Origin of the sequence: Devosia insulae DS-56 (assembly GCF_000970465.2) — a bacterium.
In the GTDB taxonomy this organism is placed as follows: domain Bacteria; phylum Pseudomonadota; class Alphaproteobacteria; order Rhizobiales; family Devosiaceae; genus Devosia_A; species Devosia_A insulae.
The window spans coordinates 1-43070 of sequence record NZ_LAJE02000362.1; the positions used below are offsets into that span (position 1 = coordinate 1).

The window sequence follows — 43070 nt, forward strand, 5'->3', positions numbered from 1 at the left end:
TGACTGCACCACCCCCTCCCTCAATCCCTCCCCTCAAGGGGGAGGGAGGCGGTAGCCGAGGGATCGCGCACCGCGCTCTAGCCCCCGTCCAGCCCGTCGCCGTCGATCCACTGGCTTTTGTCGATCGCGCCTTCCGGCTCGTCCTCGAGCGAGGCTTCGTCCTCCGCTTCGATCGCCTCCAGCTCATCGGAATCGGGGGACAGCGTTTCGCGATGCGCCGCCGGATCATGATCCACCGAGGTCGGGTCCATGCCTTCGCCGGCGAGCCCGTTGAGCTGGGCCACCGCTTCGTCGATGGCGCCGATCATGCTGCGCGGATCGTCGTCGCCAAAATCCGTCGCTTCGAGGTTGCGGAGTTCGTCGCGGATCGCCAGCAGCCGCGCCAGCCGCTCGACCGCCGGCCAATCGTCGCCATAGAGCAACTCTTCGATCTCGGTCTGGCTCACCGGCTGGGCAAAGCCGGGTGTGTCGCCGTCATTGCCGGCCGGGGTGTCCTCGGCGATCAGGCCGCGAAAGTGGTTCGAGATCATCGGCGCCTCCCTCAGTGAGCACTAACGCACACACCCAGCGACGGGTTCAGCCTATATCTTAAGCCTCCGTTTACGCCGTCTGGAGACGTGAGCGATTAAGTACAAGTCACAGCTACCGCCGCAACACTCCCTTCACCAGTGTGGGCGGAGAGCAATGGGATTGGCTCCAGAAGGACGCGCCATCTTGCAAACTGTACTGACTACGCTGTTCGAGCAACACGACCTCCGCCTGGTGGCCCTGGCGGCTTTGGTCTGTGCGCTCTCCGCCTTTGCCGGCATCACGCTGCTCAATCATGCCCGCCGCACCGCCGGCGCCATGCAACGGGTCTGGCTGGCCGTCGCCGCCTTCTCCGTCGGCTTCGGCATCTGGGCGACGCATTTCGTCGCCATGCTCTCATTCAATGCCGGCATGCCGGTGGGCTACGACCTGCCGCTGACGCTGGTTTCGCTCGGCATCGCCATCCTGATCGTCGGTGGCGGCCTGTGGTTCGCGGCGCTCGGGACGCGCCGCTCCGACTCCGTGCTCGGCGGCGCCATCATCGGCGTCGGCATCGCCTCGATGCACTATACCGGCATGGCCTCGCTGCTGATCGGCGGTGGCATCGCCTGGGCCTCGCCGCTGGTCGCCGCGTCAGTGCTGCTGGGCGTCGCCTTCGCCGGGGCCTCGATCTACTTTGCGGTCAATGGCCAGACGCTACGCCATCGTATCCGCGCCACGATCCTGCTCACCCTCGCCATCTGCGCCATGCACTTCACCGCCATGGGCGCGGCCGGGCTGGAGAACTGCTTCCCGGTTGTCTCCGCCGAGGACCAGACCCCGCAATGGCTGTCGATCGTCGTCGCGCTGGTCTCGGTGATGATCCTGGTTTTCGCGCTTGGCGGTTCCTACCTCGATCTGCTCGATCGTCGCCGCACTCTCGCCGAGGGCGACCGCATGCGCGGCCTTGCCGACGCAGCGGTCGAAGGCCTGCTGGTGGTGCGCGACGGCGAAATCGTCACCGCCAACCAGAGCTTCCTCTCGATGGTCGATCTGCCGCAGGCCGCGGTCAGCGGCAAGCAACTGTCCGAGTTTCTCGGCTCGGCCGCCTGCTCCATGCTGATCGAGCGCCCCAACATGGCGGTCGAGACCGACCTCAAATCCGGCTTCGGCGTGGTCCCGGCCGAGGTCATCCTGCGACAGGTGGATTTTGCCGGCCAGCCGCATCACGCCATCGCCATCCGCGATCTCTCTGCGCGTAAGCAGGCCGAGCAGCACATCCGCTTCCTCGCCCATCACGACGCCCTGACGGGCCTGCCCAACCGGGTGAGCTTCTCGCGCAAGCTCGAGGACGAGATCAGCCACGCGCGGCGCCATGAGCAAACCTTTGCCGTGCTCTGCCTCGATCTCGATCGCTTCAAGGAGGTCAATGACCTGTTCGGCCACGCCGCCGGCGATGCCCTGCTGCAGCGCGTCGGCCAGGCGCTGCTCGGCGCCATTGAGGGTGTCGGCGACGCTGCCCGTCTCGGCGGCGACGAGTTCGCCGTGCTGCTCGGGGATATCGGCACGCCGGCCCGCGCCGGTCGCATCGCCGAGCAGATCCTCGACGCCTTCCGCCGCAACAATGAGCAGTCGGGCGGCGGTGCGCTGATCTCGGCTTCGGTTGGCATCGCGCTGTTCCCGGATAACGCCGATACCGTCGAGCAACTGATGACCCATGCCGACACCGCGCTCTATCGCGCCAAACAGGATGGCCGCGGCATCTATCGCTTCTTCGAAAACGCCATGGGCGTCGAAGTGCGGGACCGCCGCATGCTCGAACATGATCTGCGTCACGCCGTGTCGCGGAACCAGCTGCGCCTCGTCTACCAGCCGCAGGTCGATATCCAGTCCGGCGAAGTCACCGGCTTCGAGGCGCTGGTGCGCTGGAAGCACCCGGAACGCGGCGAGATCCCACCCTCGGTGTTCGTGCCGGTGGCCGAGGAAAGCGGGCTGATCCTGCAGATCGGCGAGTGGGTGCTGCGCGCCGCCTGCAGCGAGGCTGCGCGCTGGAAGTCGCCGCTTTCCGTCGCGGTCAACGTCTCGGCGGTGCAGGTACACTCGCCCACTTTCGCGCAGACCGTGCACGAGGTGCTGATCAGCACCGGCCTGTCGCCGTCCCGGCTCGAGGTGGAGATCACCGAAACCGCGCTGATCCGCGACATGATGCGGGCGGTGACGACGCTGAGGCAGATCCGGGCGCTCGGCGTCCGCATCGCAATGGACGATTTCGGCACCGGCTACTCGTCGCTGGCGAACCTGCGCGCCTTCCCGTTCAGTAAGATCAAGGTCGACCAGTCCTTCATCCGCGCCGTCGACAATAACGACCAGTCGGCCGCCATCGTGCGTGCCGTGCTGGGCCTCGGCAGCGGGCTGAACGTGCCGGTGGTCGCCGAGGGCGTCGAACGGGCCGAGGAACTGGCCTTCCTGAAGAGCGAGGTCTGCCAGACGGCGCAGGGTTATCTCTTGAGTCGTCCCGAGGATATCCGCACCTTCGCCGCGGTCACCGAGGGCCGGACCAAGCTGCTCGACAGCATCATGCCCTTGCCGCTGCAGGCATTGGCCAGCTGAAGGCAACCAGCCTCCCCGTTATCCTCCCCCGCCACGCGGGGGAGGATCAAGGAGAGGCCTGCGTGTCAGCTACCCCAGCACCTCGCGGAACAACTCCATCGTCCGCGACCAGGCGAGGTCGGACGCTTCCTTGCTGTAGCGCGCCGCTGAGGTGTCGTTGTTGAAGGCGTGGTTGGCGCCCTCGTAGATGAAGATCTGGTAGTCGGTGCCGGCCGCCTTCAACGCTTCTTCAAAGGCCGGGATGCCGGCGTTGATCCGCTCGTCGAGCCCGCCATAATGCGCCATCACCTTGGCCTTGATGTTAGGCACCGCCGCGGCATCCGGCTGCCCGCCATAATACGGCACCGCCGCCAACAGGTCGGGCGCCACCGTGGCGATATTGTTGACCGTGCCGCCGCCCCAGCAGAAGCCCATGGCGCCGACCTTGCCGTTGGCCTTCGCATGGGTCTTGAGCCAGGCGATGGTCGCCACGCCATTGGCCGCTACCTCCGCCGCGGCCAGTTGCTGGAACATTGGCCGTGCCGCTTCCTCGTCGGCCGGCGTGCCGCCCGCGTCGGAGAGGAAGTCGGGCGCCAGCGCCACAAACCCCTCGAGCGCCACGCGCCGCGCCACATCCTTGGTGTGGGCGTTGAGCCCGCGGTTCTCATGCACCACGATCACCGCGCCGAACGGTCCGCCCTCGGCGGGGTAGGCGAGGTAGCCGCGCATTTCGCCTTTGGCGCCTGGATAGGTGACGTCTTCGATCACCAGCCGCGCGTCATCCTCGGGCACCAGGCCCTGCGCCTTGGCGTTCGACGCCATCAGCGCCGCCGCCACCGTGGCGGCGCTCATCGAGCCCGCGAGCTTGGCGAGATTGTCCATGAATTTGCGCCGGTCGAGGCTCAGGTGGGTGTAGTCGTCGAAGAGATTGATCATCTCCTGCGAGATCGGGGTTGCTTCCCTCTCGTCCATTTCGCCGTCCTCCTGCGTTTTGACGCGGGGAGGCTATGGCAACAAGTGCCGCTTCGGCATGACGCTCGCACGCTTGTGAGGCGATGTGAGCGGCCTATTCACCGGCGAGCCGCTGCGGCTCCGGCCGGGTTTCGTCGAACTCCATCGCCTCGATCCGCTCGCCGCGCTTCACGATCTTCGACGACGAGGTGACGATGTCGCCGATATCCCCGGCGGCCTGGGTGAAATGGGTCTGCAGCTTCCGCACCCGCTCGTCCAGCCGGCCGACATCGGTCAATAGCGCCCGGACCTCGGTCTGGATGCGATAGGCCTCTTCGCGCATTTTCACGTCGCGCAGCAGCGCCTGCACCACCTGGATGGAGAGCATCAGGATCGACGGCGAGACGATGACGATGCGCGCCTTCAGCGCCCGCTGCACCACATCCTCGAAATGTTCGTGCAGGTCCGCAAAGATCGATTCCGACGGCACGAACAGGAAGGCCGTGTCGGCGGTCTCCCCGGCGATCAGGTATTTTTCCGAGATCGCCTTGATATGGACGCCCATGTCGTTGCGGAACCGGCTGGCCGCAAAACGCGGATCCTCGCCGTCGCCGGCGCCCGAAAAGCCCTGCCAGCTCTCGAGCGGGAACTTGGCGTCGATCACCAGCGACGGCGCGCCGTTCGGCATATAGACCAGCGCGTCGGGCCGGCTGCCGTTCGACAGCGTCGCCTGGAAGGCATAGGCGTTCTGCGCCAGGCCATCGCCGATGATCGCTTCCATCCGGCCCTGGCCGAAGGCGCCGCGCGTCTGCTTGTTGGCGAGGATCGACTGCAGCGACACCACGTTCTGGCTGAGCTGGGTGATGTTGGATTGCGCCCGGTCGATCACCGCCAGCCGTTCCTGGAGCTTGGCCAGGCTCTCATTGGTTTTGACGTTGCTCTCCTGCATCGCCGCGCCGATTCGCTGGCCCTGGCTGTCGAGCCGGTCATTGACGAGGCGGGCCAGGTCCGAAGTACGCGAGCCGAAAATCTCGCTCATCGTCTGCATCCGGCCGGTCATCTCCGACTGCACGCGAACCATGTCGGCAATGTAGCGCTCGGTCTCCTGCGCCTTGAGCTGCGCCGCAGCTGCCTCTTCGGCGCGCTGTTCTGCCTCTTCCGCCCGGGCGCGCGACTGGCGCATCACCACGACGAGTAGCGCCACCAGCAGCGCCGCGACGATTCCGACGGCCGCATAGGCGGCGATTTCAAGCGTGACGGGAAAGTCGGCGATGACGAAAAGCACTCGATCCATCGCCTCAGCTTACACGATTCGACGTCGTTGTTCCCGCATTGTTCTTCGGCGCCGCAATTGGGGTAAACAGAGCGTAAACCGGCTGGCCGTTGACCGCCGCCCGGGAAATACCATATTCAGCGGCAACCTCCGATGAAGGACTGAACGTTCATGGCCAAGCGCCCCATCCTGATCCTGCCCGACGAGCGCCTGCGCGCCATTGCAGAGCCGATCGAGAAGATCGACGATGGCATCAAGCAGCTCGCCAAAGACATGCTCGAGACGATGTATGACGCGCCGGGCATCGGCCTTGCCGCGCCGCAGATCGGCGAGCTGAAACGCATCGTCGTGATGGACCTCGCCAAGGAAGACGAGCCGGCCGCGCCGCTGGTGATGATCAACCCCGAGATCCTCAAATACTCCGACGAGACCGTCACCACCGAGGAAGGCTGTCTCTCCATCCCAGAGCTCTACTATGACGTCGAGCGCCCGGCCGAGGTCACCGTCCGCTACACCGATCTCGACGGCAAACAAGTCGAGCTCGACGCCAAGGACCGCCTCGCGGTCTGCGTCCAGCACGAACTCGATCACCTCGATGGCGTGCTCTACATCGACTATCTGAGCCGGCTGAAGCGCGACCGCGTGCTGAAGAAGTTCCAGAAGGCCGAGCGGCTGGCCAAGAAGGCGGGCTGAGCTCGGACTGGCGGTGATCGCCTTCTCCCCTTGTGGGAGAAGGTGCCCGCAAGCGGCAGACGGTCAAAGGCCGTCTCCGCGGGGCGGATGAGGGGTTCTCTCCGCGTACTGGATCGCTCCTCGCTTCGCTCGGATCGCGCTACACTTCGTTGCGCGGACCCCTCATCCGGCGCTTCGCGCCACCTTCTCCCACAAGGGGAGAAGGCACCCCGACTGAGAGGTCGTATGAAAATCATCTTCATGGGCACGCCGGAATTCGCCGTGCCCACCCTCACCGAGATCGTCTCGACCGGCCACGAAGTGGTTGCCGTCTACACCCGTGCGCCAAAGCCCGCCGGCCGTGGCCAGGCTGAGCGCAAGTCGCCCGTGCACGAGGCGGCCGAGGGTTTTGGTATCCCGGTCTTTACCCCGCGCTCCCTGAAGCAGGCGCCCGAGCAGGAGGTGTTTGCCTCGCTCGATGCCGATGTGGGGGTGGTCGTCGCCTATGGGCTGATCCTGCCCAAGCCGATCCTCGAGGCGCCGCGGCTCGGCTGCCTTAACCTGCATGGTTCGCTCCTGCCGCGCTGGCGCGGCGCCGCGCCGATCCAGCGCGCCGTCATGGCGGGCGACGCGCGCACCGGCATCATGGTGATGCAGATGGATGAGGGCCTCGATACCGGCGCTGTCGGCCTGATCGAGGAAATGCCCATCGGCCCCGACATGACCTCGGGCGAACTGCACGACAGGATGATGCTGGTCGGCGCCGACCTGATGGGCCGGGCGCTCGCCGCGCTGGACCGCGGCAGCCTGCACTTCACCCCGCAGCCGGAAACCGGCGTCACCTACGCCAGTAAGATCGATAAGGCGGAAGCCCGCATCGATTGGACGAAGCCGGCGAGCGAGGTGCACAACCTGATCCGCGGCCTCTCGCCCTTTCCCGGCGCCTGGTTCGAGCTGTCGCTCAACGACACGCCCACCCGCATCAAGGCGCTGCGCTCGACGCTGGTCGCCGGGCAGGGCACCCCCGGCTCCATCCTACCCGAACTCACCATCGCCTGCGGCACCGGCGCCGTCCGCCTCACCATGGTGCAGCGCGAAGGCAAGGGCGCCATGGACGCGGCGACGTTCCTGCGCGGCGCGGGAGCGTTGCCGGAGCAGGCGCTGTGATTTCTGAAGGCCCCCTCACCCGGAGCGCTGCGCGCTCCGACCTCTCCCCCCAGGGAGAGGTGCGCGGCGGCACGATCTCGCCCATGCGTCACCTCTCCCTTGGGGGAGAGGTCGGCCCGCAGGGCCGGGTGAGGGGGCCTTTCTAGCCATGCCCCGCTATCGCCTCTCGATCGAATATGACGGCCGCCGCTTCTGCGGCTGGCAGCGGCAGGCGGGCGATCTCTCGGTGCAGCAGCTGCTGGAGGAGGCGATCGCGCGCTTTTCCGGCGAGAGCATCGTCACCCAGGCCGCCGGTCGTACCGATGCGGGCGTGCATGCCCTCGGCCAGGTGGTGCATTTCGATCTCGAGCGTGACTGGGATCCGTTCAAGGTCCGCGAGGCGCTGAACTATCACACCAAGCCGCACCCGGTGGCGATCCTCACCGCCGATCGCGTCGACGAGAGCTTCGAGGCGCGCTTCTCGGCCATCGCCCGGCACTATGAGTACCGCATCCTCAACCGCCGCGCCCGGCCCGGCCTCGATGCCGGTCGCGTCTGGCACGTGCCGGTGCCGCTCGATGCCGATGCCATGCACAGGGCGGCGCAGCTGATCCTTGGCAAGCACGATTTCACCACCTTCCGCGCCGCCGAGTGCCAGGCCAAATCGCCCGATCGCACCCTCGATATCTTCACCGTGTCGCGGCAGGCCGAAATGATCGTCGTCACCGCCAAGGCTCGGAGCTTCCTCCACAGCCAGGTGCGATCGATGGTGGGATCGTTGAAGCTGGTCGGCGACGGCAAGTGGCGCCCAAGCGATTTCCGCGCTGCCCTCGACGCCCGCGATCGGAGCCGCTGCGGCCCGCTGGCCCCGCCCGACGGGCTCTACCTCACCAAGGTGGATTACTGACAGCGCTTCAGGGCGCCGTCGCGGCGGTCGCGCCCGCGGTCAGCTCGGCCAGTTGCTCGGGCGATAGCGGGAACACCGCGCTCACCACGAACAGCGCAATCACGCCGCTGATCAACTGCACCACGAGGAACGAGGCGATCTGCCAGGGCGTCAGCGTCAGGATCAGCCGTGCGATGTTGATCATGATGATGATGATCACGATGCCCGTGGCAATGAACATCAGCTCGCCGCCAGCGCCCACCAGTCCGAGCAGCGTGGTGGCGATGGTCAGGAAAAAGGTCGCCCAGTTGTCGACCACGATGTAAGGCACCAGCGCATCGGATCGCTTCAGCTGGCGCAGCACCAGGGCCGCCGCGCCGATCTGCAGCGCCAGCACGATAATCACCGTGGCAATGGCCCGGAACGCCGTACCGCTCGTTCCGGGCACGCCCAGCAGCAGCGGCACCGCAGTGTTGAGCAGCGCCACCACCAGGAAGGCGATGAAGCTGCCGACCAGTCCGCGATCGGAGAAGTCGAAATAGCTGTTGGCCCGGCGGTCACCAATGACCAGCGCCACAACGCCGCGGGCGGCCGAGACCACCTCGTTCCAGATATCGTTGCTGCGTTCAGGCACTAGCCGACCCCGTTCAGTCCGGAGGTCAGCATGTAGAGCCCGACTCGCACGGCGACAAGCGCGGCGATGGAAAGAATGGCAAACGCGACGGAAATGCCGAGACGCAGTTTGCCGACCTCGCGCGCCACCCGGAACAGCATGAAGCCGATGACCCCGAGCGTCGCCGTGAGGATGTTCGATCCGCCGAGATAGGCCAGCGGCAGCGACGCCCCGAGGACGAACGCCATCGCATAGGTCGCCGGCACCGCCATCGCTACCGCCGGCTTACGAAACACCCGCGCCGTCACTAAGATCACCACCCATACGACGCCGAGCTGCAGGGCATTGGCGACAAGGCTGAGGACGACCGTCGCCCAGCCTGGAAAGCCGCTGAGCGAACTCTCGATGAGGATCAGCGCCAGCACCACGGCAAAGAAACAGCCAGTGGCGTTGACGAGCCCGAGGCCGGTGAGGTTGAACTTTTCCGCCGCGCCGGGGCGTGCCGTCAGCAGGTCGAGCCAGCCGACAATGGCGCGCCACAGCTCGCCGAAAGCGTTCATGGCGCCGCCAGCATCGCCTGCCCGGTGGGCAGCGCCAGCAGCAGGAAGCTCGCGGCAAACGTTCCGAGCGCCACCAGGACGCCGATCAGGATGGCGCCGCCCCAGCCGATGCCGAACAGGCTCTTGGAGGCCCGCGCAGAGAAATAGCCGAGGATGCCGATCATCGCCGTGCCGGCGCCCACGCCGAACGCACCGAGGATGAGGCCAATCAGCTGACTTAGCGCCAGCACCAGCGCGAGGAACAGGAACAGCGCCGGCAGCCGGTCGCGCCTGTCGAGCAGCAACCCGGCGCCACCCATCACCACATAAGGCACCGCCGTCATCACCAGCGCCAGCAAGCCGAAATCGACCACTGCCCGCAGCGCCTCTGGCAGGGCGCCGGCGAACGGCACCACCAGCAACACTGCCTGCAGCAGCAGCATCGCGACGATGCCGGTTACCGCATGGGTCCAGCTTACGCCGGCCGCCGCCTCGTCGGTCGCCGGTGTGCGACCGAAGGCGGCCTGCATCGCAACGCTTACGGCGCCGAGAAAGCTGTTCGCCATCACTCGCCCGCCAGATAGTCGGCGATGAACTGGGCGTAGAGCGCCGTCAGCTCCTCGACGTCGCTGACGCGCACGTTCTCGTCCACCTTGTGCATGGTCGGGCCGGGCAGTCCGAACTCCACCACGGGGCAATATTCCGCGATGAACCGAGCGTCGGAAGTGCCGCCGCCGGTCGAGAGTTCCGGCGGGATGCCGGTGCGCCGCGCGATGGTCTCGACCAGCGTTTCGACGCCACCACCGAGCGGCGACAGGAATGAGCGGGAAGGACGGCCGACCACCGTGAACTCGGCGCTGCACTCGCGCAAATCCTGGTTCCCGATCACCTCCTCGATCGCCGCGATCAGGCTTTCGGGCGTCCAGCGGTCATTGTAGCGCACGTTGAAGCGCAGCAGCACCGAGGCGGGGATGACATTGGTCGTCTCGTTGCCGACATCGGCCGAGGTGAATTCGAGGTTCGAGGGCGGAAAATGCTCGGTGCCATCATCGAGCTTGCCGGTCAGCGCCCCGATCAGCAGCGCCGCTACCGGCAGCGGGTTGTTGGCCTTGTCCGGATAGGCGACATGCCCCTGCGTGCCGGTCACCCGGATCTGCCCATTGAGCGAGCCACGCCGCCCTACCTTGATGCTGTCGCCCACCCGTGCCGTAGCGCTCGGCTCGCCGACAATGGCGAAATCGAAGCGGTGGCCTTGCGCTTCGGCCCAAGCCATCAGCTTGTCGGTGCCGTTGACCGCGTCGGCTTCCTCGTCATTGGTGATGGCCAGCGAGATGTGTCCGGCCTCCGGCACCTGCGACAGCGCCGCGACAAATGCCGCAATCCCCGACTTCATGTCCGCCGCGCCGCGTCCATAGATCGTCCCGTCAACGATCTCGGCAGCAAACGGCTGATACCGCCAAGCTGCCGTGTCGCCCGGCGGTACCACGTCGGTATGCCCGGCAAACAGCAGGTGTTTCCCGCCGGAGCCACGCGTCGCGAACAGGTTGTCGACCGGGTACGACCCATCCCCCTCGAACCGCACCCGCTCGCAGTTGAACCCCAGCGGCATGAGCGCCGCCTCGAGCACATCGAATGCTCCGTGCAATTCCGGCGTCACCGAAGGCTGGCGGATCAGATCCTGCAGCAATTGGACGGGATTAGTCCCCTCTGCGAGCGTCATGGTCCCGTCCGTCCCTGTCAGTCGCGCAACAGTTCGTTGATTCCGGTCTTACTCCGCGTCTGCGCGTCGACCGTCTTGACGATCACCGCGCAATAAAGGCTCGGGCCCGGCTGGCCGTTGGGGAGCGGCTTGCCCGGCAGGTTGCCCGAAACAACCACGGAGTAGGGCGGCACCTTGCCGATATGGATTTCGCCGGTCGCCCGGTCGACGATCTTGGTCGAGGCGCCGATGTAAACACCCATCGACAGCACCGAGCCCTGGCCGACCACCACGCCCTCGACCACTTCGGAGCGGGCGCCGATGAAGCAGTTGTCCTCGATGATGGTCGGGCCGGCCTGCATCGGCTCAAGCACGCCGCCAATGCCGACGCCGCCTGAGAGGTGCACATTCTTGCCGATCTGCGCGCACGAGCCGACCGTCGCCCAGCCATCGACCATCGAGTTTTCGTCGACGAAGGCGCCGATATTGACGAAGCTCGGCATCAAGACGACGCCACGCCCGATATGCGAGCCCTGCCGCACGATGGAGCCGGGAACGGCGCGGAAGCCGGCCTCGCGAAAACGGTTCTCGCCCCAGCCTTCGAACTTCGAGGGCACCTTGTCCCACCAGGTGGTGCCGCCGGGACCCTGGATCACCGCATTGTCGTTGAGCCTGAAGCTCAGCAGCACGGCCTTCTTCAGCCACTGGTTCACGACCCAGCCGTCGCCCGACTTCTCGGCGACGCGCGCCTTGCCGCTGTCGAGCAGTTCGAGCGCCGTCTCCACCGCCTCGCGCACTGCGCCTTGCGTAGTGGAGCTGATCTCGGTGCGCGCCTCCCAGGCGGCATCGATGGTCTGGGCGAGATCGGCATACGACATGACAAATGCTTTCGGTCGGGTGGCGGGAAGGCGCGCCGGACATTATCCGGCCCGGTCCTGCTGTCAACGATCCTTAACCCCGGCCGTGACAAGCTCAAGGCCACTATTCGGAGACGCCAGAATGGCCACACGCGCCCATACCCCGCTTCGCACCTCGGTTGAGGACCTGGATGCGGCAAAGCGCGCGCCTTCGACGCCGCAAACCGAATCTGCGGCGTTCCGGCTCGCCTTCTCCGATGAAGAGTTCATGACCAGTGAGGACACGCGCGGCGTTCGCTTCCAGCTGGAATACCTGAAGACCGAGTATCGCCTGCGCGAGCACGGTATCCGCTCGACCGTCGTGCTGTTCGGTGGCGCCCGCATCCCCGAGCCGGGCAAGCCCGCCTGGGCCGCCCGCAACGAGACGCAGAAGCAGAACCTCGAGGCGGCCTCGCGCTACTACGACGAGGCCCGGCGCTTCGCCCAGTATGCCTCGCTCACCTCACGCGCCCTGAATTTTCGCGATTATGTGGTGGTCACCGGCGGTGGCCCCGGCGTCATGGAGGCCGGCAATCGCGGTGCTGCCGATGTCGGCGCGCCGAGCATCGGGCTCAACATCGTCTTGCCGCACGAGCAGGCGCCCAACACCTACATTACCCCCGACCTCTGCTTCAATTTCCACTATTTCGCCACCCGCAAGATTCACTTCCTCTTGCGGGCCCGCGCCGTCGCCATTTTTCCGGGCGGCTTCGGTACGCTCGACGAGTTCTTCGAGACGCTGACCCTGATCCAGACCGGCCGCATGGAGCGGGTGCCGCTGCTGCTGTTCGGCAAGGAGTTCTGGAACAAGGTGATCAATTTCGAGGCGCTGGCCGACGCCGGCACCATCGCGCCGGACGACCCGCATCTGTTCACCGTCGTCGACAGCGCCGAAGACGGCTGGAACGTCATCCGCGAACACTACAACCTGCCGGAAGTGACGCTGGCGGGGTGAGCCCCGCGGCCGGCGCGGGCTGCCCCCACCCTTGATCCCTCCCCGCAAGGGGGAGGGAGACGCAGACTGTGAAGCCAGTGTTTTGGTCTCCCTCCCCCTTGCGGGGAGGGATCAAGGGTGGGGGTCCACAGCCACCGGGTTATCGATGGTCGCCAGCCCTTACGGCAGCTTCCGCAAGAACCCCGCCAGATCCGCCGTCATGTGGTGCACATGCGCGCCGCCGGTGCGTTCGAGTTCCCAGGCTTCCACCTGCTCGTGCGCGAAGGCTTCGCCGGCGATCACCTGCACGGTGGTCATGCCGGTATCGTGCGGCACCACCAGGTTCTTTTCGAGATCGTCGAACATCGCAGCGCGGCGCGCGTCGATGCCGTGCTTTTGAAAGAACGCCTCATAGGCTTCGGGCAGCGGCTTGGGCTTGTAGCTCATGGCGCGGATATCGAAGATGTCCTCAAACAGCTCGTCCGCCTGGCCCAGCCGGTTCAGCACCGCGCGCGCATGCCCGACATCGCCATTGGTGAGGATGAACTTCCGGCCGGGCAGCGCCTTGATCGCTTCCACCAGGTCGGGGTGCGCCGCCACCGGCGAATAGTCGATGGCGTGCACGGTGTTGAGGAAGTGGTCCGGGTCCACTTCGTGCAGCTGCATCAGCCCGTTCAGTGTCGTGCCGTAGTCGCGGTAATAGGCCTTTTGCAGCGCCCGCGCCTCATCGAACGGCAGCTGGGTGACGCCGACCATGTAGTGCGAGATCAGCATGTCGATCTGCGCGAACAGGTTGCATTCACGCGGGTAGAGCGTGTTGTCGAGGTCGAACACCCAGTCGGTGACATGGGCAAGCGAGCGGGGCGGGGGAGTAAGATCGTTCATGCCGCCAATATGGCAGCTTTCGCCCGAACTTTCACCCCGCGCTCGCTGCAAGGCTGCGTAGCCCTGCTTCAAGGCGGAAAGCCGATCAGCATCATATCGTCCTTTCGTCAATCAATCACTTGATTGATAGATCGGACGGGTATATGTGCCTGCCCTGCCAAAGCCAGAACGTCGAAATCACGCCGTCTGGCGCGACATGTCGGCCAGCCGGGAAAACCATGACCCTCACCAGTAGCGCCCCGAAACGGGAAAATACCGACGATCGCCGCCGCGCCATCGCCTCGGCGGCGCGCCAGCTGATCGCCGAGAAGGGGTTTGAGGGCCTGCGCACCCGCGATATCGCGGCGCGCGTCGGCATCAATGTCGCAACGCTGCACTATCACGTGCCCACCAAGGAGGCGCTGATCGGCCTCGTCGCCGGCGCCATGCGCGAGGATTTCCGGGCCCAGTCGCTGGTCCGGCCGCGCGCCCACCTGTCGCCCTCGGAGCGGCTCGAGCATGAGTTCTATGATTTCCAGGAGATGTTCTACGAGCAGCGCGACACTCTTGCCGTCATGTCCGAGCTGATGGAGCGGGCGCGGCGCGACGAAGTGATCCACACGGCCATGCGGCCGATCCTGTTGAAGTGGCACCAGATGGTTGCCGCGATCTTCGTCGACGGCGTCGCCGACGGAAGCTTCCGGGCCGACCTCGATCCCGAGGCCGCCTCCAGCATGTTCATCGGGGCGCTGGTCGGCTTCGGCCGCGGCCCCGACACCTCACCCCAGTATTTCGAACGCCTGTGCGCCGAGCTGCGCCGCGCCGTTCGTGTTCAGACACCGACCAGGAACTAACCTATGTCTTCGCAATTCCCCTCATCGCACTTCCATCCGCCGCAATCCAAGGCCGATGCCGATCCACGCCGTTGGGTGGCGCTCGCCGTGCTGCTGCTCGCCAGCTTCATGAATCTGATCGACGTCACCATCGTCAACGTGGCGCTCCCCAGCCTGCAGCAGAACCTCGGCGCCGACCCGACGCAGATCGAGTGGGTCATCGCCGCCTATGTGCTGGCCTTCGCGCTCGGCCTCCTGCCGTTCGGCCGGCTCGGCGACATCGTTGGCCGCACCCGCATGTTCCTTATCGGCGTCGCCGCCTTCACCCTGGCCTCGGCCTTCTGTGGCCTCGCGCCCTCGATCGAATGGCTGATCGTTGCCCGCGTGCTGCAGGGTCTCGCCGGCGCCGCCATGACCCCGCAGGTGCTCGCCATCGCCCAGGTCACCTTCCCGCCCGAGGAAAAGGGCCAGGCCTTCTCGCTGTTCGGCCTGAGCGCCGGCCTCGCCGCCGTCGCCGGCCCGATCGTCGGTGGCCTGTTGATCGGCGCCAACTTCCTTGATCTCGACTGGCGGCCGATCTTCCTCGTCAACATCCCGTTCGGCATCTTCGCCGTCATCGCCGGCTGGTACCTGATCCCTCGCACTCCGGGGCATCCGACGCTGAAGAACGATTTCGTCGGCATCGGCCTGTTCGGTATCGCCATGATCGCCCTGGTCTTCCCGCTGGTCGAAGGCCACGCCCTGGGCTGGCCGACCTGGCTCTGGGGCCTGATGGCGGTGGGCCTCCTGTTCGCCGGCATCTTCATCATCTGGCAGCGGCATCTGGCCCGCATCGACCAGCCGCAGCTGCTCAATTTCAGCCTGATCAGCAACCCCAATTACCTGCTCGGCCTGCTCATCACCACCATCTTCGCCTCGGGCGTGCCGGCCATGTTCATGGTCATCTCGCTGCTGCTGCAGTCGGGCTACAACTTCAGCCCGCTCGAGTCCGGCCTCACCAACACCCCGTTCTCGGTTGGCGTACTCGCCGTCTCGCTGTTCATCGGCCGGCTCGGCCAGAAGTATTTGCGGACCCGGCTGGCGCTCGGCGCGGCGATCCTCGTCGTCGGCATCACCTGGCTCGATTTCATCATCCGCGGGCTCGGCGACAGCGTCGATCACTGGACCTTCCTGCCGCCGCTGCTGCTGGCGGGCCTCGGTCTCGGACTCGGCTTCTCCGGGCTGTTCCAGTCGGTGCTGGCAGGCGTGCCGGCCCGCGATGCCGGCGCCGGCTCCGGTGCGCTGCAAGCCTTCCAGCAGGTCGGCGGCGCCATCGGCGTGGCGCTGGTCGGGCAGATCTTCTTCACTCAGCTGGCGGCCGGCTTTGCCGCCGGCAACGCCCCGCATGTCGCCTTCGCCGACGCCGCGGCGCCGGCCATCGTCTACCAGATCATCTCCTTCGGCCTCGTGGTGCTCCTCGTGCCGTTCCTCAAGATCAAGCGCCCCGACCAGAGCCCCGGTGTGCCGGCCGCGCCGCCGGTCATCGTCGAGGCTTGATACCAAGGGCGCCCACGGGCGCCCTTTTTTCTGCCTCGCAAATGTCGATTCTGTCGCCGTGCAGTCGACCAGTCGGAGAACCCCAGAGGAGAAACCGATGCGCTATGTCTGCCTTGTCCATGTCGACCCCTCGCTGATCGATGCCGCGACACCCGAAGAGCTCGCCGCCATGGATCGCGATAACCAGCGGGCCAATGCCGAGCTGACCGCCAGCGGTCACCTGATCCTCGACCTGGCGCTGAAGGAACCTGGCACCGCCCGCATCGTCCGCTCGCGCGGCGGCAAGGTCTCCGCCACCGACGGCCCCTATGTCGAAAGCAAGGAGCATTTGGGCGGCTTCTTCGTCATCGAGGCGCGCAACCTCGACGAAGCCGTGGCCATCGCCCGCCGCGAGCCGATGGCCCGCTTCGGCACCATCGAGGTGCGAGCCGAGATGGGGATTTCCTGGCAGCAGCCGAAAGCGTGACTCGTTTGCCATTGGCTAACCATTGCTGACGACTTTCCATAAAATGCCACATGTCGGTCGCGGTGCCGGCCAAGTGCGGCTCCATCTCGCGTCTCACCAAACGCGTACAGGAGTCGTCGTGAACAGCCTCGCCATCTTCGGCATTACCGCCGCCACCATCTTCGGGCTCGCCACGGCGTTCGCCGGCAACGTCCAGGCTGCCGACAACTTCATCTATACCGGCAATGGCGACCTCGCGGCGCTGCAGGCGATCCTCGAGCGCTCCGACATTGCCGGGGCGCAGGTGGTCTACAACTGGCGCGCGCTGGAGCCGGCACAGGGTGAGTACGACTTCTCGGCCATCGAACGCGACCTCGAGCAGACCGGCAGGCTGAACAAGAAACTGTTCATCCAGGTCCAGGACCGCTTCTTTTCCCCCGAAGCCCGCAACATTCCTGACTACGTGCTCGAGGGCGCCGGTGGCCTAGTGCCGCAGCTCGACAACCCGGGCGAGGACAAGGCCCAAGCCTATGGCTGGACCACCATGCAGTGGAACCCCGCCGTCCGCGCCCGCTACCAGGCGCTGCTCAAGGCGCTTGCCGAGCGGTTCGACGGCCGGGTCTATGGCGTCAACCTGCCCGAGACCGCCATCGACATCGACATGAAAGCCGACAAGACCGGCTTCAGTTGCGATGCCTATTTCGACGCCGAGCTGGAGAACCTCACCATCGCCCGAGAGGCGTTCACCAGCTCCAAAGTCATCCAGTACGTGAACTTCTGGCCCTGCGAGTGGGAGAATGACCACAACTATATGGGCCGCCTGTTCGAGCGCGCCGCCGCCAGCGGCATCGGGCTCGGCGGACCCGATATCGTGCCCTACCGCAAAGGCCAGATGAAGAACTCCTACCCGTTCTTCAACCAGTACAAGGGCAAGCTCGAGTTCGTCGGCATGGCGGTGCAGGAGCCGACCCTCACCTACAAGAACGACAAAACCGGCAAGCCCTTCACCAAGGACGAGTTCACCGCCTTCGCCACCGACTATCTCGGCGTCGACGCCATCTTCTGGAGCGTCGAATCCCCCTGGCTCAAGCCATGAGCGGGATCAAGCACAGCCGACCGCTATCGCGCAGTATCCCGCACACCAGCCGCCAGCCGGGCGAGAGCCGCAATCCGCGCCGTAGCGGACACGACCTGACGGCGAGGTCCGTGAGACCAAGCGATTGGATGGGGCTGAGCACCGGAGCGCGGTAACTCGATCTCGCAAGGCCCACCGCAAGGCACCTCCCCCTTTGACGGGGGAGGATGGGTGGGGGTGAGCGGAGCCACGATGTGGAGATGTGCCGCGGCAGAGCCGCGGCTCTTACCGAACGATCAGCGTACCCGCGCCATGCGCGGTGAACAGTTCGACCAGCACCACGTGCGGGGTCTTGCCGTTGAGGATCACCACGCCCTCGACGCCGTTGTCGAGCGCTTCGAGGCAGGTTTCGACCTTGGGGATCATGCCGCCATTGATGGTGCCGTCGGCGATCAGCGCCCGCGCGTCACGGGCCGAGAGCTCGGGGATCAGCTTCTTGTTGGCGTCCAGCACCCCGTCGACATCGGTCAGGAACAGCAGGCGCTTGGCGCCGAGCGAGCCGGCAATGGCGCCGGCAAAGGTGTCGGCATTGATGTTATAGGTCTGGCCGTCGCGGCCGGGCGCCACCGGCGCGATCACCGGGATCATCTCCGAGCGTGCGAGGAGGTCCAGCAGCGTGCGGTCGACTTCTACCGGCTCGCCGACAAAGCCCAGATCGAGTTCGCGCTCGATGTTCGAGCCGGGGTCTTTGACGGTCTTGGTGGCCTTCTTGGCGAACACCATGTTGCCGTCCTTGCCGCACAGGCCAATCGCCCATTCGCCTTCGGCATTGATCAGCGCCACGATCTCTTTGTTGATCGAGCCGGCCAGCACCATCTCGACGACTTCCATCGTCCGCTTGTCGGTGACGCGCAGCCCGCCTTCGAACTTCGATTCGATGCCGAGATTCTTCAGCATCGAGGCAATCTGGGGCCCGCCGCCATGCACGACGATCGGGTTGACCTTGGATTGTTTGAGCAGCGCGATGTCGCGCGCGAAGGCCTGGCCCAGCTCCACATCGCCCATGGCATGGCCGCCATACTTCACCACGACCGTCTTGCCTTCGTAGCGCTGCATATAGGGCAGCGCCTGCGACAGGACGGCGGCGTCGCGGGAAAAGCTCTCGATGTCAGGCATGGCGCGCTGTGTATCCATTGTGTCCCGTCCTATAGCGCATTCCATTGGAGTCGAAAGCGCTTTTGAGCCCCTGTCGAAGCGGATCGGGAAAGGTTGTGAGATTTTTCCGCTGCGATCCCGCCATCTGGCATGGGCATCAACAGAACAAACACGAAGATTTCGTGACCGGCAGCGGCGGGGATAGGCATAACCACAGGCTTTGGCTAAGTTCGCCCTATGAGCAGCACGATGAGCCCAGAGATCGCCGACCTCATTGCCCGCTGTGCGCTGCGGGATCGCACGGCATTTCGTGATCTCTATACCCGCACCAGCGCGAAACTTTTCGGCGTGACGCTGCGTATCCTCAAGGACAGATCGGAAGCCGAAGAGGCGCTCCAGGAAGTGTACGTCAAGATCTGGCAGCGCGCCGACCGCTACGTGGCGGGTGGCTACAGCCCGATCAGCTGGCTGGTGGCGGTCGCCCGCAACCACTCGCTGGACGTCCTGAGGGCGCGGAAGCCGGTAAGCGATGATATCGACCTCGTGCTTGACCTCGCCGATGGAGCGCCTGACCCAGAGCAGGCCACCATCGACAGTTCGGAGCGCACGCGCATCGACGGCTGCCTCGATGAACTCGAGAGCGACAAGGCCGACTGTGTGCGTGGGGCCTATCTCGACGGCTTCAGTTACGAGGAACTGGCGACGCGCCACAGCGTGCCGCTGAACACGATGCGAACCTGGCTGCGACGCAGCCTGTTGAAACTGAGAGAGTGCCTCCAGGCATGAGCACGGACGGTCACAGCGGCGGTAGGGAAGACGACCAGGTTCTGGTCGCCGAGTACGCACTCGGCCTGTTGGAAGGCGGCGAGCGAGCCGCCCTCGCACGCCGCATCGCCTCCGAGCCGGTGCTCGCCTCGGACCTGCGCCTGTGGCGCTCCCGCCTCGCGACGCTCGACGGCGAGTTCGCTGAAGTCACGGCGCCCTCGGGCGTTCTGGCACGCATCGAGGGCCGCTTGTTCGGCGCGGCTGCCCCTGCCGCCGGGGGCTGGTGGAACTCGCTGGCTCTGTGGCGCGGTCTCACCGCCGCTGCTGCGGCGGTGGCCGTGGTTGCGATCGGCGTCAACCTGCTGCAACCGCGCGTCGATCCCAATGCTCTGGCCACCCAGCTTGTCGCCGCCATCCAGGCGCAGGAGGGCAGTGGCGTCGAGTTCGTTGCGCTCTACGATCAGGCCTCGGGGCAGGTGCGGATCACCTCGCTCAAGGGTACTGCCGTGCCCGACAAGGATTTCGAGCTCTGGTACATCAAGGGCGAGCAGCCTGCGGTATCGATGGGCGTAATCCCGGTCGACGAACGGCTTGAAATCCCGCTCGATGCCACCGCCAAGGCCAATATCGAGCCCGGCACCGTTCTCGCCGTGACGCTCGAGCAGAAGGGCGGCTCGCCCACCGGCGTCGCCCAGGGCCCGATCGTCGCCGTCGGGACCGTCACCCCAATCTGACCAGTCCAGCGCCATCACCCACGAAACGGCCCGCTTCTACCGAGGCGGGCCGTTTCGCTTTCGCCGTCGGCGGCGCGCATACGAGCCGAGGCCGCGAATAGTTTCGCTTGGGTCCGCGAATAAAGCGTCGCGGATGAAAATGTGATCCGAAACTACCCTGAAGCAGCGCCCGTATCTCCGCCTGTCCCGTCACAAGAACAATGCGGACGCCCAAAGGAAGGAACCAAACAATGAAGCTCTCCACTCTTCGCGTACTTGCCGTCTCGGCCATGCTGTCGGTCTCCGCGATCTCCGGCGCTGCCTTTGCTGAGAACCCGATGGTCGGCGGCGCGCCGATGCTCGAGACCAAGGATATCATCGACAACGCCGTGAACTCGGCCGACCACACCACGCTGGTCGCCGCCGTGAAGGCCGCTGGCCTCGTCGAGACGCTTAAGGGCGCTGGCCCGTTCACCGTGCTCGCGCCGGTCAATGCCGCGTTCGATGCACTTCCGGCCGGCACCGTCGACAGCCTGCTGAAGCCCGAGAACAAGGACCAGCTGGTGAAAATCCTCACCTGCCACGTCATCGCCGCCAAGGCCATGTCGACCGACATCACCAAGATGGCGATGGATGACGGCGGTACCCACGAAGTGACCACCGTCGGCGGCTGCAAGCTGTGGCTGAAGGCCGACGGCGGCAAGGTGACCATCACCGACGAATCCGGTGGCGTCGCCAATGTCACCATCGCCGACGTGGTGCAGTCGAACGGCGTGATCCACGTCATTGACAAGGTGCTGCTGCCCAAGATGTAACCTTCGCAGCCCGCGCTGCGAATAACACATCGTGAACCGCTTCGTGTCCCGCGGGCTGCCTCGTGGGACACGCGCATTTGAGATGCACCCGCCGGCAGGGCGGATAGACTGCCGGCAATTGCTGAAAGGCCCATCCCATGCAAGTCGATCGTCGGACTTTCCTTCTTGGCGGCGCCGCCATCGCCGCCCTTGGCGCAGCGGCGTTGGTGTTCCGTCCGATGGGCGCGAGCCGTGCCGCCGAAGGCACTTTCGAGGTCAGTTTCACCGAAGCCGAGTGGAAGGCCAAGCTCGACCCCAAAGTGTTCGAAGTGCTGCGCCACGAAGCCACCGAAGCCCCCGGCTCCTCGCCGCTGCTCTACGAACACCGCGCCGGCATCTTCAACTGCGCCGGCTGCGAACTGCCGCTGTTCGATTCCACGACCAAGTACGAGAGCGGCACCGGCTGGCCCAGCTTCTACCAGCCGCTCGATAACGCCGTCGGCGAGTCCACCGATACCACCCTCGGCATGAGCCGCACCGAAGTGCATTGCCGTCGCTGCGGCGGCCACCTCGGCCACGTCTTCAACGACGGGCCGCAGCCGACGGGCCTGCGCTACTGCATGAACGGCCTCGCTTTGACCTTCACCGCGGCCTGACCGCGGGCTGCCCCAGATTTAGTGCCGACCCTCCGACTGACCCCTCCATCCCCCGCGTCAAAATAGACGCTTCGGGATGGAGGGCCTTCTTCTATGCAACAGAGCCTTGCCGCCCGGCCATCTTGCCAAGCCCGGCGAACCGCCCCATTTGTTGCCGCGCCATGAAGCTCACCATCATCCAGACCGGCGACGTTCCCGCTGCACTGCGCCCGCAGTTCGGTGCCTACCCGCCGATGTTCAAGCGCATGTTCGACGAGGCGGGCCAACCGTTCGACTACGAGACGGTGGCCGTCTATGATGGCGCCGCATTTCCCGATGCGAGCAAGCTCGACGGCATCCTGATCACCGGCTCCGCCGCCGGCGTCTATGATGACTATGCCTGGCTCGATCCGCTCCGCGCCTTCATCCGCTCGGCCTACGCCGCCTCGACCCCGATGCTCGGTATCTGCTTCGGTCACCAGATCATGGCCGATGCGCTGGGCGGTGACGTGCGCAAATCCGAGAAGGGCTGGGGCCTCGGCCGCCACACCTACGAGGTGAAGTCCCGGCCTGGCTTCCTCTTGACCGACCTGCCGGCGCTCTCCATCGCCTGCTCGCACCAGGATCAGGTGCTGGTGCCGCCCAGGGCGGCCGAGGTGTTCCTCGGCTCGGACTTCACTCCCAATGCCGGGCTGGTCTATGCCAATGGCAAGGCGCTTAGCCTGCAGCCGCACCCCGAATTCCTCGACGACTACACCCTGGCGCTGGCTGAGCTCCGGCGCGGCAAGGCGCCGGACGTCGTGGTGGATACGGCCCTCGCCTCGGTGAGCGCGCCATCGCATAGCAAGGACGTCGCCGGCTGGCTCGGAGCCTTCCTCAAACGCTGAGCCGCTTGACTCACCGCGCCCCTGGGCCTCGAATGTCGGCACCGCTGCCTGACGGGGTGCTGCAGTGTGGGATTGGGTCACAGCTCATGGCGTGCTGGTGCGATCGCTCGTCTGGGCGACGCTGGGTGGCATTTGCTTTGCCGTCGCTATCGGCCTGACCTGGACGATCGCCCACGTCACCACCGCGCTTTCCGCCAGCTCTGACGATCGCCTCGAGACCGATGCCTCGGGTTGGTATGGCGTTGCCGTAGTGAGCGGCGGCGACGCCAGCATGCCGGCGCAGCTCAACTACGACTACACCCTGCAGGATGACCTGGCGGTTCTCTCCTTCGACCTGCCAGCCGGTGTGACGCAGATCGTCGTCGGCTCGCTCGACATCTTCTGCTGGGAGGTCCTCCCGGACGGGGCGCGCGGCGAGGATCTGTGGACGATGGACGCCGGCACCTACCGGCATCTAAAAATCCCCGCGGCGCTGGTGCCGACCGGCGGACGCGTCACTTGCAACTTGCCGCCACGGATCCGCACCGCCTCGTTCACCACCACCGCGACGGTGTTTTACAACGACCCGCGACCGGACCTTACCAGCACCGGCGGCGGCGTCTTCCTGCCAATCGAACTCTCGCTCAACAACCGCGATGGACCCTACGACATCGCCGCGTCCAATAAGGCGATCCTCGGCGATGCCATCCTGCTCCGGCCTGGCGGCAACGTGACCGTCCGCTTCCATTCCATGCAGATGGGCGAGGTGCGCGACTGGTACATCCTCGTCATCGGCGTGCTCGTCGGCTTCGGCGCCGCCATGATCATCGAGGCGTTCCGCCCGCTGATCGAGCGGATCGGCCGCTAGGGGCTACGGTAACGACTTGGCCGGGGCTGGAGGCTTCCCGAGCCGCCGGCGCCAAGCACACGGAACCCTCAGTGCTCCATCAACTGCCGGATTTCAGCGCGCAGCTGTTCGAGGCCAACCTTCTCCTCGCTCGAGGTCAGGATGATCTCCGGGTGCGCCGCCGGGCGCTTGGCGACCGCCGCGCGCGTCTTCGCCAGCGCCGCCTCCAGTTCCGACTTGTTCGGCTTGTCGGCCTTGGTGACGACGATCTGGTAGCTCACCGCCGCCTTGTCGAGCTCGTTCATGACAGTTGCGTCATTGGCGTTCGGCCCGTGCCGGCCATCGATCAGCACATAGACCCGCCTGAGGTTTGGCCGGCCGGTGAGGTACTGGTGGATCAGCCGGGTCCACTGCTTCACCTTGTCCTCGGGCGCCCGTGCATAGCCATAGCCCGGCATGTCGACGATCCGCAGCGCGTCCGACTGGCTCTCGAAGATGTTGAGCTCCTGCGTGCGCCCTGGCGTGTTCGAGGTGCGGGCGAGCCCGGTGGTGCCGGTCAGCGCATTGATCAGCGACGACTTGCCGACATTGGAACGCCCGGCAAAGGCGATCTCCATCCGGTCGGCCGGCGGCAGGTCGGCAATGCGCACGCACCCCTTGATGAAGACGAACGGCCGCGCGAACAGCAGCCGCCCGGCCTCAATCTGGTCTGCGCTGAACTTGGATTGTGTCTCGCTCATTGCGGTTCAATAGGGGAGGCAGGCGGAGAAGGGAAGGGGAGCAGCGTAGACTGATAGAGACGGCCCCCTCCCGGCCTCCCCCATGAAGGGGGAGGTGAAGAGTCGAGGCTCCGTCTACGATCGTGCCCAAACTCGATGCGGCACCTCCCCCTTTATGGGGGAGGATGGGAGGGGGCCGTCTCTATCAGTCGGCCTCTAAACCGGATACCCGAAAGCCCGCTTCTCCAACCCTTGCGCCACCAGCGCCTTCGAAAACGCCGGCCAGTTGTCCACCTTGTCGGCGGCCGCCTTGACCCGGTCCTGCTTCACCAGCCCGGCGCTGCTCAGCACCGCCGGCACCCTGAGCGTCACCCCAACCTGCGCCGCGGCGGCTGAAAAGCGCCGCAGCGCGCCCTCGGGCGGCTGGTCGATATCGGTCTCGTAGCGGAGGATCGGTGAGGGCAGGAAGCGCCGGTTCAGCCAGTTGCGCCAGCGGTCGTACCAGCGCTCCTGCGCGTCCATCCAGGCGGCGAAATCGGCGATGTCGAGGTTGAGGCGGACCTCTGACGTGTCGACCTCCTGCCATTTGTGCACGCTGATCGCCTTGCACCAGCTGACATAGGCGTCGATCTGCCGGCGCACCACGAAGATGACGCGAACGCCAGGTCGCGACAGCACCAGCTGTTCGACGGTCTCGGGTTCGAGCGTATCGTGCCAAAGCTTGAAGGTGAGGACGCGTTTGTGCTCGGCGCGGGCCGCGGCGGTCGCCCGGTCGAGCACGTGGTCCGGTTCGATCCGCTCGGCGAGGCTGTTGAACAGTTCGGGGAAGCTCTTGAGCTCGGCGAAATTGTCGCCGAGCTGCATCAGGTGGTTGGCCCCGGTGCGGGGTCCGGTGATCAGGCAGAGGCTGTCCAGCACCTGATCACCCCTTGCCGCGTCAACTGGCTCTGCTGCGTCAGCTGGCCTTGCCGCCGGCCGGCTTTTCTTCGACCTTGGGCTTGCGTTTGAAGCTCGCCGTGATGTTGCCGAGCAGGTCCACTTCGGCACCGTGGCGCTTCATGATGAACCACTGCTGCGTCACCGAGAGCAGGTTGTTCCAGGCCCAGTAGATCACGAGGCCGGCGGGGAACGTGCCCAGCATGAAAGTGAAGATGATCGGCATCCAGTTGAAGATCATCGCCTGCGTCGGATCCGGCGGCGGCGGGTTGAGCTTCATCTGCACCCACATGGTGATGCCCATGATCACCGGCCACACGCCCAGGTGCAGCAGGCCGCCCACCACCGGCAAGGCGACCGGGTTCCACGGGATCAGGCCGAACAGCGTGAAGATGTTGGTCGGATCTGGCGCCGCAAGGTCGACGATCCAGCCGAAGAACGGCGCGTGCCGCATCTCCAGCGAGATGAAGATGACGGTGTAGAGCGAGAAGAACACCGGGATCTGGATCAGGATCGGCCAGCAGCCCGACAGCGGATTGATCTTCTCTTTCTTGTAGAGCTCCATCATCGCCTGCTGCTGGGCCGGGCGATCTTCCTTGAAGCGCTCCTGGATCGACTTCATTTCCGGCTGCACCCGCCGCATCGCCGCCATCGAGGCATAGGAGCGGTTGGCCAGCGGGAAGAACAGCGCCTTTACGATAACCGTCACCGCGAGGATGGCGAGGCCGAAATTGCCCAGGATCCCGTAGAGGAACTGTAAGAGGTGGAACATCGGCTTGGTGATGAAGTGCAGCCAGCCCCAGTCGATCAACAGCTCGAGCCGGTCGAAGCCGTAAGTCTTCTCATAGCTGGCGATCACGCCTTCGCGCTTGGCGCCGGCGAACAGGTAGGTCTTGTTTTCGGCGGTGCCGCCGGCCGGCACCAGCACCGGCGTGGTCTCGACGAAGCTGGTCTGGAAGATGTTCAGAGCACCCGAGGGTGTCGCCGAGAAGCGGGCGTTGAGCGGCGCGCCCGGAACTGAGAGCACCGCAGTCGCCCAGTACTTGTCGGTGATGCCGACCCAGCCACCCGTGGTGCTGGTGACGTCGATCTGCTTGTCGTTGACGACGTCGTCGTACTTCTTGGAAACGAGGTTGTTCGAGCCGAGCACGCCGAGCGGGCCTTCGTGCTGCACGAAGAAGTTCTGCACGTGCGGCTTGCCCTGGCGCACGATGCGCGAGAACGGGTAGAGCGCCACGTCACCCGAGCCGGTGTTCTCGACCGACTGCGCCACGGTGAACAGATAATTGTCGTCGACGCTGATGGTGCGGCGGAAGATCAGCCCGGCGCCATTGTCCCATTTCAGCGTCACCGGCGTCGCAACGGTCAGCGTCTGCGCATCGCCCTCGACCGACCACACCGTGGTCTCACCTGGCGTAGCGGCAGTGCCGCCGGCCGCCGGCACCCAGCCGGTCTCGGCGTAGTAGCCGCCCGGGGCGCCTGACGGGATCAACAGGGTAATGATCGGCGAATTGGGGTCGACGGTCTCGGTGTACTGCTTGAGCTGCAGGTCATCGAGGCGCGCACCGGTGAGGTTGATCGAGCCCGCGAGCGACGGTGTATCGATCTTCAACCGCTGCGGCGATGCCGCAAGCGCCGCCGTGCGGTCGACGAAAGTCCCCGAGGCGGCGGCCGCGGCGGTGGCTGCCGGTGTGCTGCCGTCGGCGGCCGGTGTCGCGAGCCCGGTATCGGTCGCCGGGGCCTGCGCTGCCTGCTCGAGCGCCGCACGCTTCTGCGCCTGCTCCAGTTGCGGGCCGGCAATGAAGAACTGCCATCCGAACAGCACCACGACGCTGAGCACGATCGCAATGATCATGTTGCGGTTGTTATCGGACTGCATCAGCTCTTCTTCTTCAGATGGACTTTGGAAATGGCGGCGGCCAGGTCGTTGACCAGCTGGCCGTACGAAATGCTCAGCGCCTCGCGGCGGCCGACCAGCACGTAATCATGTTGGGGTTCGAACCCCCTGGCGCAAGCCTTCGCGGCAGCCCGAAGGCGCCGGCGGATGCGGTTGCGCTGGGGCGAGTTGCCCACCTGCTTGGTAACCGTGAAGCCGATTCCGGGCTGATCGAGATCACGCGCGTTCGCCTGCAGCGAAAACGCAGCGCGCCCGACGCGTTGGCCTCGGGCGGCTTTCAGAAATTCTGACCGGTTCTTGAGGCGCCGCAAGGCGCCGTCCCGTGGCATGGCCGTGTGCACGGCCAAACCCCTTAGGCCGAGAGCTTGGCGCGGCCGACAGCGCGGCGGCGGTTCAGAATCTTGCGGCCGTTCTTGGTCGCCATGCGGGCGCGGAAGCCGTGCCGACGGGTGCGGACGAGCGTGCTCGGCTGGAAAGTGCGTTTCGACATACGATCTGACCACGCCGGCGCGCGGTTCCTCTTATACTTGAGAGCAGCAAGGTGCTTGCCGGCCGGGCCCGTGTCTGGGCGCCTACGGCAGATTGGGGCGGCTTATAGGGAATTGGTTCGGTGAAGTCAACGCGACCGCCATGCGGCAGAACGGCATGGTCGGCCCCCGAAATCCGCCGATTTCCACACTGCCTTGATCCTGCCCACTATTGTCGGGTGGCACGCCGGTGATAATGAGGCGCGGGGCCTTAGTCGAGAGAGCGAGATTGGCCGATATCCTTACGCCCGACCTCTGTGTCATCGGGGCCGGATCCGGCGGCCTGGCCGTCGCCCAGGCGGCTCGCGCCTATGGTGCCTCTGTGGTGCTGGTCGAGAAGGCCCGGCTAGGGGGTAACGCGCTGCATGCCGGCGCCATTCCGGCCAGGGCACTGGTCGCCGCCGCCGCCCACGCCCAGGCGTTGCGCGATGGCGCCGCCTTCGGCATTTCCGCCGACGAGCCCAAGATCAATTTCCGCAAGGTGCACGACCATGTCGAGCAGGTGATCACCGCGCTCGCTCCACAGAACGCCGCCGGCCGCCTCGAGGCCCTTGGCGTCGAGATCGTTCGCGGCGCCGCCCGCTTTATCAACCGCAAGGCCCTGTCGGTCGGCGATACCGAGATCCGCGCCCGCCGCTTCGTCATCGCCACCGGCGCGCGGCTTCCCGTGCCCTCGATCCCGGGGCTCGACGCGGTGCCGTATTTCACCAGCGAGACCATTCTCGACAATACCCGTAAGCTCACCCACCTGGTGGTCATCGGCGGTGGCGCCGTGGCGCTCGAACTGGCCCAGGCCTATGCCCGGCTGGGCACCGAGGTCACGGTGATCGAGAACGGTCCGCTGCTCGCGGGCTTTGATCCCGAACTCGCGGGCGTCGCGTTGAAGCGGGTGGCGGAGGAGGGCGTCACCCTCCGCCCGCACGCCACCGTCACCGCCATCCAGGCCCGTTCCATGGGCATCGGCGTTGCCGTGCAGAACGGCGAGGCCGACCAGCTGCTCGACGCCTCGCACATCCTCGTTGCCGCCGAACGCATGCCCAACCTTTCCGGCCTCGACCTCGAGAAAGCCGGCATCCGGATGAACAAGGCCGATCCGCGGCTGCTGCTGCTGTCCCCTGGCCTCAAGACCAGCAACCCACGCGTCTACGCCGTCGGCGACGCCGCCGGCGGCCAGTCGGTGCAGGCGGCGGTCCGCCAGGCCGAGGTCATCGTCCGCAGCGCCATCCTTGGCACCATGGCCAAGCCCGATACCTTGCGCGTCCCGCGCGTCGTCTCCACCGATCCCGAACTTGCCGAGATCGGCCTCAACGAGGCGCTGGCCCGTACGAGGCACGGCGTCGGTTTCCGCGTCACCCGCTGGTCCTACGCCGATAATGACCGGGCCAGGACCTCGCGTGCGACCTATGGCCTCGCCAAGCTCATCACCGACCGCTCCGGCAAGATCCTCGGCGCCGGCGTCGTCGGCCCCGGCGCCAGCGAACTGGTTGCCCTGTTCTCCTTCGCCATGACCGGTGGGCTCAGGGCCGACAAGCTCGCTGAACTGGTCGCGCCCTATCCCTCCTATGCCGAGATCGCGGTGCGGCTCGGCGAGGAGTTCCGTCGCGGTGAGATCGCCAAGCCTCTCATCCGGCAGTGGATCAATCTCAACAAGCTGCTCGGCTAGCCGGTTTGTCGCGTGTTGACGCTGGAAAGCGACAGCTTTCCCCGCTAATCATCGCCCAATGGCCAAACAAAACCGCGCGATGCCTGGCCCGTTCTCCGGGCTGTCCGTCAAGATCATCGCCACCATCATCGTGGTGATCCTCGCGGTCGAGATCGTCATCTACCTGCCATCGGCTGCCAACTTCCGCCAGAGCTGGCTCAACGACCGGCTGCGTGTCGGCGTCGTCGCCGCCCGCGTGCTCGACGCTGTGCCCGACGCCATGAACCTGCCGCGCATGCTGACGGACCGGCTGCTCACCTCGGCCGGCGCCCTCGCCATCGTCTATCGCCGCGAGGGCCAGAGCCAGCTGATCGAACTCGAGAACGTCACCATGCCGCGCGAGGCAGTGACGGTGGACCTCCGCCAGCGCGACCCGGCCTCGCTGATTCTCGGCGCGCTCGAGACCCTGGTGCTCGGCTCCAACCGGACGCTGCGCATCGTCGGCGAAGAAGACGGCATGCCCGACCGGGTCATCGAGGTGCTGATGCCCGAGGCGCCGCTGCGCCGTGAGCTGCTGCTCTATTCGCGCAACCTGTTCTTCCTGTCGCTGATCCTCGCCATCATCACCTCGGCGGTGTTGTACGTGTTCGTCTCGCGCATCCTGATTGCGCCGATCCGCCGGCTCACCGGCAACATGGTCGAGTTCTCCGAGGCGCCCGAAAACGCTGCGCTGATCGTCACCCCCTCCGATCGGCGCGACGAGATCGGCATCATGGAGCGCGAGCTGGCGGCGATGGAATCGGACATCTACTCGATGCTGCGCCAGCGCCGACACCTCGCCGACCTTGGGCTTGCCGTGGCCAAGATCAACCATGACCTGCGCAATACCCTGACCTCGGCGCAACTGCTTTCCGACCAGGTGGCCAATCTGGACGATCCCAAGGTGCAGCGCCTCGCGCCGCGCCTGGTGCTGTCGATCGACAAGGCCATCGGCTTCGCCCAGTCGGTGCTCGATTATGGCCGCCAGAGCGCCACCCCGCCGCGGCCGGTACCGGTCGACCTGCATTTGCTGCTCGATGAAGCCGCCTTCGATGCCGGCCTCGTCGGCCATCCTTCGATCCGCTGGACCAACCACGTGCCCGACGCGGTGTCGATTTCCGCCGACCCCGACCAGTTCGCCCGCATCTTCGACAACCTGCTGAAGAACGCCCGCGAAGCGCTCGAAGCCGTGGGCGGCAAGGTCGAGGCACCGCAGGTTGAGGTGACCCTCGCCGAGACCCCCGACTGGCTCACCCTGTCGGTCACCGACAACGGCCCCGGTCTGCCGCCGCGCGCCCGCGAGAACCTGTTCGTCGCCTTCGAGGGCTCGGCCAAGGCCGGCGGCACCGGGCTCGGTCTCGCTATCGCCCGCGAACTCACCGAGGCGCATGGCGGCAAACTCAGCTTCGTCGACCAGCCGCTGGGCACCCGCTTCGACGTCACGCTGCCCCGTTCCATCCGCATCGCCTGAACTGTCACGGGCGTGTCAAAATTGCTCGCGCGTCCATGCTTGCAATGCTGCGGCGGCCCATGTATGGGTCACGCCGTTCGCCGGAACACCACCGGCCGTGCGCGCCCTTAGCTCAGCTGGATAGAGCACCAGACTACGAATCTGGGGGTCAGGAGTTCGAATCTCTTAGGGCGCGCCAATCTCTTCAAGCATTTGTAGCCGAACATACGACATCGTTCTGTTCGACGTCGTGCCGGGGTAACCTTTGGGGTAACCGGGACCGGTGTTACGCGCAGCGCATAGTGCCGTTCGGACTGCCAATCAGCCGTAGGTTTGACCGCGCGGATCATCGCCGCTGTGGAGATAATCGATACCCAATGGTCCTGTCCCGGTGACCTGGGTGACGTACTCGCCGGATTTCGCCCAGTGGAAATGCGGCGTGTCTCGCGGCAGGACGACGACGCTACCCGCGCCATAGGCGTGGAGTTCGTCTGGGTCGAATGTCGCGCCGAAGCCGATGTAGAACACGCCCGACATGACCGTGTAGATACGATCCTCCGGATGGGTATGAGGCATCAACCTGGTGCCGCCGGGCACTTTCACGCGCACCACATACGGGCCAGGCTTGCCTGGATCGCCTACGACTATCGCGAGCACTGCCCCGGCGGGGAAGGCGGCGAATGGCTCGAAGCGGATGTCTTCGGGATGGGTCGATCCAACCTTGGTCGGCGAAAGGCTGTGGCGAGATAGTGGACCTGTCGTCATGGCTGACCTCGAGTGTGTTCCCGGTCCCTTCAGGCGATCAGGGACCTCTGCCTCCTAATGCAACCTCGTTGCGCTTAGCCAGGACAGCCAGACGATCGTGTCGCCAGGACCATGGTATTGGTGGCTTTGGACGGGGCGCTCAGCGGCGTGGTCAGGCCACCGCCCGCTCGACCTCATGAACGAGGGCATCGGTGTCTGCAGGCTTCTCGAGGAAGGCTCGGCCGCCTGCTGCAAGTACCCGATTGCGCACCGCCTCGGTCGGAAACGCGGTCATGAAGATCATCGGGATGAGACGACCTTCGGCGATCAGGCGGGCCTGCAGTTCGTCGCCCTGCATCGCCGGCATCTGGATGTCGACGACCATACAGTCGGGTTTCGCGCCGCTCTCGAGGAACGCCGTGGCAGAGCCAAAGGTGCTGACCCGGTAACCGAACGAGCGGAGCAGGCTCGCGAGGGAAATGCGGACACCCTCGTCGTCGTCGACGATGGCGATGGTCTTTTCACTGTGCATGACAAACTTCTCGTGTCGCGGTGGCCTGGCCATGTGGCCAAGCCTCGCGTCCACTATCGTTATGGAGCAGCCGGGAGCGCCGCGGAATCATACGCAGGTTTGCCCCTCCGCGGCTCATGGTTTGATCCCGAGTGCCTCGGCCTTGCGAACCAGGTCCGCGAGTGTCCTCACGCCCATCTTTCGCATGACGTTGCCGCGGTGGATCTTCACCGTGATCTCGCTGAGCCCGAGAATGCCGGCAACCTGCTTGTTCATCAGGCCGGCCACCACGTGGGTCATCACCTCGCGCTCTCGCGTCGTCAGTGTCTCGAACTCAGCCGCCAGCTCGTTGCGGCTCGATGTTGCGGCTCGCTGCTGCCTGTCGCGCTCGATGGCGGAAGTAACGGCGTCCAGCATGTCCTGGTCGCGAAAGGGCTTTGAAAGGAAATCCACCGCCCCCGCCTTCATGGCGCGCACGCTCATCGGGATGTCGCCGTGGCCGGTCATGAACACGATAGGCCGGCCGATGCCGCGCTCGACCAGCTGTCCCTGGAAATCCAATCCGCTGACACCCGGCAGGCGCACGTCGAGTACGATGCAGCCGGGTGCATCGGGCAGTTGCGCAGCCAGCAGTTCGGCGGGCGACCCGAACAGCCGGGTGGCGAGTGAGATGGAACGCAGCAGGCTGTCGAGAGCCTCGAGCACCGCTGGGTCGTCGTCGACAACCGCAACGAACGGCGCCGCCAGCTCGGTCCCCGGCCTTGTTTGTCCAGATGTCTGCTGGATCATGTAGCGAGTTCCCTGGTCGGCAGTGAAAGCCGGAACGTTGCGCCATGGGGGGGCACGCTTTCGACCGTAAGCGAGCCTCCATGTGCCTCAACGGTGGTTCGGCAAATGGCCAGTCCCATGCCCATGCCGTCGGGCTTGGTGGTGAAAAACGGGTCGAACAGACGCTGCAGATCGTCGGGCGCAATGCCCGGACCGGTATCGGCTACCATGATCTCGACCTTGCCGCCGTCCGCCCAGGCCTTGACGGCGAGGCGGCGGTTGCCGGGGTGGTCCGCCATCGCCTGGCTGGCGTTGACCATCAGGTTTACCAGCACCTGCTGCAGCTGTACCCGGTCGCCGAGCACCGGCGGCAAGCCCTCCGGTGCTTTGACGCTCAGGTGCACGCCAGCCCGGGCCAGCTCGCGCTCGACCAACGCCGAGGCTTCCTCGATCAGCGAGGGGACGCTCAGTTCGGCCGGCTGGCTCGGCGCCTTGCTGAGGAAGGCGCGAATACGCTTGACGATATCGCTGGCGCGACGACCTTCGGAGATTACCCGGGCCATTGCCGTCTCGACCTCGCCGAGGTCCGGCGGCTCGCGTCGCAGCCAGCGCATGCCGGCCTCGCCATTGGTCACCACAGCCATCAGCGGCTGGTTCACCTCGTGGGCAATCGACGCCGTCAGTTCCCCAAGCGTTGCCACCCGGGCGGCATGGGCCAGCTCGGCCTGGGCCAGGTGGAGCGCGTCGTGCGCTTCTCGCCGCTCGGTGATGTCGAGCACGAAGACCAGCGCGTTGCCGTCATCCTCCGGCGTTGCCGGAAAGGTGATGGCGAACAGCACCGGTACGCGCCGGCCGTCGGTGCCGATGAGTTCGGTCTCGCCCTCGAAGTGGGCGTCGCCGCGCGCGAAAGCCGCCAGCGCTCCGGCGAACGTGCGGTCGCCGGCGCCCAGGATATCGCCGACCGTACCGCGGAAGCTTCCCGCGTCGGCGGCGCCGACCATGGCGAGGAATGCCGGATTGACGTCGACGATGCGGATCAGCTCGGGCGCGCGCGCTTCGAGGTCAGCGGGGCTCGTATCGGCCAGTTCGCTGCGAACGCGCGACCAGTCCTCCTGCATCACGCCGATCCGCGTTGCGTCGAACATCCGCCGGTAGCGCCGTTCGCTGCGCACCAGCGTTGCTGTGGCCGACTGGTTTTGCAGGGCCAGCAGGGCCGCAACGCCGATCGCCGCGATGCTGACGAGCGCCCGCAACGTCGGTGAGCCGGGAAGGCCGATGCCGTGCGAGATGAGGTAGGCCAGCAAAGTGAGCCCGAGGCAGGCCGCCGCGGTGGCGATGATCTCGGTCCGCCGGCCGGTCCGCGCCACCATGAAGACCACGAGAATGTAGAGCACGGCGACAGCGCCCTCGAGCGGCGACAGGGTATCGAAGAGGAAGATGGCTAGCGCCAGCACTGCGGCGCTGACGCGATAGCCGTTGGTGCGGATCAGCGGTTGCGACCGTTTGCCACCAGGCGCTGCTGCGCGTTCCGCGACTGCTTGTGACGACATTTACGCACGTATCCCCTGGCGCCCACCGTGGTCCCGGCGACCTGATCATGCCGCGCTCCGATCCACTCGGATAGCTGACCGATGTGCAATGTGCCGCAGCGCTGGAGATTTGCCATCATACAGAGGTTTGGGTCACCTCAGGGCAAGGCGTGGATCCAGGCGCACAGCGACAGCGCAGCAAGCACGGCCACCATCAGCACCACCCCGGCGCCGCCGGCGATATGAAAACCGACGCTGCCCACCAGAACGCCGGCGAGGAAGCCCAGGATCAGCAGCGCCACCCGCCGCAGCGACGCCAGCGCCGCGCGATCGGGGTGGTCGCGCGTGAAACCGGCAAGGGCGCCCTCGATATCGATCGAAAGCTGCGTAAGGTTGGTGGTCATCACGTTGGTCGACCCGCCGCTTAGCAGCAGGCGCACCAGTGCGCTCTGAACGCCCATGGCGCCTAGGCCGAACAGCCCCGGCAGCAGCGGATCGTGCGGGATCAGTAACGCCGACAGCGCCAGCCCGGCAACCAGTGCGGCCTCCATCAACAGAGCCGCTGCGAGGGCGTGCTCCCGATCGGGCCCGAAGCTGCGTACCACGGCAGTTGTCAGTATTCCGGCCAGAACGAAGGCGGGGATGGCGGCGAGCTTGAGGACATCGGCGCCACCGACCTCGAAGGCGGAGCCCGCGACCACCAGGCTGCCAGTGGCCTGGGCCACGAACAGGCCGCCGAACGCCAGGAACGTCGTGGCGTCGACATAGCCCGCAACGAACGCCAGCAATGGTGCAAGGCCTTCGTAGCTCGTGCCGGCAGCGTTGCCGGCCGTGATCGAGCGCTCCATTGGATGTCTCCGTTCGCTGGGTTGCTTCAACCATCGAGCTAACGCGCCCCGGGATCGGCGGCCCATCGTGCGCTGGTTGGCCCGACCCTGTACTGAGGTATGAGCCGTGCAAACCTGCGGAGAATTCAGCCGGCGCCGGGTTCAGTCCACCTTCCGATGGTCAACGGGACCTGAGGAGACGAGAGATGGACTTCAAACCAAATTCCTCGCGGCATGTCGCTTCGATCGGCCTGCAGCCACCCAGCTACGCGAACGCGTCGGGATCGACGGTTCATATCGACAGCACGGCACTGCCGCTGTTGAAGCGGCTGTCGCTGCGCCGGCTGCTGCTGGCGCCGGAAGGGCTGCGCGAACCGCATTGGCACGCAAACGCCCATGAGCTGACCTACTGCGTTCGCGGCGAGGCGCTGGTCACCATCGTGCGCAACCACGCTGTTCGCGACAGCTTCGTCGTCCGGCCCGGCGACATGTTCTTCGCGCCGAGCGGCAGCCTTCACTCGATCCGCAATATCGGCCCGGCGGAAGCCGAGTTCATCCTCGCGTTCTCGCATGAGAAGCCGGAGGACTTCGGCCTTGGTGGCAGCTTTGCCGCGATGACGCCGGCGGTGCTCGGCAACACTTTTGACGCCCCGACGGCCTTCTTCCAGGAGATCGGCAGCATCACCACGCTGCCCATCGAGCCCGAGATCGTCCATGTCGACGGCGAGGCCGAGATCGAACCGCAGGCCCTGCATGTCGATGCGTTGAAGTATCGCGTCGAGACCAACCTGCCGCAGATCAACTCGGCTGCCGGCTCCGCCCGTCAGACCAAGGCCGGGTTGTGGCCGGCGCTCGAGGACATTGCGATGTACTCGGTCCGCATTTCGGATGGCGGCATGCGTGAGCCGCACTGGCATCCGGCAACCGCCGAGATGGGTTACGTGCTCGAGGGCAGGGCGCGGATGACCATCCTCGACCCCGACGGGACGATGGACACTTACGAGCTGCAGAGCGGCGACGTCTATTTCATCCCGCCGGCCTATCCGCACCACATCGAGAACATCGGCGTCGGCGACGCCCACTTCCTGATCTTCTTTGATCGCGCCGACCCCGGCGATATCGGCTTTCGCACCCTGGTCGGCAGCTTTCCGCGCGAAGTGCTTGCCGCCACGCTCAGGGTGTCACGCGCCGAACTCCCCGATTTCCCCTTCACCGAACAGGATCCGCTGCTCGTCAACCGCATCAACCCGGTCGACCCGGTCGACCCGGCCGCCTGAACCCTCACTCAAGGAGAACAAAAATGGACATCGCTCGTATCCGTGAACTGCGCGCCGCGCCGCTCCACACCCCCTCGGACCTCGGTGAGGCGGCGGTCAAGGACATCGCCGCCGCGTTGACCGCACTGCTGGCAGACAGTTTCGCGCTCTACCTCAAAACCAAGAACTTCCACTGGCACATGTCGGGCCCGCACTTCCGCGACTACCACCTGCTGCTCGACGAGCAGGCGGATCAGATCTTCGCCATCACCGATGACATCGCCGAACGGGCCCGCAAGATCGGTGGCGGCACCTTACGCTCGATTGGCCAGATCGCCCGGCTGCAGCGCCTGCCAGACAACGATGCCGAGTACGTCACTCCGGCCGACATGCTGGCCGAACTGGCAGATGACAACTCGCGCTTCGTCAGCCTGCTCCGTGCCGTGCACGAACTCGCCGCCGGTCACAATGATTCCGCCACGACCAGCCTCGTCGAAGTCTGGATCGACGAAGCCGAACGCCGCACCTGGTTCCTGTTCGAGACGGGGCGGGCCGGCAACTGAAGGCGGTCAGGCATCGTTCGTGGGGCCGGCGGCAGACCAGTCGTCGGCCCGGCGATGCAAGGGAACGTTCCTGCCGGTATCCGCCGGCAACCACCGGCCATCATCGCCGAGGGCAGTCCTGTCCGAGATCGGCGTCAGAGCTCGCCTAGAAAGAACCCAAGCCGGTGCTCGACATCACCCGGGCTTTGAAAACCACGTTCGGTCAGGGCGCGTATGCCGTTTTGCGCGGCGGGACGGCCCAGCGAGGCGACGCAGGCATCCCAGCCCGCGCCGAGCTCGACATCGGGCGGCAAGCTTGCATTGACCAGTCGCTTGGTTTGTCCGATCGCCCACTTGTCGAACTTCGAAATACGGGTCGCCAACGCATCCACGTAGGCATCGAGCTCGTTGTCGGGCAGTGCGCGGTTGATATAGCCGTAGGCCGCCGCTTGCTCGGCGCTGAGATCCTCGGAACTCAGCAACACTTCCAGAGCGCGGTTGCGACCGATCAGTTGCGGTAGCCTCGCCATTGGACCGCCCCCGGCGACCATGCCCACGCCGACCTCCCACTGAGAGATCACCGCTTTTTCCTTGCTGGCAAAGGTCACGTCGCATGCCAATGCGATCTCGCTGCCATTGCCGGTTGCCCGGCCGCGGATGAGCGCAATGGACGCAACCGGCGCACGGGTCAGTCGCACCAGGAAATCAGGCCAGGGTGGCAGGCCGGTGGGACCGGGAGGCAAGGACGTGATGCTCTCGATGCTGCCCCTGAAATCGGAATGGTTGAGGAAAAAGCCGTCGACGGCGCTGTCGAACACCACGACCCTCAGATCGGCATCCGCCTCGATTTCATCGATTAGTGCCTGAAACTGCAGGACCATCGCCGCGCCCATGACGTTGAGCGGCGGATTGTCGATGGTTACGCGCCACAACGTTGGGGACTGGCGTGCCCAGCGAACCTGGGGGGCTTCTGTCTTGGCTTCCATTATTGCCTCGTCGAGTACTGGGACGATTGCAACCTGTTGCGCGCACGCGGCTGGCTCAATTGATCGATGGTATCGCCGATACCATGATGTGACCGCTGGGAACGCGCACGGTTCTGTTGGTTCAGCATGGCCGCGGGTTACGATGGCATGGTTGGTCGAACGTCTCCCGGGCTGACAGCAGTCTTTGCAACATCGGACATGCTTGCCATTGGCGCCATGCGCTGGGCCAAGGTTAACGATCTCGGTCCCACAGCAGCAGCTCTGTGTCGTGGGTTGCGACAACATCGAGTTTGGAGAGTGCACGGATGCACAGCCGACCAGTGTCCGCAATGATGGCGCGACACTGGCCAGGGCGGTTTCATAGAAGCGCGGTGCGTTAGTCCACCAACACCTCCCTCAGCAGGCCTGTATGATGCTCAGGGTCCTCAAACGAGAAGAACCGCATCGGACCGGGTTCTGAATTTCCAGTCAAAGAGGCCAATTTTTGGTTGAGGCCCTCATCTGTGAACGTCGTGAACCCGCACCCGGTATGATCCAGGAGCAAGATTTCGGTGGTGCCCAGCACCCTCGTGGAGACCACCAGCTCGCTCAGCACGTCTTGTGTCACGGCAGGCCCACCCGTTCTGATGACATCCATGTCCCCGGTCGCGAGACCGAGAATAGCTTCCAAATCCGAGAGGCGAGGATCCATGCACGTCACCACGGCAACTTTGGGTTCTGGGTGCGCGCCCCGACTTGGGTCATAGGTCCGCGCGTACTGCTCGTTTGCCTTCAAAGCCTTGTCGATGAGACTCACAGAGTCCTCCTTTGATCAGCCGGTTTCTCCAAGGACACTTCCTGTGGTGCGCTGGTAGCGCACTTGAAACGGCGGGGGTGAAGTTGCTTCAGGTGGTTATGAGATCTGCGTACGGACGACCTCGACCGGTGTATTCAGGCGCGCGGACATGCGGACCAAATCGGGGACAGAGTGGGCTCCCATCTTGCGGACCATGCGACCCCGATGGGCTTTGACCGTGATCTCGCTGATGCCAAGCTCGAAGGCAATTTGCTTATTCATTTGCCCCTCGACCACCAGAGCCATCACGGCTTTCTCCCGTTCGCTCAGGGAGGTGTGGCGCTCCCTGAGCAACTCGATTTCGCAAACATCCTCGATGATTGTCCGGCTGCGCTCCAAGGCCCAGCGGAGGGCGTCGAGGATGCATTCACCTGCCAAAGGCGTAGTAAAAAACTCGCGCGCTCCGTCCTTCATTGCCTGCACAGTGGTTTGGACGTCGGCGTGTGCCGTGATGAAGATAACCGGCATTTCCCGGCGGTCGGCAATCTGCCTAAGCAGTTGAAGCCCGCTTATCCCCGGCAGAGCCACATCGAGCACCAGGCAGCTCGGAACGCGTATTCGCGGCTCGGCCAGGAAGTCCAGCGGTGACCCGAAGTTTTTTGAATGCCATCCGGCTGACTCCGCCAGCGATGTCACCAGTCGACGCACTAAGGTGTCTTGGTGGACCACCACGACCATCGGGGTCAGGTTCCGCCACGATAGATCGAAGAGATCACTCTCCTTCGGGGTAATATTTTGCATCGCCGCCCAGCTCCTTCAGCTTTACGTCGCAAGCGACGCGTTCAACCGTTGAAGAGAATGCTAAGCCAAAGGATGAGGCGATTTCCTTGGTGCAGTCCTGAAATGTGCTGAAGAGCGCCTGCGGGTTGCGGCTCGGCTGCGTTTCTGAAAAAGTCTTAATAATCCTTGAGGATTGGTGCTCACGTCCATGTCGGGCCGATTGTTAGTCCACGACCCGGGGGATTGGGAGCTCGACCTCGATCGAGGCGAACTGCGGCATCACGGGGCAATTGTCCCGCTCTCCGGACGCGCTTTCGAAATCTTCGTTGTTCTCGCGGAAGCCTCCGGCAGCCTGGTCACCAAGGACCAGTTGATGCAGGGCGTCTGGCCAGGATCTATCGTCGAGGACAACACCCTGCAGGCGCATATCTCGGTCATTCGAAAGGCGCTAGGGGACGATCGCAACCTGCTGAAAACATTCTCGGGGCGAGGGTATCGGCTGATCGGACATTGGAGCAGACTCAGCCCCGCGAATTCGCCGTCTCCGGCGGCAACGATGACGGAACCTGCCAGCACGCCGGCGGGGTCGAGTTCCAATATTCCTGTGGCGCTTTCCCAGTTCATCGGACGGGCAACGATTGCGTCACACCTTGCCGACGTACTCGCAACCCACCGCGCAGTGACACTGACCGGCCCCGGCGGTATCGGCAAGACTGCGTTGAGCCTCGAGGTGGCGCGCAAATGGTCAGCCGGCACGATCGCTGCAGCTTACATCGTCGATCTCGCACCGCTTGCAGATCCTGGCCTGATCCCCTCCGCGATCGCCACTACTCTGAGCTTGCGGCCAGGGGGCGGCCAGGCAACCCCGACAACTGTCGCTCAGGCAATCGGCGACGCGAGCCTGTTGCTGATCCTCGATACTTGCGAACATCTGATTGCAGGCGCTGCGGTGGTCGTTGAGACGATCCTGCAGATATGCCCGCGGGTCACGGTGCTCGCGACCAGCCGGGAGAACCTCCGCATCGAGGGGGAGTATGTCTATCGCCTGCCTCCGCTCGACGTGCCTGCGGAGACCGAGCGCGATCACGAGGCGATCCTGACACAGGATGCCGTGCAACTGTTCGTCACACGGCTGGCAGCGTTCGATTCCGCGCCCACTCCAACCACGGATGACCTGCTAGAAATTGCGGGGATCTGTCGGCGCCTCGACGGCATCCCATTGGCAATCGAATTTGCTGCATCTCGCGCTGTTGCACTGGGGATCCGGGAAGTTGCATTGGGGCTTCACGATCGGTTTGGTTTGCTTACCGCCGGCCGAAGGACGGCCTTGCCGCGACACCAGACGCTCCGCGCCACACTCGACTGGAGCTACGAGTTGCTGCCCGAGGCCGAACGCCGATTGCTTCGCCGGGTATCGATATTTCCTTCCGGTTTCACAGCAGCGGCTGCCTCGGCGGTGGTCAGCGACGGCCGAGTATCCACGTCCGACGTCATGGACGGAATCGCAAACCTAGTGGAAAAATCCGTGGTGACGTTCGATGGCCCGCCGTCCGCGAGACGCTGGCGCCTGCTTGACACCATCCGCGCCTACGGATTGGAGAAGTTGGCCGAGCACGAGGAGACGGAACAGGCCTCACGGCTGTCCGCTGAGTACTACCGTGACCTTTTTCGCCTCGGAGATCATGCGGGCCAAGGGCAGTTTGGCGCCGAACCTAGTGCCAACGCCCGCCGCGACATTGACAACATCAGGGCCGCCGTTTCGTGGGCATTTTCGGAGGCCGGCGACGTTCAGACTGGCTTGGAATTGACAGCAAGTTCGGTGACCCTGTGGTTCCAGCTGACACTGATGGTGGAGTATCGCGAACGCGTCGATCGAGCGCTGCAGATTCTGATGACCAGCCCCGCGCCGGATGAGGCGATGGAGATGCGTCTGCAGGCTGCTCTGGGTCACGCGGTTTGGTACAGCGGACCAACGGCAATGGCCGATCCGGGCGAACTCGAACGCCCCTTCACGCGGGCGCTGGAACTGGCGGAGCGGCTCGGCGACACGGAGGTCCAATTGCAGGCCCTTTGGAGTCGCTGGGCGGCCGGTAGAGGACGCGGCGATGAGAACGCAGCGCTCAAGGCCGCCAAACTCTACGAAGTGGCTGCTCGCCAACACGGCCATCCGCGCGTGACCGTCCTTGCCGACAGAATGCTGGCTTTGACGTACCATGACCTTGGAGCCCCACTACTTGCCGGCGAGCATGTGGACCAGGTGCTGCGGCGTGCACCACTGCTCGATCCCGCGACGAACAGTCCGCTGCAACTCGACGCCCGGATTTCGATGCTCGCGTTGCAGACCCGTGTTTTGTGGCTGCAAGGATATCCCGATCGGGCTCACCAGGCAGCGCAAGAGGCCATCGCGACCGCCATGCAAATGGAGAATTGGTTCGCAGTCTGCTACGTGATCAATATTGGCGCGTGCCCGCTTTCGCTTTGGATGGGCGATCTTCCCGAGGCTCGGGCCCGAGCGGAGCTGATCCGTACACGGGCGGCCGGAAATCACAGTTGGCTCAGACATGCCGACGTCTATGCCGGCATCTTGAGGTTGCGCGGTACGGGTGATCCAGTCGATGCGCTTACCGCTGCCTATGTCGAGGCTCGGGTCCAGTTTTCGACAACGGCTGACCTGATCTCGCTGCTGTCAGACGAGCAAAACCAACCACCTGATCCCGACTACCTGCCAAGCCACGCAGGATGGAGCCTGCCCGAGGTCGTCAACGCTGAGTTGGTACTGTGGCGCGGAGGACCGGATTCGATTGCAAAGGCCGAGGCAGCGCTCGAGCGTTCTCTCGAGCTGGCGCGCAATCAATCCGCGCTGTCTTGGCAGTTGCGCACTGCCTTAAGCCTCGCACGTGTGCGCGTGAGGCAGCATCGGGCCAAAGAAGCCCTGGTCCTTCTGAGATCCATCTATGAAGGATTCACTGAGGGATTTGAAACCCTCGATCTGCGCACCGCCAAATCGGCCCTCGATACGCTGACCGCTGGCACCCAATAATCCCCACCGCCCAGCCACCAGGGCGGTGTCTACTCCGGGGTAGTCGCTAGCCCGAAGTAACTAGCGCGGCGGCCACGGCGCCTAGTTACGCGGACGTAAGCCGCATCGACCCCACGCTTAGCCGGTCCTTAGCCTGACAGACGCTGGTCGCAGATCGCGGGAAGCCTTTCCGCCTGCGGCCGGCTCAGATCGAAAGGAACTGGCGATGTTAACATCAAGGCTCGTGGCAGGCTTAGTTGCCGCAGTTGGGCTGATAGGAACGGCGGGCAGCGCGGCGGCGTACCAGGCAGTGACCGTCAACGAAGTCAACGTGAGATCGGGGCCGGCCGCGTCATATCCGATCGTCGGCATGTTGGCAGCGGGTACCCGCATCACCGTCGACGACTGCCATATGGACTGGTGCATGATCGAGAGTTCGGGTCAGGCAGGCGGGTGGGTGTCGTCCCGCCTGATTGAATCGACCAAGCTCAAACCGACTCCCTACTTCTCCGGGAACGACTTCGACGACGATGACGACGATGACGACGACGATAACGGTGGATATGGCTGGCACGGCCACCACCACCATCACCATCACATGCATATGGGTGACCACCCGGGCGGCTGGCCAATGAGCGGCGATCACCCGATGGGTGGCGGTTGGCCAATGGGCGGCGGTTACCCGATGGGTGGCGGTTGGCCGATGGGCGGCGGTTACCCGATGGGTGGCGGTTGGCCGATGGGCGGCGGTTACCCGATGGGCGGCGGTTACCCCTGTCTCGTATACACCTCTGCTGTAGCAGAAAAATAATCATGCATCTCTGATCACCAACTTACTGCACGACACCTGCCCGCTGCTCTAGTACGCTACATCATGCAACACACTGTCA

The 43070-nt window shown here is 65.1% G+C and carries 44 protein-coding genes and 1 tRNA gene; 22 read left to right on the forward strand and 23 right to left on the reverse strand.

Annotated elements, in window-relative coordinates; all coding sequences use genetic code 11:
• Positions 1–77: 77 nt before the first annotated feature.
• Positions 78–530 (reverse strand): hypothetical protein, encoded by a 453-nt coding sequence (locus tag VW23_RS23830; RefSeq protein WP_069911982.1) that lies wholly within the window; start codon positions 528–530, stop codon positions 78–80.
• Between the two features lie 184 nt (positions 531–714).
• On the opposite strand from VW23_RS23830, the gene VW23_RS23835 reads away from it, so the two are divergent.
• Positions 715–3117, forward strand: a complete 2403-nt coding sequence (locus VW23_RS23835) for a bifunctional diguanylate cyclase/phosphodiesterase (protein WP_069911983.1) — start codon at positions 715–717, stop codon at positions 3115–3117.
• A 69-nt stretch (positions 3118–3186) separates the two neighbouring features.
• Here VW23_RS23835 and VW23_RS23840 read toward each other — a convergent pair whose 3' ends face one another.
• Together VW23_RS23840 and VW23_RS23845 are read right to left on the reverse strand one after the other, a co-directional pair.
• Positions 3187–4068, reverse strand: coding sequence for a dienelactone hydrolase family protein (locus VW23_RS23840; protein ID WP_069911984.1), 882 nt, complete (start codon positions 4066–4068; stop codon positions 3187–3189).
• A 94-nt stretch (positions 4069–4162) separates the two neighbouring features.
• Positions 4163–5341, reverse strand: a complete 1179-nt coding sequence (locus VW23_RS23845; RefSeq protein WP_069911985.1) for a DNA recombination protein RmuC — start codon at positions 5339–5341, stop codon at positions 4163–4165.
• A gap of 150 nt (positions 5342–5491) precedes the next feature.
• Here VW23_RS23845 and def point away from each other — a divergent pair, with 150 nt between their 5' ends.
• The 3 genes from def to truA all read left to right on the forward strand — a co-directional run bounded on the left by def (position 5492) and on the right by truA (position 8045).
• The gene (def, locus tag VW23_RS23850) at positions 5492–6013 is read left to right on the forward strand and encodes a peptide deformylase (protein WP_069911986.1); all 522 of its coding nucleotides are present in this window, start codon (positions 5492–5494) and stop codon (positions 6011–6013) included.
• A 225-nt stretch (positions 6014–6238) separates the two neighbouring features.
• Positions 6239–7159 carry a methionyl-tRNA formyltransferase gene (gene fmt / locus VW23_RS23855; protein ID WP_069911987.1) on the forward strand — a complete coding sequence of 307 codons (921 nt, stop codon included), beginning with the start codon at positions 6239–6241 and terminating at the stop codon, positions 7157–7159.
• Positions 7160–7307: 148 nt separating this feature from the next.
• The gene (gene truA / locus VW23_RS23860; RefSeq protein ID WP_069911988.1) at positions 7308–8045 is read left to right on the forward strand and encodes a tRNA pseudouridine(38-40) synthase TruA; all 738 of its coding nucleotides are present in this window, start codon (positions 7308–7310) and stop codon (positions 8043–8045) included.
• 7 nt (positions 8046–8052) lie between these two features.
• On the opposite strand, the gene VW23_RS23865 is transcribed toward truA, so the two are convergent.
• The 5 genes from VW23_RS23865 to dapD are packed head-to-tail and all read right to left on the reverse strand — an operon-like array spanning position 8053 to position 11753.
• Positions 8053–8658 (reverse strand): hypothetical protein, encoded by a 606-nt coding sequence (locus tag VW23_RS23865; protein ID WP_069911989.1) that lies wholly within the window; start codon positions 8656–8658, stop codon positions 8053–8055.
• The gene (locus VW23_RS23870) at positions 8658–9197 is read right to left on the reverse strand and encodes a hypothetical protein (protein WP_069911990.1); all 540 of its coding nucleotides are present in this window, start codon (positions 9195–9197) and stop codon (positions 8658–8660) included. The genes VW23_RS23865 and VW23_RS23870 overlap by 1 nt, the downstream gene beginning before the upstream one ends.
• Positions 9194–9742, reverse strand: coding sequence for a hypothetical protein (locus VW23_RS23875; RefSeq protein ID WP_069911991.1), 549 nt, complete (start codon positions 9740–9742; stop codon positions 9194–9196). Before VW23_RS23875 ends, VW23_RS23870 begins: the two co-directional genes overlap by 4 nt.
• Positions 9742–10896 (reverse strand): succinyl-diaminopimelate desuccinylase, encoded by a 1155-nt coding sequence (gene dapE / locus VW23_RS23880; protein ID WP_069911992.1) that lies wholly within the window; start codon positions 10894–10896, stop codon positions 9742–9744. The genes VW23_RS23875 and dapE overlap by 1 nt, the downstream gene beginning before the upstream one ends.
• A 17-nt stretch (positions 10897–10913) precedes the next feature.
• The gene (gene dapD / locus VW23_RS23885; protein WP_069911993.1) at positions 10914–11753 is read right to left on the reverse strand and encodes a 2,3,4,5-tetrahydropyridine-2,6-dicarboxylate N-succinyltransferase; all 840 of its coding nucleotides are present in this window, start codon (positions 11751–11753) and stop codon (positions 10914–10916) included.
• A 121-nt stretch (positions 11754–11874) separates the two neighbouring features.
• On the opposite strand from dapD, the gene VW23_RS23890 reads away from it, so the two are divergent.
• The gene (locus VW23_RS23890; protein ID WP_069911994.1) at positions 11875–12726 is read left to right on the forward strand and encodes an LOG family protein; all 852 of its coding nucleotides are present in this window, start codon (positions 11875–11877) and stop codon (positions 12724–12726) included.
• Between the two features lie 159 nt (positions 12727–12885).
• On the opposite strand, the gene VW23_RS23895 is transcribed toward VW23_RS23890, so the two are convergent.
• Positions 12886–13590 carry a pyrimidine 5'-nucleotidase gene (locus VW23_RS23895; protein ID WP_069911995.1) on the reverse strand — a complete coding sequence of 235 codons (705 nt, stop codon included), beginning with the start codon at positions 13588–13590 and terminating at the stop codon, positions 12886–12888.
• A 218-nt stretch (positions 13591–13808) separates the two neighbouring features.
• Between VW23_RS23895 and VW23_RS23900 the strand changes: the two genes are divergently transcribed.
• The 4 genes from VW23_RS23900 (at position 13809) to VW23_RS23915 (ending at position 17479) form a co-directional block, all read left to right on the forward strand.
• The gene (locus VW23_RS23900) at positions 13809–14423 is read left to right on the forward strand and encodes a TetR/AcrR family transcriptional regulator (protein ID WP_069911996.1); all 615 of its coding nucleotides are present in this window, start codon (positions 13809–13811) and stop codon (positions 14421–14423) included.
• A 3-nt stretch (positions 14424–14426) separates the two neighbouring features.
• Positions 14427–15938 (forward strand): MFS transporter, encoded by a 1512-nt coding sequence (locus tag VW23_RS23905; protein ID WP_084646428.1) that lies wholly within the window; start codon positions 14427–14429, stop codon positions 15936–15938.
• Positions 15939–16035: 97 nt separating this feature from the next.
• On the forward strand, positions 16036–16404 hold the full coding sequence (locus VW23_RS23910; protein ID WP_069911997.1) for a YciI family protein: 369 nt from the start codon (positions 16036–16038) through the stop codon (positions 16402–16404).
• Between the two features lie 118 nt (positions 16405–16522).
• Positions 16523–17479 carry a hypothetical protein gene (locus VW23_RS23915; protein WP_244513722.1) on the forward strand — a complete coding sequence of 319 codons (957 nt, stop codon included), beginning with the start codon at positions 16523–16525 and terminating at the stop codon, positions 17477–17479.
• Positions 17480–17743: 264 nt separating this feature from the next.
• Here VW23_RS23915 and argB read toward each other — a convergent pair whose 3' ends face one another.
• Positions 17744–18652, reverse strand: a complete 909-nt coding sequence (gene argB, locus VW23_RS23920) for an acetylglutamate kinase (RefSeq protein WP_244488541.1) — start codon at positions 18650–18652, stop codon at positions 17744–17746.
• 210 nt (positions 18653–18862) lie between these two features.
• Between argB and VW23_RS23925 the strand changes: the two genes are divergently transcribed.
• The 6 genes from VW23_RS23925 (at position 18863) to VW23_RS23950 (ending at position 23254) form a co-directional block, all read left to right on the forward strand.
• Complete coding sequence (locus VW23_RS23925) at positions 18863–19399, forward strand: sigma-70 family RNA polymerase sigma factor (RefSeq protein ID WP_069911998.1); 537 nt, start codon at positions 18863–18865, stop codon at positions 19397–19399.
• Positions 19396–20112 carry an anti-sigma factor gene (locus VW23_RS23930; RefSeq protein ID WP_069911999.1) on the forward strand — a complete coding sequence of 239 codons (717 nt, stop codon included), beginning with the start codon at positions 19396–19398 and terminating at the stop codon, positions 20110–20112. The genes VW23_RS23925 and VW23_RS23930 overlap by 4 nt, the downstream gene beginning before the upstream one ends.
• A 230-nt stretch (positions 20113–20342) precedes the next feature.
• Positions 20343–20906, forward strand: a complete 564-nt coding sequence (locus VW23_RS23935) for a fasciclin domain-containing protein (protein WP_069912000.1) — start codon at positions 20343–20345, stop codon at positions 20904–20906.
• Positions 20907–21043: 137 nt separating this feature from the next.
• Positions 21044–21541, forward strand: coding sequence for a peptide-methionine (R)-S-oxide reductase MsrB (msrB, locus tag VW23_RS23940; protein ID WP_069912001.1), 498 nt, complete (start codon positions 21044–21046; stop codon positions 21539–21541).
• A 161-nt stretch (positions 21542–21702) separates the two neighbouring features.
• Positions 21703–22407: a type 1 glutamine amidotransferase gene (locus VW23_RS23945; protein ID WP_069912002.1), complete on the forward strand. Its 705-nt coding sequence runs from the start codon at positions 21703–21705 to the stop codon at positions 22405–22407.
• A 97-nt stretch (positions 22408–22504) separates the two neighbouring features.
• Complete coding sequence (locus VW23_RS23950) at positions 22505–23254, forward strand: hypothetical protein (protein ID WP_176730478.1); 750 nt, start codon at positions 22505–22507, stop codon at positions 23252–23254.
• Positions 23255–23322: 68 nt separating this feature from the next.
• Here VW23_RS23950 and yihA read toward each other — a convergent pair whose 3' ends face one another.
• The 5 genes from yihA to rpmH form a co-directional block, all read right to left on the reverse strand.
• Positions 23323–23973: a ribosome biogenesis GTP-binding protein YihA/YsxC gene (gene yihA, locus VW23_RS23955; RefSeq protein ID WP_069912004.1), complete on the reverse strand. Its 651-nt coding sequence runs from the start codon at positions 23971–23973 to the stop codon at positions 23323–23325.
• A 195-nt stretch (positions 23974–24168) separates the two neighbouring features.
• A complete protein-coding gene (locus VW23_RS23960; protein WP_069912005.1) occupies positions 24169–24870 on the reverse strand; it encodes a sulfotransferase family protein in 702 nt (233 codons plus the stop codon).
• 37 nt (positions 24871–24907) lie between these two features.
• Positions 24908–26767, reverse strand: coding sequence for a membrane protein insertase YidC (gene yidC / locus VW23_RS23965; RefSeq protein ID WP_069912006.1), 1860 nt, complete (start codon positions 26765–26767; stop codon positions 24908–24910).
• Entirely contained in the window at positions 26767–27126 is a 360-nt protein-coding gene (gene rnpA / locus VW23_RS23970) for a ribonuclease P protein component (protein WP_244513723.1), read from the reverse strand. Before rnpA ends, yidC begins: the two co-directional genes overlap by 1 nt.
• An 11-nt stretch (positions 27127–27137) precedes the next feature.
• Positions 27138–27275, reverse strand: coding sequence for a 50S ribosomal protein L34 (rpmH, locus tag VW23_RS23975; RefSeq protein ID WP_055886015.1), 138 nt, complete (start codon positions 27273–27275; stop codon positions 27138–27140).
• A 266-nt stretch (positions 27276–27541) separates the two neighbouring features.
• Here rpmH and VW23_RS23980 point away from each other — a divergent pair, with 266 nt between their 5' ends.
• The 3 genes from VW23_RS23980 to VW23_RS23990 all read left to right on the forward strand — a co-directional run bounded on the left by VW23_RS23980 (position 27542) and on the right by VW23_RS23990 (position 30642).
• Positions 27542–28975, forward strand: coding sequence for a dihydrolipoyl dehydrogenase family protein (locus tag VW23_RS23980; protein WP_069912007.1), 1434 nt, complete (start codon positions 27542–27544; stop codon positions 28973–28975).
• Positions 28976–29033: 58 nt separating this feature from the next.
• Positions 29034–30464 (forward strand): sensor histidine kinase, encoded by a 1431-nt coding sequence (locus tag VW23_RS23985; RefSeq protein ID WP_084646430.1) that lies wholly within the window; start codon positions 29034–29036, stop codon positions 30462–30464.
• Positions 30465–30565: 101 nt separating this feature from the next.
• A tRNA-Arg gene (locus VW23_RS23990) sits at positions 30566–30642 on the forward strand.
• 122 nt (positions 30643–30764) lie between these two features.
• Here the strand turns inward: VW23_RS23990 and VW23_RS23995 are convergent.
• From VW23_RS23995 to VW23_RS24015, 5 genes are all read right to left on the reverse strand, one after another.
• A complete protein-coding gene (locus tag VW23_RS23995; RefSeq protein ID WP_069912008.1) occupies positions 30765–31208 on the reverse strand; it encodes a cupin domain-containing protein in 444 nt (147 codons plus the stop codon).
• A 151-nt stretch (positions 31209–31359) separates the two neighbouring features.
• Positions 31360–31719, reverse strand: coding sequence for a response regulator transcription factor (locus VW23_RS24000; protein ID WP_069912009.1), 360 nt, complete (start codon positions 31717–31719; stop codon positions 31360–31362).
• Positions 31720–31833: 114 nt separating this feature from the next.
• Positions 31834–32487, reverse strand: a complete 654-nt coding sequence (locus tag VW23_RS24005) for a response regulator transcription factor (RefSeq protein ID WP_069912010.1) — start codon at positions 32485–32487, stop codon at positions 31834–31836.
• The gene (locus VW23_RS24010) at positions 32484–34016 is read right to left on the reverse strand and encodes a sensor histidine kinase (RefSeq protein WP_084646431.1); all 1533 of its coding nucleotides are present in this window, start codon (positions 34014–34016) and stop codon (positions 32484–32486) included. The genes VW23_RS24005 and VW23_RS24010 overlap by 4 nt, the downstream gene beginning before the upstream one ends.
• 137 nt (positions 34017–34153) lie before the next feature.
• On the reverse strand, positions 34154–34843 hold the full coding sequence (locus VW23_RS24015; RefSeq protein WP_069912011.1) for a YoaK family protein: 690 nt from the start codon (positions 34841–34843) through the stop codon (positions 34154–34156).
• Between the two features lie 185 nt (positions 34844–35028).
• On the opposite strand from VW23_RS24015, the gene VW23_RS24020 reads away from it, so the two are divergent.
• Positions 35029–36099 (forward strand): cupin domain-containing protein, encoded by a 1071-nt coding sequence (locus VW23_RS24020; protein ID WP_069912012.1) that lies wholly within the window; start codon positions 35029–35031, stop codon positions 36097–36099.
• Between the two features lie 23 nt (positions 36100–36122).
• Positions 36123–36641, forward strand: a complete 519-nt coding sequence (locus VW23_RS24025) for a Dps family protein (protein WP_069912013.1) — start codon at positions 36123–36125, stop codon at positions 36639–36641.
• Between the two features lie 134 nt (positions 36642–36775).
• Here VW23_RS24025 and VW23_RS24030 read toward each other — a convergent pair whose 3' ends face one another.
• The 3 genes from VW23_RS24030 to VW23_RS24040 all read right to left on the reverse strand — a co-directional run bounded on the left by VW23_RS24030 (position 36776) and on the right by VW23_RS24040 (position 39182).
• A complete protein-coding gene (locus VW23_RS24030) occupies positions 36776–37606 on the reverse strand; it encodes an enoyl-CoA hydratase/isomerase family protein (protein ID WP_069912014.1) in 831 nt (276 codons plus the stop codon).
• A gap of 376 nt (positions 37607–37982) precedes the next feature.
• Positions 37983–38402: a carbonic anhydrase gene (locus tag VW23_RS24035; RefSeq protein WP_069912015.1), complete on the reverse strand. Its 420-nt coding sequence runs from the start codon at positions 38400–38402 to the stop codon at positions 37983–37985.
• Positions 38403–38498: 96 nt separating this feature from the next.
• Positions 38499–39182: a response regulator transcription factor gene (locus tag VW23_RS24040; protein WP_069912016.1), complete on the reverse strand. Its 684-nt coding sequence runs from the start codon at positions 39180–39182 to the stop codon at positions 38499–38501.
• A gap of 175 nt (positions 39183–39357) precedes the next feature.
• Between VW23_RS24040 and VW23_RS24045 the strand changes: the two genes are divergently transcribed.
• The gene (locus tag VW23_RS24045; RefSeq protein ID WP_141728476.1) at positions 39358–42201 is read left to right on the forward strand and encodes an ATP-binding protein; all 2844 of its coding nucleotides are present in this window, start codon (positions 39358–39360) and stop codon (positions 42199–42201) included.
• Positions 42202–42490: 289 nt separating this feature from the next.
• Positions 42491–42991 carry an SH3 domain-containing protein gene (locus tag VW23_RS24050; RefSeq protein WP_176730479.1) on the forward strand — a complete coding sequence of 167 codons (501 nt, stop codon included), beginning with the start codon at positions 42491–42493 and terminating at the stop codon, positions 42989–42991.
• Positions 42992–43070: the final 79 nt, after the last annotated feature.

Excerpts from the sequence above, each read along its gene's own strand:
- VW23_RS23830 (WP_069911982.1), bottom strand. The coding sequence starts at position 530 with ATGATCTCGAACCACTTTCGCGGCCTGATCGCCGAGGACACCCCGGCC.
- VW23_RS23840 (WP_069911984.1), bottom strand. The coding sequence starts at position 4,068 with ATGGACGAGAGGGAAGCAACCCCGATCTCGCAGGAGATGATCAATCTC.
- VW23_RS23845 (WP_069911985.1), bottom strand. The coding sequence starts at position 5,341 with ATGGATCGAGTGCTTTTCGTCATCGCCGACTTTCCCGTCACGCTTGAA.
- def (WP_069911986.1), top strand. The coding sequence starts at position 5,492 with ATGGCCAAGCGCCCCATCCTGATCCTGCCCGACGAGCGCCTGCGCGCC.
- fmt (WP_069911987.1), top strand. The coding sequence starts at position 6,239 with ATGAAAATCATCTTCATGGGCACGCCGGAATTCGCCGTGCCCACCCTC.
- truA (WP_069911988.1), top strand. The coding sequence starts at position 7,308 with ATGCCCCGCTATCGCCTCTCGATCGAATATGACGGCCGCCGCTTCTGC.
- VW23_RS23870 (WP_069911990.1), bottom strand. The coding sequence starts at position 9,197 with ATGAACGCTTTCGGCGAGCTGTGGCGCGCCATTGTCGGCTGGCTCGAC.
- VW23_RS23875 (WP_069911991.1), bottom strand. The coding sequence starts at position 9,742 with ATGGCGAACAGCTTTCTCGGCGCCGTAAGCGTTGCGATGCAGGCCGCC.
- dapE (WP_069911992.1), bottom strand. The coding sequence starts at position 10,896 with ATGACGCTCGCAGAGGGGACTAATCCCGTCCAATTGCTGCAGGATCTG.
- dapD (WP_069911993.1), bottom strand. The coding sequence starts at position 11,753 with ATGTCGTATGCCGATCTCGCCCAGACCATCGATGCCGCCTGGGAGGCG.
- VW23_RS23890 (WP_069911994.1), top strand. The coding sequence starts at position 11,875 with ATGGCCACACGCGCCCATACCCCGCTTCGCACCTCGGTTGAGGACCTG.
- VW23_RS23895 (WP_069911995.1), bottom strand. The coding sequence starts at position 13,590 with ATGAACGATCTTACTCCCCCGCCCCGCTCGCTTGCCCATGTCACCGAC.
- VW23_RS23900 (WP_069911996.1), top strand. The coding sequence starts at position 13,809 with ATGACCCTCACCAGTAGCGCCCCGAAACGGGAAAATACCGACGATCGC.
- VW23_RS23905 (WP_084646428.1), top strand. The coding sequence starts at position 14,427 with ATGTCTTCGCAATTCCCCTCATCGCACTTCCATCCGCCGCAATCCAAG.
- VW23_RS23910 (WP_069911997.1), top strand. The coding sequence starts at position 16,036 with ATGCGCTATGTCTGCCTTGTCCATGTCGACCCCTCGCTGATCGATGCC.
- argB (WP_244488541.1), bottom strand. The coding sequence starts at position 18,652 with ATGGATACACAGCGCGCCATGCCTGACATCGAGAGCTTTTCCCGCGAC.
- VW23_RS23925 (WP_069911998.1), top strand. The coding sequence starts at position 18,863 with ATGAGCCCAGAGATCGCCGACCTCATTGCCCGCTGTGCGCTGCGGGAT.
- VW23_RS23930 (WP_069911999.1), top strand. The coding sequence starts at position 19,396 with ATGAGCACGGACGGTCACAGCGGCGGTAGGGAAGACGACCAGGTTCTG.
- VW23_RS23935 (WP_069912000.1), top strand. The coding sequence starts at position 20,343 with ATGAAGCTCTCCACTCTTCGCGTACTTGCCGTCTCGGCCATGCTGTCG.
- msrB (WP_069912001.1), top strand. The coding sequence starts at position 21,044 with ATGCAAGTCGATCGTCGGACTTTCCTTCTTGGCGGCGCCGCCATCGCC.
- VW23_RS23945 (WP_069912002.1), top strand. The coding sequence starts at position 21,703 with ATGAAGCTCACCATCATCCAGACCGGCGACGTTCCCGCTGCACTGCGC.
- yihA (WP_069912004.1), bottom strand. The coding sequence starts at position 23,973 with ATGAGCGAGACACAATCCAAGTTCAGCGCAGACCAGATTGAGGCCGGG.
- yidC (WP_069912006.1), bottom strand. The coding sequence starts at position 26,767 with ATGCAGTCCGATAACAACCGCAACATGATCATTGCGATCGTGCTCAGC.
- rpmH (WP_055886015.1), bottom strand. The coding sequence starts at position 27,275 with ATGTCGAAACGCACTTTCCAGCCGAGCACGCTCGTCCGCACCCGTCGG.
- VW23_RS23985 (WP_084646430.1), top strand. The coding sequence starts at position 29,034 with ATGGCCAAACAAAACCGCGCGATGCCTGGCCCGTTCTCCGGGCTGTCC.
- VW23_RS23995 (WP_069912008.1), bottom strand. The coding sequence starts at position 31,208 with ATGACGACAGGTCCACTATCTCGCCACAGCCTTTCGCCGACCAAGGTT.
- VW23_RS24000 (WP_069912009.1), bottom strand. The coding sequence starts at position 31,719 with ATGCACAGTGAAAAGACCATCGCCATCGTCGACGACGACGAGGGTGTC.
- VW23_RS24005 (WP_069912010.1), bottom strand. The coding sequence starts at position 32,487 with ATGATCCAGCAGACATCTGGACAAACAAGGCCGGGGACCGAGCTGGCG.
- VW23_RS24010 (WP_084646431.1), bottom strand. The coding sequence starts at position 34,016 with ATGTCGTCACAAGCAGTCGCGGAACGCGCAGCAGCGCCTGGTGGCAAA.
- VW23_RS24015 (WP_069912011.1), bottom strand. The coding sequence starts at position 34,843 with ATGGAGCGCTCGATCACGGCCGGCAACGCTGCCGGCACGAGCTACGAA.
- VW23_RS24020 (WP_069912012.1), top strand. The coding sequence starts at position 35,029 with ATGGACTTCAAACCAAATTCCTCGCGGCATGTCGCTTCGATCGGCCTG.
- VW23_RS24025 (WP_069912013.1), top strand. The coding sequence starts at position 36,123 with ATGGACATCGCTCGTATCCGTGAACTGCGCGCCGCGCCGCTCCACACC.
- VW23_RS24030 (WP_069912014.1), bottom strand. The coding sequence starts at position 37,606 with ATGGAAGCCAAGACAGAAGCCCCCCAGGTTCGCTGGGCACGCCAGTCC.
- VW23_RS24040 (WP_069912016.1), bottom strand. The coding sequence starts at position 39,182 with ATGCAAAATATTACCCCGAAGGAGAGTGATCTCTTCGATCTATCGTGG.